Here is a 57,671-nt window from a genome sequence, read left to right as displayed (position 1 = left end):
CCCCCTCAACCCGCACCCAGAACCTCGCCCTCCTCCCGTCAAATGAACGCCACGCCCTCTCGCGCCGCTTGCCGGTCGTCGGAAAGCCTGGAGGGGCAAGCCAGGCGAATCCTAGGAGGAGAAGCCATGAACGGTAAGCGAGTCGCGACGGTGGGGGCGGGGGTCCTCGGTGCGGCGGCCCTGGTCCTGGGGCCGATCTCTGCGGCGGATGCCGAAACGGCCACTACCGCGACTACTACCGCGGTGAGCACGGTCGCCCAGCCCGCGTCCACGACCTACGACGACTGGGACTACTGGGACGACGACTACTACTACGACGACTACTACTACGACGACTACTACTACGACGACTGGGACGGCTGGGACGACTGGGACGACGACTACTACGTCGAGGAGTACTACTACTGGGACTAGCCCCTAGTGGCTCCCGCCTCCACCGCCCGGGTCATCACCCGGGCGGTGCAGGTTTCTCCGGGGGCCTACTGGAGCGGGCCGCCCATCGTGGCCAGCAGCTGCTGCATCCGGTCGATCTCGATGCGCTGGTCGGAGTCGATGTGGGTGGCGAAGACGTAGGTCTCGGTCTCCTGGCCGCCGCTCGCGGCGAACAGTTTCTCCACCATCTCCAGGGCGCCCATGTGGTGGCCGATCATGAACTGGGTGAAGAGCCGGTCGAACTCGCCGTCCTTCGCCTTCTCCAGCCGGTCGAACTGCTCCTCGGTGAGCATTCCGGGCATCAGCCGGCCGGCTCCGTGGCCGTGGTCGGCCGACGGCACGTCCTGCCCCCGGGACGTCAGCCACTTCCGCATCTGGGTCATCTCGTCCTCCTGCGTGGACGAGATGCGCTGCGCGATCAGGGTCACGTCGCGGTTCTTGGTGCGGGAGGGCACGAGCGAGGTCATCCGGAGCGCCTGCCCGTGGTGGGGGATCATCCCCTGGAAGAAGAGCACGTCGGCGGCGGTGAACGGGGCCTCGCTGACAGAGGGCATGGCGGTGCCCGGGAGCGTCTTGGCGGCCTGCCCGGGGGCGCCGGGCTGGACGACCAACGGCGCGTTCGGGGCCGGGGGCGGGGCGTCCTCGCTGCACCCGGCGAGGACCAGGCCGGAGACCAGCAACAAGGCGCTCAGTCGGCGCGATTGGCTCATGGTGTGGGGCTGCTTCCGCTGTACCGTCGGCATCTGTCCGGAAAAGTAGATATGTCTACGTATAGAACATCAAGACCCTTTCAGTTACGGTACGCGGTGAAATACCACATAGGACCCCTCTGAAGGGACGGCCCCTTGCGACTCCGCACCCTCGGGGTCATCGCCGCTGCCGGAGCGTTAGTGGCAGGTTTCCTGCCCACTGCCGCCCAGGCCGCCGATGATCCGCGTGTCGGCCTAGGAGCCGGCTGGCTGGACGCACAGTCCGCCGCCAGCGGCCTCGAACTGACCAAGCACAACGACAAGCCCGCCGGGTTCGTCAACCCCGACAGTCCGGGCAGCTCCTCGTTCGCCAACTCCGACCTGGCGTTCAGCGGGAACTACGCCTTCGCGGGCAACTACAACGGGTTCAACATCTACGACATCAGCACCGGCGCCGATCCGGTCCTGAAGACGTCGGTGGTGTGCCCGGGCGGCCAGGGTGACCTGTCCGTCTACGGCAACCTGCTCTTCATGTCGGTCGAGGAGACCCGCGGCCGGATCGACTGCGGCACGCAGGGCGCTCCCGGCACCGTGAACCCCGAGCGGTTCCGCGGTGTCCGCGTCTTCGACATCAGCGACATCAACGCCCCGACGCAGGTGGCGGCCGTGCAGACCTGCCGTGGTTCGCACACCCACACGGTCGTGACCAGCCCCAAGGACAAGAAGAACGTCTACGTCTACGTTCAGGGCACCTCCAGTGTCAGGTCCGGTGACGAGCTGGCCGGTTGCGCCAACACCGCCGCGACCGACCCGAACACCTCCCTGTGGCGGATCGAGGTCATCAAGGTTCCGCTGAAGAACCCGGAGACCGCCGCGGTCGTGGCCCAGCCGCGCCTGTTCGCCAACCCGGAGACCGGTGCGATCGACGGCCTGCAGAACACCCCGCCGACGGCGCAGCACCCGTCGGGCACGAACTGGTCGCCCCGCCCGGTGACCAACCAGTGCCACGACATCACCGCGTACCCGGAGATCGGGCTGGCCGCCGGCGCCTGCGCCGGCAACGGCATCCTGATCGACATCAAGGACCCGGAGAACCCCAAGCGCCTGGACGCGGTCGCCGACCCGAACTACGCCTACTGGCACTCGGCGACCTTCAACAACGACGGCACCAAGGTCGTCTTCACCGACGAGTGGGGCGGTGGCTCCGGCGCTCGCTGCCGGGACACCGACCTGCCGTCGTGGGGCGCCAACTCCATCTACAACATCGTGGACGGCAAGCTGGTGTTCCAGAGCTACTACAAGCTCCCGGCGCCCCAGACGACCGCCGAGAACTGCGTCGCCCACAACGGCTCGCTGGTCCCGATCCCCGGTCGCGACATCATGGTGCAGGCGTGGTACCAGGGCGGCATCTCGCTCTGGGACTTCACCGACTCGGCCAACCCGAAGGAGCTCGGCTACTTCGACCGCGGCCCGGTCAACGCCTCCGCGCTGACGCTGGGTGGTTTCTGGTCGGCGTACTGGTACAACGGCCAGATCTACGGCAGCGAGATCGCGCGTGGCTTCGACGCCTTCAAGCTGGTCCCGACCCCCGCCGTGGCCAAGGAGGAGATCGACGCCGCGCAGACGGTCAAGCTGAACCTGTTCAACGCGCAGGGTCAGCCGCGACTGTCGTGGGAGTCGAGCTTCGAGCTCGTCCGCGCCTACCAGGTGCAGGCCGAGCGCGCGGGTCTGGACAAGCTCCAGGCCAAGGCCGTCGACGCCCTGATCGACGAGGCCCAGCGTCTGAAGGACCGCCACAAGAAGCTGCTCGCCTCGGTGGCCCTGAAGACCGCCGCCGCCCTCCTGAAGAAGTCCGACCCCGCTCAGGCCCGCCTCCAGTCGGCCCTGAACGACCTGTCGAAGACCGTCCTCAAGGGTGGCAAGTAGTCCCTGAGTAAGTGATCGACGCGGGCGGGTCCTCCCCGGAGGGCCCGCCCGTTCACATGAAGTTTTCTTGATCGGGCCGAAGACCGCGCATACGCTCCGCCTGAGCGCACGGAAAGCGGGACGCGGCATGGGCACGATGTTCGACACCTCGCTGCGGATCGACGCGGCCGGGCCACGCGGGATCCCGATCGTCAACAACCTCCGGTTCCTCCGGCACAACGCCTGGTACGCCCTCGACCACGTGGCCACCCGGTTCCCCGGCCCCGTCGTCCCGCTGACCGGCGGAAACGGGTCGGTCGTGCTGCTCCGCGGGGAGGAGGGCGCGCGCAGCTACTTCACCGAGAACGACGTGTTCGAGCGGCTCAGCGACGGCATCTTCGCCCTCCCGCAGGGCCGCCCCTGGTCGAAGATGTTCGACGCGGTCATCACCTTCAACGGCGAGCGGCACCGCCGGTCGCGCCGGCTGCTGATGCCGATCACGCACAAGAGCGCGATGGACCACTACGCCACGGTCTTCGCCGAGACGTTCAAACGGTCCCGCTTCGCGCGGACCGACGGCGAGCCGTTCGACATGGCGGCCGAGTTCGTCGACATCACCCGCGCCAACATGCTGGTCTGCCTGCTCGGCATCGACGTCGACGACGCCAACGTCGAACTGGCGAACGACGTCGCGCGGTTGCTCCGGGCGTTCCAGAACCCGCTGGTGCTGCTGTTCCGGAGCGAGGCCGCCTGGACCCCCCACGGCCGCTGGCTGCGCCACCTCGCCTCGGTCTACGACCGGCTGGAGCTGCTCATCGAGCGCAAACGGGCCGACGACGCCCGTCGCGACGCCCTGTCGATCCTCTGTCACACCGTCGACGACAACGGCGACCGGCTCAGCACCCCGGAGATCGCCGGCGAGTTGCACGGCCTGTTCTCGGCCGGGTTCGAGACCACCGCCATGTCGATGACGTGGGCGCTGCTGACCATCCTCGGCACCCCCGGCGCCCTACCCGACACCGAGCAGGAGCTCGACGCGGCCGTGCGGGAGTCGCAGCGGCTGATCCCGACCGTGCCGTTCAGCCTCCCGCGCCGGGTGGCCCGCGACATCAGGGTCGGCCCCACCGTGATCCCGAAGGGCGCGCTCGCGTTCGCCACGCCGCTGCTCGAACACCACGACCCGGCGTCCTTCCCCGACCCGGAGGTCTACCGTCCCGCCCGCTGGACCGGCGCCAAGGTCAACCCCTACGCGTTCCTGCCCTACGGCGTCGGCCAGCGGCGCTGCCTGGGCGCCGCGTTCGCCGACCTCCAGATCCGCACCACCCTGGGCCTGATGCGCTGGCCGTCGCTGCTCACCACCGAGGTCGACTACGTCATCAGGTCGGGCGCGACGGCTTTCCCGGGGAAACCCGTGCTGGTACGAACCGGGCCCCGCGCCCCCGCCCCCGGCCCGGTGACCGGGAGCGTGCGACGTCTCTGGGCGGCCTAGACGAAGGCGCTCTCGCCCGTGACGGCCCGTCCGACGATGAGGGTGTTGATCTCCCGGGTGCCCTCGTAGCTGTAGATGGCCTCGGAGTCGGCGACGAACCGGCCCATGCCGTAGTCGAGCACGATCCCGTTGCCGGCCATGATCTCCCGCCCCCACCCGACGGCCTCGCGCATCCGGGCCGTGCAGAACGCCTTGGCCAGCGCCGAGTGCTCGTCGCGGTAGACGCCGTCGTCCTGGAGCTGGGCCAGGCGGACCACCATGCCGAGCGAGGCGGTCACGTTGCCGAGCATGCGCACCAGCAGGTCCTGCACGAGCTGGAAGGCCGCGATGGGCCGTCCGAACTGCTCGCGCTCCTTCGAGTACGCCAGCGCCCGCTCATAGGCGCCGATCATGCACCCGACGGCCTGCCAGGCGACGCCGCCCCGCGTCTGCCGCAGGATCGTCGCGGTGTCCTTGAACGAGGAGGCCCCGGCCAGCCGGTTCTCCTCCGGCACGAGCACGTTCTCCAGCGTGATGTCGGCGTTCTGGACGGTCCGCAGCGCGATCTTGTTCTCGATCTTGGTGGCGGTGAAGCCGGGCGAGCCCCGGTCGACCACGAACCCCTTGACCTGCCCGTCGCCCTCGTCTTTGGCCCAGACGACGACATAGTCGGCGAACGTCGCGTTGCCGATCCAGCGTTTGGCCCCGTTGAGCACCCACGTGTCGCCCTCACGACGGGCGGTGGTGCGGAGCCCGGCGGCGACGTCCGATCCGCCGGTCGGCTCGGTCAGCGCGAAGGCGCCGATCTTGTCCATCTGGGCCATCCGCGGCAGCCAGCGCTCGCGCTGCTCCTCGGAGCCCAGCCGGGCGACACTGCCCATGGCCAGGCCCGTGTGCACTCCGAAGAAGGTGCCCCACGAGGGGTCGACCCGGTTCATCTCCAGCACGACGAAACCGGTCAGCAGACTGCGCGCGCCCCGGAAGGCGAGGCCCGCGACGTCGAGCTTGGCGAACTCGGGCACGAGCTGGTGTGGGAACTCGGCCCTGGTCCACTGGTCGTCGGCGATCGGCGCGACCCGATCGGTCATGAACTCGCGTACCCGCTCGATTATCTGTTTCTCATCCCCGTCGAGCAGGTCGGCGTACGCGTAGAGATCCCCGTTCGTCATGCCTCACCCTTGCCCGGGAGGCATGCGGCGTAACGAGGGTCAGCGCGCGGCGCTGCCGTCGGGGAGCAGCAGGCCGAGGTCCTCGAACAGCACGACGCCGTTGCACAGCAGGCTCCAGCCCTGTTCCGGGTGGGCCGCCACGACGTGGGCGGAAACGCGGTCGGAGGCGTCGGGGGACGGACACTTAGGCTGATGCTGACACATCATCGCGACCTCTCAGGTGGGCTCCTGGATCATCAAACGAACGAATCCGCGGATTTGCGCCCGCTCTTCCTACTTTGGACACCTAAAGAGTGACCTAAGCCACTATCACTCTGCTTTCCGTCCGCTGTACGCGGATTGCAAGCCTCCTCCGGGGAAGTTGCGCGCCCATGACGCGCGTCGTGGTGTTCGTCATGGCCGTCGCCATGGGGGTGTGGGGCCTCGACAGAGGCTCGATGTGGCAGGACGAGGCGACCACCTATGCCATCGCCTCCCGTCCGCTCGGCGACCTGTTCGCCACTCTGGGGAACGTGGACGCCGTCCACGGCCTCTACTACCTGATCGTGCACGTCGTGCTGCTCCTCCCGGGCGATCCGGAGGTGCTGATCCGGCTGCCGTCGGTGCTCGCCACCGGCCTGGCCGCGCTCGCCGTCGCCGGGGCGGCCCGGCGGATGGGCGGCAGCGGCCTCGCGGCGGGGGCGGTGTACGCGCTGCTGCCCGTCGTGTCCCATTACGCCCAGGAGGGCCGCTCGCCCGCCCTGGTGTGCGCCGCGGTGGCGTGGGCGGTGTACGCGCTCGTCCGGCAGTCCTGGGTCAGGTACGCCGTTGCGGTGACCGCGGCCGCCTACCTGAATCTCACGGCGCTGCTCGTGCTGGCCGCGTTCGCGGTGCCAGGGCTGCTCATCGACTGGCGACGATGGCTGGCGGCCTCGACCGCCGCCGTCGCCGCGTCGGCGCCGCTGATCCTGGTCGCCTATCCGCAGAGCGCGCAGGTGGCCCGGCTGACCCCGCCGACCTGGGCCGACGTCGGTCAGCTGGTGACCGGGTTCGCCGGCTGGACCGGCGTGCTGGCCCTGCTCGCGCTGCTGCGCGGCGGGCCGCTGCGGGTCGTCGCGCTGCCGCTGGCGGTCGTGCCGCCCGCGTTGCTCTTGCTGTTGTCGCAGGTCAAGCCCTACTACGAAGAGCGCTATGTGCTGTACGCCGTCATCGGGCTCGCCCTGCTGACCGGGTCGGCCGTCGACGGGATCGCCCGGCTGGCCCGCCCGGTCGTGGCCGTCCCGGCCGCCGCCGCGACACTGGCCGTCGTGCTGCTCCCGGCGCTGCCCGCCCAGGCCGAGACCCGGCGGCTCGACTCCCGGCGCGACGACCCGGCCGCCGTCGCCAAACTCATGGGACAGCTGGCGCTGCCCGGAGACACGGTCGTCTACCTGCCGTCGGTCCGGCGGCTGGTCGCCGAGGCCTATCCGGAGGGCTTCCGCGAGGTGCGGGACGTCGCGCTGAAGGAGAGCGGGGCCGACTCGGGCACCCTCGCCGGCCGCGAACTGCCCGGCCACGAGATCAGGCTCGGCGACCGCGTCTGGACGGTCAGCCGCAACTACCCCAAGCCCGCCGACCTCGACTCGGAACAGGACCTGGCCAAGCAGCGCATCCTGCGCGACCACTACAAGAAGGGGCCGGTCTACCGGGTGCTCGGCTACGCGATCCGGCTATACGTGCGGCGCGAACCCGCGCAGCATCATGCCCTGACCCCGTGACCGGTGCACGTCGTCGGCCGGTTCGTCCTCCGGGTCGCGGAACTGCACCAGGAACGTGGTGCGGTCTTCGCCGGAGGTGTTCACCCCCGACCCGTGCACCAGCAGGTAGCTGAGGAACAGCACGTCACCGGCCTCGGCCTCGACGGGGACCGCCGACGACAGCGGCCACTCGTCGAGCGGCAGGTGCCAGCCACCCTCCTCGACGTGGGGGAGCGGGCCGCCGAGGTGGCTGCCGGGCACCACCCGTACACAGCCCTTCTCCTCAGGGGCGTCGTCGAAGTGGAAGATGGCCGCGGCCATCGAGTGGCGGGTGTGCGGGAAGTGCGCGGCGTCCTGGTGCATCGGGAACGGCGATCCGCGCTCGGCCGGCTTGACAAAGATCTTCGTGTGGTGCAGCTGGACGTTGGGCGAGCCCACGACCTCGGCGGCGACGTCGGTGAACCGGGGGTCGACGATGAGCCGCGAGAACGCGCCCGCGTGGAACTGCGCGTCGTGGCAGTGCCGCAGCTCGGTGTGCCGCTCGGTCAGCTTCCTGGCCACCGCCCACGTGGGGTCGACGGCCCGCAGCCGGGAGATCAGCTCGTGGGTCTCCCGGCGGTAGCCGGCCGCCTCGTCGGGGCTGAGCAACCCCTTGACCAGCGCGTATCCGTTCTCGCGGTAGAAATCGATCACGTAAGCGCCCGGGCGGTGCGCGGCAGCAGGACGAACGCCCCCAGGTAGAGCAGGCCCGCCACGATCAGCAGCGAGTTGTAACCGAGCACCAGGGCGGCGTACTCCAGGCAGCCGCCGACCATCGCGCCGAGCAGGTTGGCGCCGAAGGCGGTGGTCGAGTCGTCGGTGTCGGTGAACCGTTTGGCGAACACCACGTTGGCCGCGAAGATCGGCAGGAACGCGATGGCCACCGCCACCGGGATGCGCAGCGCCAGCGGCAGCGACAGCAGCCACGAGTTCGGCACGAGCCACCCGACGACCAGGCCGACGGCGATCACGCCGTACATGACCGGAAGGGACGGTGTGCGGAAACGGCGCGTCACCTCCACCGCGGCGAGCACCGCGACCAGGACGCCCGCGAAGACGATCGCGTTCACCACCCAGGTGGTGCCGAACAGCAGCGCGAAGCCGGTGATGCTCTTGGTCTCCAGCAGCATGAACCCGACGCCGAGCAGGAACAGGTCGGCGTAGGGCCGCATCTGCCGGAACGGCCCCGCCACGACCCGCACCGCGAAGAGGCTGACCAGCAGGATCAGGCCCAGCGCGAAGATGTAGAGCGACGGGATCGAACCGGTGCTCAGGTAGAGGAACGGCCGGTCGTCGCTGGTCGGCGCGGGGGTGCCCGCCGCGGCGCCGCCCCACTCCCCGGCGCAGGCCTGGTCGGCGGGGGTGAGCCCGGCGGTGATGACGGCCTGGCCGCCCCAGCCGGTGAAGTCGACGCACGGCTTGTGCCCGAACGCCGCCTGCGCGGTCGACGCGAGCCGGTCGATCAGCCAGGTCTCGCGGTAGTAGTTGTACATCGAGAAGGCGCCACCCGGCTTCAGGTGCTCCTTCGCCGCCTCCATGGCCTGCTCGGTGAACAGGTAGCTCTCCAGCCGCAGCGAACTAGCGCCCGACACGAGGGTGAGCGAGTCGGGCAGGGCGAAGAGGATCAGGTCGTACTTCTTGTCGGTCCGCTCCAGGAACGCGCGCCCGTCGTTGATGTGCGTGGTCACCCGGGGGTCGCTGTAGGGCTTGTCGGGGTGGGACGCGCCGCCGATCTCCCGCAGCTTGGGGTCGATCTCGACCGCGTCGACGCTCTTGGCGCCCTTCAGCAGCGAGATCGCGACGTCGGTGCCGCTGCCCGCGCCGACGATCAGCACGTCGTCGAGCCGCTGGCTCCCGGCCGCGACGGAGCGCTGGTAGGGCATGCCGTACTGCTGCTCCCACTCCAGCCGCTTGGCCGCCGGGATCGCCTGCTGGTGCGGGATGCCGTTGACCTGGATGTCCAGGACGTCGACGCCCTGTTGCTGGAACGCCTTGGTGGTGACCTTGTAGTAGGGCGACCAGAGGGCCCCGGCGGAGAACGTCTCGACGGCCAGCGCCGCGATGACGAGCAGCGCCGGAACCGCCAGCGCGATCCCGGTGAGGATCCGCTGCGGCCGCATCACCACGAAGTAGCCGATCGCCACCACGAGCCCCCACGCCAGCGGCGGCGCGCTCAGGAACGACAGCAGCGTGAACAGCACGATGCCGCACAGCGACCCGACGAGGTCCCACCGGTAGGCCTCAAGCCGGTCGAGCTTCGGGAAGCACTGCCCGACCAGCTCGGCCGGCCCCATCAGCACCAGCGCGACCACCACGAAGATGACCGGCAGGATCAGCCAGGCCGGCGGCCCGCTCGTCTCCAGGCTGGTGAAGTAGAGGATCCCGGTCGCCTCCCGGTTGACGTGCACCGGGAAGAAGCTGATGACCAGCACCAGCACGGCCAGCAGGACCGGCGAGTAGTAGGGCTGCCGCTTCGTGCGCCCCACCCGCAGGAACCCGAGCCCGATCCCGAGGAACGACCCGAGCAGGACGAAGTTGGTGAAATAACTCAGGTGGACGACGTTGGACCCGGTCCACCGGATGAGCGACAACTCCAGGAAGAGCATCAACCCGCTCGCCACGACGAGGCGCGGTCGCACCGCGAGCCAGTGGCGGGGTTCGTTGTCGTCCTGACGGGCGGGGGCTTCCTGCTGGACTGTCACGTGGGGCACGTTAGCGAACCGGTCAAAGTGTGACCAGGGTCTGTGAATCGTTCAGGTGGTTTCTGGAGATTTCCCAGTTCGAGCTGCCGCGCCGGAGCATCACCGTTGTCCCTGACAACGAGTTAGGAGACGTTGGGCGCCCCCCACACTCTCCTAGGAGGAGCACTGTGCACACGCTCTCCCGGACCTTGACCGCGATCCTGGGCGCCCTACTACTCCTCGCCACCGCACTCGTCGTGACCGCGAACGCGCACGGGTCGGTCACCGACCCGCCGAGCCGCAACTACGGGTGCTGGCAGCGCTGGGGCGGCGACTTCCAGAACCCCGCGATGGCCCAGCAGGACCCGATGTGCTGGCAGGCCTGGCAGTACGACGTCCAGGCCATGTGGAACTGGAACGGCCTCTACCGTGAGGGCGTGGCCGGCAACCACCAGGGCGCCGTGCCCGACGGCCAGCTCTGCAGCGGCGGCCGGACCTTCAACGGCCGTTACAACGCGATGGACACCCTCGGCGCGTGGAAGACCGTCGACAAGCCCACCCGCTTCACGCTGAACATGTACGACCAGGCCGTCCACGGCGCCGACTACATCCGCGTGTACGCCACCAAACAGGGCTTCAACGCGCTGACGACGCCCCTGAAGTGGAGCGACCTGGAACTGGTCGGCCAGGTGGGCCGCGTGCCGACCGGCGCGACCACCCCCGTCGAGGTCAACGCCCCGGGCCGCTCGGGCCGGCACATCGTGTTCACGGTCTGGCAGGCCAGCCACATGGACCAGTCGTACTACTTCTGCAGCGACGTGAACTTCACCGGCGGCTCCTCCAGCCCGTCGCCTACCCCCACGCCCACCCCCACGCCGACCCCGACGCCCACCCCCACGCCGACCCCCACCCCGACGCCCACGCCCACCCCGAACCCGGGCCAGAGCTGCTCGGCGGCCTACAAGGTGGCCTCGACCTGGGGCGGCGGCTTCCAGGCCGACGTGACGATCACGGCCGGCTCCTCGCCCATCACTGGCTGGCAGGCGACCTGGACGTGGCCGAGCGGCCAGTCGGTCACCCAGGCGTGGAGCGCCACGGTGACGAGCAGCGGGTCGAGCGTCACGGCCCGGCCCATGTCCTACAACAGTTCGCTGGGCGCGGGCGCGTCGACCACGTTCGGCTTCCTCGCCTCCGGCAACTCGGGCGCCGCCCCGACGGTGACCTGCCGGACCGTCTGACGATCCCCGGTGTTCCCGTCCGCCGGGCGGGAGCACCGCGTCGTCCGCCACTAGGCGCACAGGGTCCGGTCGAGGGCCTTGATGGGGCGCATGACCGCCTCTTCGCTCGTGGGCAGGGCCGTCACCGCGATCGTGACGGCCCTGCCGTCGTCGGTGGCGCCGTTGCGGGTCTCGTAGCCGTCGATGTCGCCGCCGTGGCCCCAGGCCACGCCGCCGCAGCTCAGCGGGATTTTGACGATGCCGAGGCCGTACGACCAGCCGGGCACGAAGCCCTCCGTTTCGACCGTCTTCTTCATCTCGGCCAGCTGGGCCGGCTTGACCAGCCTCCCGTCGAGCAGGGCCCGGTAGAAGCGGTTCACGTCGCTGGGGGAGGCGATCAGCTGACCGGCCGCCCAGCCCCACGACGGGTCGAGCGAGGTGACGTCGACCGGGCCGGGGAAGTGGTAGCCGCGCGGGTGCCGGCCCCGGATGCCCCGCTCGCCGAGGCCGGGCCAGTAGGTGTCCTTCAGGCCGAGGGGCTCGATCACCCGGCGGGTCACCTCCTCGTGGACGGGCCTCCCGGTCACCTTCTCGATGAGCAGGCCGAGCACGACGTAGCCGGTGTTGCTGTACTCCCACTTCTCACCGGGGGTGAAGGCCGGGCGGTGGGCGAGGGCGAGGTCGAGCAGGTCGCGCGGACTCAGGTAGACGTCGCGGAGCTCGGTGATCGGCGGGATCCAGCGGGTGTAGTTGGGCAGGCCGCTGGTGTGGTTGAGCAGCTGCCGGACGGTGAACCGCCGGCCGTCGTTGCCGTTGCGGCGGATCAGGCCCGGCAGGTACGTCTCGACCTCGGCGTCCAGGTCGACCGCGCCCTCCTCGACGAGTTGCATGACCACCACGGCGACGTAGGACTTGGTGTTGCTGCCGATGCGGACCCGTCCGTCGACCGGCACCTTCGCCCCCGTCCTGAGGTCGCCGACCCCGGCGACGTAGTCGCGGCCCTGCGCCGAGGCGAGGGCGCCGGGGAAGTCGGCGCGGACGAGCGCGTCGAGTTCCCGCTGGACGGGGTCGGGCGTCGCCGCGGCGGCGGCGCTGGTGGTGGCGATCAGGGTTAACGCGGTCACCACGGCCACGGCGCCCTTGGAGACAGATGACATCAGGTTGCTCCCTGCGGGATCGTCGTTGTGCGGACGATTTCCAGCCTTTCGCCGGATCTCGCCCGGATCGATCCCGTGTCCTGGAAGACCTGAGGTACCGCAGGCCCTACCTCGCGGTCAGGACCAGCCGCCCGGAGACGCCGCCCGCCTCCAGCCGCGCGTGGGCGTCGGTGGCACCGTCGAGGGGGTGGGTCTCGACGTCCAGCTTGATGGAGCCGTCGGCGATGGCCGCCAGGGCCTCGGCGGCGGCGGGGGCGGCCAGGGCCGGGGTCTTGAGCAGGAAGATGCCTACGGCGAAGCCGACGATGCCCCGGTTGCCGAACCACAGCTCGTTGGTGTCGACGGTGTGGCCGGAGCGGTCGGCGCTGCCCACGGCGACCAGGCGGCCCATGTCGGCGAGCAGGCCCAGAGCCCGGCCGCGCGACTCCCCGCCAACCGGGTCGACGACGACGTCGAACTCCTCGCCGTCGAGGGAGTCCAGCAGCGCGGCCCGGTCGAAGCCGAGCCGCTCCGCTTCGGCGATCCGGGCGGCCGACCTCACGGTGCCGACCACCTCACGGGCGCCGAGACGCTTGGCGACGGCCGGGAAGACGGAGGCCAGCGCCCCGGTCGCGCCGATGACCAGCACCCGCGCGTCCGGCGGCAGCGTGACGGCCCTGGTCAGGGCCAGCACGGCGGTGGTCGCGTTGGGCAGCGCCGCGACGGCCTGGGCGGGGTCGACCCCGTCGGGGAGACGGAAGGTGACCGCCGCCGGGGCGATCATCACCTCGGCGTAGCCGCCGCCGGTGGCGATCGAGAGCGTCGCGACGCGGTCTCCGGGCCGCAGCGCGGTCACGCCCGCGCCGACGGCGCGGACCGTGCCCGCGACCTCGATCCCGGGGGTGTACGGCGGCTGCATCGGCAGGTCGTTGCCGGCGAAGTCGCCCCGCCGGATCAGCACGTCGATGAGGCCGACGGCGGCGTGCGTCACGTCGATGGCGACCTCGCCGTCACCCGGCACGGGGACGGGCACTTCGGTCATTTCCAGGACGTCGGGGGCGCCGTAGCGGGTCACGCGGACAGCCTTCATGGCGATCTCTCCAGGGGTTCGCGGGCATGCCGAAGACAGCCCGTGGCGGGGTGGGACTCAGACGGTTCTGGACGAGGCGTGCCAGGAGCCGAGCAGCCGCAGCGCGTCGGCCGACGGCGAGCCCGGGTCGGCGTGGAACATGACGAGGGTCTGCTCCGGGTCGCCGGCGGCGGCGAACGTCGCGTAGTTCAGGGTCAGCTCGCCGACGACGGGATGGCGGAAGCGCTTCCTCCCGTCGGCGTGCCGGATGACCGCGTGCTCGTTCCACACCTGGTGGAACAGGTCGCTGGCCCCGGCGAGCTCGTCGACCAGCGGGGTGAGCTCGGGGTCGTCGGGGTGGGCGCCGGCGTACAGGCGCAGGACGGCCACCACGCTGCGGGCGACCTCGGGCCAGTCCGGGTAGAGGTCCTTCGCGGCCGGGTCGAGCAGGATGAAGCGGGCCAGGTTGCGGCCGGTGAATCCGGCGTACAGGACCGTGAAGAGGTCGTTGGAGGCCAGGACGTCGGTCCGGCGGCCCTGCACCATAGCCGGTACGTGGTCGAGCGTGGCCAGCAGGTTGCGCAGGCCGGGGCCGACGCGCTGGCGCGGCAGCGGCTCGCGGTGCATGATCACGCCGGTCTCGGCGGCGATCAGGTCCCACAGGTGCGCGCGCTCGGTCTCGTTGAGCCGCAGCGCCCTGGCCAGGGCCTCCCACACCGAGCGGGAGACGCCGCGCGCGAGCCCGCGCTCCAGCTTGACGTAGTAGTCGACGCTGACGCCGGCGAGGCTCGCGACCTCTTCGCGGCGCAGGCCGGGCACCCGGCGGCGGCGTACGTCGACCGGAAAGCCCGCCGCTTCCGGGGTGATCCGGTCGCGGCGGGCTCTGAGGAACTCACCGACTGCCATGTGTTCAGGTTAGGCACGCCGGTACGGAAAAGGACCGGTGAGAGGGGTACCGCTGGACCCCCTCAGAGCTGGATCGACTTGACCTCCAGGAACTCCTCCAGCCCGAACCGGCCGAACTCGCGGCCGTTGCCCGACTGGCGGTAGCCGCCGAACGGCGCGAGCGGGTTCCAGTGACCGCCGTTGACGTCGACCTGCCCGGCCCTGATCCGCCGGGCGATCGCGCGGGCCTCCTCGTCGGGGCCGAAGACGCCGCTGGTCAGGCCGTAGTTGGTGCCGTTGGCGATGGCCACGGCCTCCTCGGCGTCGCGGTAGGGGATGACCGTCAGCACCGGCCCGAAGATCTCCTCCTGGGCGACGGCCGAGGCGGGGTCGACGTCGGCGAAGATCGTGGGGCGGACGTAGGCGCCCTTCTCGAACGGCCGTCCGGGGCCGCCGAAGACCAGGCGGGCGCCGTCGGCGACGCCCCGCTCGATGTAGCCGTGCACCTTGTCCCTGTGCTGCTCCGACGCCATCGGGCCGATCATCGTCGTCTCCAGGAGCGGGTCGCCGACGGTGTAGGTCTCGGCGACGGCCACGGCGCGGGCGACGACCTCCTCCTGGAGGTGGGCGGGCACCAGCAGCCGGGGCCACGAGCCGCAGACCTGGCCGCCGTTCGTGAACGCCATGGCCACGCCGTGGGTGACGGCCACGTCGAGGTCGGCGCCGTCGAGGATCACGTTGGCGCCCTTGCCGCCCAGTTCCAGGGCGACCCGCTTGACCGTCTCGGCGGCCACCGCGCCGATCCGGCGGCCGGCCCGCGTCGAGCCGGTGAAGGAGATCATGTCGATGCCGGGGTGGGCGGAGATGGCCTCGCCGACGACGTCGCCGGTGCCGTACACGACGTTGAAGACGCCGGCCGGGAGGCCGGCCTCGGCGGCGATCTCGGCCAGCACCCGCGCGGTGAGCGGCGCGATCTCCGACGGCTTCCAGACCGTCGTGTCGCCCGCGACCAGCGCCGGGGCGAGCTTGGAGACGATCTGCTGGAGCGGGAAGTTCCACGGCGTGATCGCGCCGACGACGCCGATCGGCTCCCGGACGACCAGCGAGGTGCCGAGGGTCTCGGTCCAGGCGAAGCTCTCGGCCAGGGCGGCGAACGACTGGGCGACGGCCACCGGGAACTGGATCTGCGCCGTGCGGGCCAGGCTGACCGGAGCGCCCATCTCGGCGGTGATGAGGGCGGCGAGTTCGTCGGTACGGGCGGCGATGCCCGCCCCGATGCGGCCCACGACCGCCGCCCGGTCGAGGGGGTCGGTCGCGGCCCAGGCGGGGAGGGCGGCGCGGGCGGCGGCCACCGCGCGGTCGACGTCGGCGGCGGTGCCCGCGGGCACCTCGGCGACCACGTCGCCGGTGGCTGGGTTGAACACGGGGATGGTTGTCATGCCATCGAACCTGCCGGGTGCGGCAGCCCGCATCCAGGGACGAAGTGTCCGTGCCTGAGCGGAATCAGCCCAGGTCCGGAGGTTGTTGACCGGAACATGCAACGGGCCCGACTCGCCGACTTCCTGCGGACCCGGCGCGAGGCGCTCCAGCCCGAGGACGTGGGCCTGCCGCGCGGGACGCGCCGCCGGACCGGCGGGCTGCGCCGCGAGGAGGTCGCGGCCCTGTCGGCCATGTCGACCGACTACTACAGCCGGATCGAGCAGCAGCGCGGCCCGCAGCCGTCGGAGCAGATGCTCGCCGCGATCGCCCGCGCCCTGCGGCTCACCGACCAGGAGCGCGACCACCTGTTCCGCCTCGGCGGATACGCCGTCCGATTGCGCACAAAAGCCGCGAAAAGCGTCAATCCCGGCATGGAGCGGATCTTCGAGAACCTCCCCGGCGACGCCGCCGCGCTCGTGGTGAGCGATCTGGGCGAGACCCTCCGCCAGACCCCGCTGGCCCGTGAGCTCCTGGGCGACGGCCTCGCCCACGAAGGACTCTCGGCCAGCCTCCACTACCGGTGGTTCGCCGATCCGGCGGCACGAAAGATTCATCCGGCCGACGATCACGCCACCGTGGGCCGGGAGCTCGTCGCGGACCTCCTCCGGATCCACACCCGCGACGGCGAGACCTCCCGCGCGGGCGAGATCGTACGGGCGCTGCTGGCCCGCAGCCCCGAGTTCGCCGGGCTCTGGCGCGCGCATCCGGTGCCCGGCCCGGCGTGCGCCAGGAAGCGGTTCGTCCACCCTGAGCTGGGCGTGCTCGATCTCGACTGCCAGACTCTGGTCGATCCCGACCAGAGTCAGTCGCTCCTCGTCTACACCGCCACACCCGGCTCAGTGGCCGCCCAGAAGCTCAGGCGGATTGGTTTGCACGGGTAGCCAAACTAAAGGGTTGCGCTCCCACCGCCGTCGGGCGCCTCAATTTGTAACGGTCCAGTTACGCGGTGCACAAGCCTGCGACCTGCGCTTTTCCGTCGATGTCAACTCGTTATCCGTTCACACGGTGCGCTCCAGACACGTGCGTGTTACAAACCTCATTAATTGATTGCCGAGACAAATGAAAGGCGGTGACCCGCGTGACGCATCCACACCGCAGCGCCCGCGCGGCCGGCACCGCCCTGCCGAGCAGCGCACCGATGCTCCGGCAGACCAACCTTTCATTGGTCTTACGCCACCTGCGTGATCACCCGGCGCAATCCCGGGCCGACATCGCAGAGGCCACCGGCCTGCACCGGGCCACGGTCTCCAACCTGGTGGCCGAACTCCTCGACCGGCGGCTCGTCCGGGAGACCGGCACCGAGCACGCGGGCGCGATCGGCCGCCCCCGGCGGCCTGTGACACTGCACGGCGCCCACGTCGGCGCGCTGGGTTTGGAGATCAATGTCGACTACATCTCCGCGCACGGGTCCGACCTCAGCGGCCGGGTACTCGTCGAACGGCGGATCGCCTTCGACGCCATGGCCGGCGGACCCGATCTCTCCCTGCGCCAGCTCGGCCGAGTGGCTCTGGAGGCCGTCGAGGCGATGAAGACGGCGGGGGCCACGCCCGCCGGGTTGAGCGTGGCGGTCCCCGGTCTGGTCGACGTGGCGAATGGCGTCGTCACCCTCGCCCCGAACCTGGGTTGGCACGATCTACCCCTGGCCGCGCGGCTCTCGGCGGCCCTCGGACCGTGGCGCGTTCCCGTCACGGTCGACAACGACGCGAATCTCGCGGCACTGGCCGAACACACCTCCGGCGTCGCCGCGGGCACCTCCCACCTTGTTTACCTGACGGGCGAGGTCGGCGTGGGCGGCGGCATCGTCCTCGACGGGAAGCTGCTCCGCGGCGCGGACGGCTTCTCCGGCGAGATCGGCCACCTGCCGGTCGATCCGGGCGGCCCCCGCTGTGGTTGCGGGAGGCACGGCTGCCTGGAGACCAAGGTGGGTCTCGCCGCGCTCATGAAAGCAGCACACCCGGAGACCTCGCTCCCGGCCTCCGACCCGGAGGAGCGGGCGATCGAGATCGCCAGAGGACTGACCGCGGGTGACAGCCGGATGGCTGAGGCGGTCGCCCAGGTGGGCAAGTGGCTCGGGCTCGGCGGCTCGATCCTCGCCAACCTGTTCAACCCGCGCGTCATCGTCGTCGGCGGTTACTTCGCCACGCTCGCCGAATGGCTGCTGCCCCCCGCACAGACCGAACTGGAACGGCTGGTGGTGGCCCGATCAGCCAGCCAGTGCCGGTTCGTCGCCTCCGACCTCGGCTTCGGCGCCGCCGCGCGCGGCGCCGCGAGCGTGGTCGTCAATCGGCTCATCGACCATCCGACCATGATCCCTGATCCGATCCCCCGGCTGGCGCCTCACTGACGGCGCCGGTCCCCACAAGCCTGGAGGTGGCACCCTCCAGCCCGTGCAGTACCGCAACACCCCCCATGTAACACAAGTGGCACCAGCGAGGCGGCGCTCGCTTGCCTGACATCCCCAGTCAGGAAAGGGATTCCCCATGTCACCACGTTCTCGAACGTGGGCCAGGCTCTCCGAGATCCTGCCTTTCAAGAGAAAAATCTCTCTGCGCCGGACCGTGGCGGTCGCGTCGGCAGCTCTCATGCTGCCCATGCCCGTCCTGGCCTTCTCCGCTGCTCCGGCCAGCGCAGCCGCTGACCCCGAGTTCAAGGTCCTCGTCTTCTCGAAGACGACGGGCTTCCGGCATGACGCGATCCCGGACGCGATCGCGGCAATCCAGAAGCTCGGCACCGAGAACAACTTCGCGGTCGACGTGACCGAGGACAGCGCCCAGTTCACGGACGCCAACCTCGCCCAGTACAAGGCCGTCATCTTCAACTCGACCACCGGCGACCCGGTGAGCACGGCGGACCAGAAGGCCGCCTTCGAGCGGTACATCAAGGGCGGCGGCGGCTTCGTGGGCATCCACGCGGCCTCCGACGGCGGCTACAGCTGGGACTGGTACCGGCAGCTCGTGGGCGCGTACTTCAAGTCGCACCCCGCCATCCAGCAGGCCACGGTCGTCAACGAGGACAAGGCGCACCCGTCGACCTCGCACCTGCCGACCTCGTGGACCCGGACCGACGAGTGGTACGACTTCCAGGCGAACCCGCGTAACGCGGTGCACGTCCTACAGTCGCTGAACCAGAAGTCGTACACCGGCTCCACCCAGGGCATCGACCACCCGATCTCCTGGTGTCAGGACTTCGACGGCGGCCGTTCCTGGTACACCGGCCTTGGTCACACCAAGGAGAGCTACGTCGAGGCCAACTTCACCAAGATGCTGCTCGGTGGTATCCGTACCGCCGCCGGCGTGGAGAAGGCCGACTGCTCCGCCTCCCTGACCGGGAGCTACGAGAAGGTCGCCCTCGACACCAACACGTCGAACCCGATGATGACCGACATCGCCAAGGACGGGCGGGTCTTCTACATCGACCGCCTGGGCGACGTCAAGATCATCAAGCCCTCTGGTGGCACCGTCACCGCCGGCAAGATGAACGTCTTCACCGCGAACGAGTCGGGCCTCCTCGGCCTGGCCCTGGACCGGAACTTCGACAGCACCAACTGGCTGTACCTGTTCTACTCGCCGGCCACCGGCGGCAACGTCGACCGGCTGAGCCGCTTCACCGTCGTGGGCGACGCGATCGACTTCGCCTCCGAGAAGGTCATCCTCAACGTCCCCGTCCAGCGGGCCGAGTGCTGCCACCACGGCGGCGGCATGCTCATGGACCACAAGACGGGCGACCTGTGGCTGGGCACCGGTGACAACACCAACCCCTTCGCCTCCAACGGCTACACGCCGATCGACGAGGGCAGCGGCCGTTCCGCCTGGGACGCCCAGCGCTCCTCGGGCAACACCAACGACCTGAGCGGCAAGGTGCTGCGCATCACCCCGCAGCCCGACGGCACCTACACCATCCCCGCGGGCAACCTGTTCCCGCCGGGCACCGAGAAGACCAAGCCCGAGATCTACGGCATGGGCTTCCGTAACCCGTTCCGCATCGGCATCGACCCGAAGACCGGCAACGTCATGGTCGCCGACTACGGCCCCGACGCCGGCTCCGCGAGTGCCACCCGCGGACCGCGTGGCACGGTCGAGTGGAACGCGCTGTCCGCGCCCGGCAACTACGGCTGGCCGTACTGCGTGGGCAACAACACGCCGTACATCGACTACAACTTCCAGACCTCGACGTCGGGCTCGGCGTTCAACTGCGCCGCGCCGGTCAACGAGTCCCCGAACAACACCGGTCTGACCACGCTCCCGGCCGCCAAGGCCGCGAGCATCTGGTACACCAGCGCGGTCGACCAGAACAACTTCCCCGAGCTCAACGGCGGCGCGCCGATGGCCGGTCCGGTCTACCGCTACGACGAGGCGCTCGCCTCGCCGGTGAAGTGGCCGGCTTACTGGGATGGCAAGGCCATCTTCGGTGAGTGGAACAACAACACGCTGTTCTCGTTCCAGATGAACGACGCCGGCACCCAGCAGATCAAGATCAACCGGATCCTGCGTGACATGGGCTTCATCCGGCCCATGGACATCAAGTTCGGTTACGACGGTGCTCTGTACCTGGTCGAGTGGGGCTCGGGCTTCGGTGGCGACAACGCCGACTCCGGCATCTACCGCATCGAGTACGTCAAGGGCGCCCGCCCGCCGATCGCCAAGATCACCGCTGACAAGACCGACGGCCCGGCTCCGCTGACCGTCAACTTCTCCAGCGAGGGTTCGCGCGACCCCGACGGCAACCCCATCACCATCGAGTGGGACTTCAACGACGACGGCACGGTCGACTCGACCGCCGCCAACCCGTCGTACACCTACACCGCGGCCGGCAACTACAGCGCCGTCCTGACGGTGAAGAACGCCGCGGGCGTCGCCGCCCACGCCAACGTCCCGATCGTGGTCGGCAACACCCGCCCGGTCGTGAACATCACCCTGCCCCCGGCAGGTGGGTTCTTCGAGTTCGGTGACCAGGTGAAGTACACCATCACCGCCACCGACGCCGAGGACGGCACGATCGACTGCACCAAGGTGCAGCTGCAGGCCTACCTGGGCCACGACAGCCACGGCCACCCGCTCGACCAGAAGACCGGTTGCTCGGGCACCATCCAGACGCTGTCGGACAGCGGCCACGGCATCAACGACAACCTGTACTACATCCTTGAGGCGACCTACGCCGACCAGGGTGGCGCGGGTGGCGCCGGTTCGCTGACCGGCCGTTCGGAGGTCATCCTCCAGCCGAAGCGCAAGCAGGCCGAGCACTTCACCGAGACCGGCCGGGTCGAGGGCGCAACCGGTACCGACACCCCCGGTGTCGCGACCGAGACGACCACCGACCCGCTGGGCGGGAACCTGAACATCGGTTTCACCAACGACGGTGACTTCTGGGCCTACAACCCGGTGAACCTGTCGGGCATCGACTCGGTGAGCCTCCGCGTCTCGTCCGCCGGCCCCGGCGGCACGGTGCAGATCAAGACCGGCAACCCGAACACCGGCACGCTGGTCGGCTCGGTCGACATCACCCCCACGGGTGGCTGGCAGACCTTCAAGGACGTCTCGGTCCCGCTGACGAACGTCCCGACGACCACCGCTCCGCTGTACTTCATCGTCCGGAAGCCGGCCTCCGCCGGTAACGGCGACTACCTGCTCAACTTCAACTGGGTCGACTTCGTCGGCAAGGGCGTCACCGACAACCAGCGCCCGACGATCACCGCGACCGGCACCCCGCTGACGGGCACCGCGCCGCTCAAGGTGGACTTCACCTCCACCGCGACCGACCCCGACGGCGACACCCCGCTCACGTACAAGTGGAACTTCGGCGTCACCGGCGCCGCTCAGCCCACCACGGCGAACGCGAGCTACACCTACAACGCCCCGGGCACCTACGTCGCCACCGTCACGGTGACCGACGCCAAGGGCTCGTCGAACTCCGCCTCGGTCAACGTCAAGGTCGAAGCTCCGAACGTCACCTGCTTCTCGGGCCGCTCGGACGACTTCCTCGGCAGCGACCTCAACCGCAACCGCTGGTCGGTTCTCCGTGAGAACCAGGACCTCAAGGTCGTGGACGGCTCGCTGGTCATCCCGACCTCGCTGACCGACATCTACGGCACCGACAACTCCACGCCGGTGAGCAACGTCGTGCTCCAGCCCCTCCCCTCGGGTGCCTGGACCGCGACCGCCAAGGTCACCATGCGCGCCGACCAGCAGTACCAGCAGGCCGGTCTGGTCGTGTACGGCGACGACGACAACTACGCCAAGATGGTCATCCAGGGTCGCGCCGCGAACGCCACGCCTGACCACGCGCAGCGTATCTTCCAGTTCATCCGCGAAGAGGCGGGCGTTCCCAACGAGGTCACGGCGAGCAACACCGCCAACCTCGGTGACGCCTTCCCGGACACGTTCTACGTCCGGTTCTCCAGCAACGGCAGCAACCTGAACGCCTCCTACTCGGCCGACGGCACCACCTTCACGGCGATGTCGGAGACCAAGCAGCTGGCCGGCATCACCAACCCGCGCATCGGCCTCGTGTCCTTCGCGAACACCGGTCAGCGCGCGGTCGTGGACGCCAAGTTCGACTGGTTCAGCATCACCCCGGACGACACGGCCGGTAACACCGACCCGAACGACGACTTCAACGGCACCACGATCGACCCGTGCCGCTGGAACGCCATCGTCCGTCCGGACGCCACCACCGCCAAGGTCGCCGACGGCAACCTGGAGCTCACCACCACCACCGGCGACATCTACGGCACCGGCAACTCCGGTCCGAAGAACTTCATCCTCCAGACCGCGCCCTCGGGCGACTGGACCCTGGAGACGAAGGTCGACGCCTCGACGCTGAGCGAGCAGTACCAGCAGGGCGGCCTGATGGTGTACACCGACGACGACAACTACGTGAAGTTCGACCTGCTCACCACCAACGCGGCCGGTTCGACCGTGGTGCGTGGCGTCGAGCTGCGTAGCGAGGTCGGCGGCACCGTCCAGAACCCGCAGCCCAACGCCAACCCGGGCACCGGTGTGGTGTGGCTGCGCCTGAAGAAGACCGGCACGGTCTTCCAGGGTTCGTACTCGACCAACGGCACCACCTGGACCGACATGTCGGCGACCGTCAGCAACACCGCGGTCGGCACTCCGAAGATCGGTGTCTACACCATCGGCACCAACCAGCAGGCCGCCAAGACGGTCAAGTTCGACTACTTCAAGCTGACCAAGGCCGGCGCGGTGGACACCACCGCTCCGACCACGACCGCCACGACCACCCCGACGGCTCCCAACGCCGCCGGCTGGTTCACCTCCGCGGTTCTGGTCAACCTCGCCGCCACCGACAACTCGGGTGGCAGCGGCGTCGACAAGACCGAGTACCAGATCGACGGCGGCGCCTGGACCACGTACACCACCGCGTTCTCGGTCGCCGGCGACGGCAACCACACCGTGAACTACCGGTCGGTGGACAAGGCCGCCAACACCGAGGCGACCAAGTCGCTCGCGCTGAAGCTCGACGTGACCGCTCCCGTCACCACCGCGGACTTCCTCCCGGTGAGCCAGGACACGGTCCCGGTGACCCTCGCGGCGACCGACGCCACCTCGGGTGTCGAGAAGATCGAGTACGCCCTCGACGGCGGCGCCTGGACCGCCTACACCGCTGCGGTCAACGTCAGCGGCGTCGGCGAGCACCAGCTCCAGTACCGCGCCACCGACAAGGCCGGCAACGTCGAGGAGACCAAGGCCGCCACGATCAAGATCGAGGAGACCGAGCCGACCATCCTCATCTCGGGCGTGTCCGAGGGCGCCTCGTACGGTGACAGCACCAACGTCACCATCGCGTGGGAGGTGGCGGGCACCGGCATCAAGACGGTGACCGGCACGCTCGACGGCCAGCCCGTCACGTCCGGTTCGGTCCAGGAGCTCTACCGCCTGGCCCTCGGTGAGCACACGCTCACCGTGGACGTCACCACCAACGCGGGTGGCACCTACTCGCAGTCCGTCAAGTTCAAGACCACCACCTCGACCGATGACATCTCGGCCCTGATCTCGCGCTTCAAGGACGCCGGTCAGCTGACCGCGACCGCGGCCGCGAAGCTCCAGGACGACATCAACAAGGTCATGGTGTCGGAGAACAAGGAACGCGAGCGCGACAAGGTCAAGATCGTCAAGAAGCTCACCCGCTTCATCGAGGCGGTCAACGACCCGAAGGTCGTGAACAACGTCGTCGTGAAGGCCACGCTCATCCGTGACGCCAACGCGCTGATCGTTGAGAACGGCGGCACTCCGGTCGTCTAACCGGAAGTGCTCAGTACAACCTGGATAGAGGGTGCTCCGCGCGCCGATGTGCGCGCGGGGCACCCGCCCTGTTTTCAGGGCTGATTCACGAAGGGACCCCCACGAATGAACAAGGCACTGAGGTACGCCCTGGCCGTCGTGCTGGCCGGTCTCGGCCTGCTGCTCGGCGCGCAGCAGGCCATGGCCGCGGCGGACGGCCCGATCAAGCTCGAGGTGGCCGGCGACGGCGGCCGCAACGTGAACGTCCTGGCGACCTGGAAGAAGGACGGCTCGCCCGTCACCGAGGTCCTGACCGCGACCCTGTTCGCGGAGAGCCCCGACGGCAGCCGCACGTTCGGCCCCGTGCCGCTGATGTCGGCGCCGGAGGGCCAGAACCTCTACAACCCGTCCGAGCTGCTGCCGGACGGCGAGTGGAAGGTCACCGTGAAGGCGACCAAGCCGAGCAAGGCCCAGGCCTCCACCAAGGTGACCTCGGGCGAGGTCGCCAACGTGCCCACGACCGAACCGCTGACGACGGCCAAGATGGCCGAGCGCGCGGTGGCGGCCGAGGAGAGCGCGTCGGAACTCCCGCTGCTCCAGATCGGCATCATCGGCGGCGCGGTCATCGCCGCGGTCGTGGTGTTCTTCGTGCTGGTCCGAAGCCGGCGCGCGCCGGTGCGGTAATACGGGCGCAATTCGGCAAGTCATGGCGGAACCTCCGGATTGTGACGCTTCGTCTTCCAGACATGAGGCGTTACTCCGGAGGGCACGTCGTCGCGATCGGCGTGACCGTCATGACGCTCTGCCTCGGCGGCGCGATCCTCGCGCTCGACCACCTGATCGCCCGGCAGCCCCAGTACTTCGGCCTCACCGGGACGGTCCGACTCTCCGACGCGGGCGCCGACCAGATCGACGTGGCCTATTGGGACGGCCCCGGCGCGGAGAAGTCCGTCCGCTTCGTCGTCCGCGACCCGGCGCTGTTCAAGCCGGGTGACCGCTTCGGGCTGCTCCTCCTCTCACCCCCCGGCACGATCTATCCGGAGGAGGTGTACGGCCAGCACGTCAGGGGCTACCCGCGCCCTCCGCTGCTCGACACCACCCCAAGTGAGGTGCGGAGCGTCCTGCTCCCGCTCGCGATCTTCCTGCTGGCCTGCTGGGCGGTCCGCGCCTACTTCACCGCCTCGGCCACCGACGCCCCGGTGACCCGCGCACGGGCCCGGCACCGGACCCCGATCGGCGACGACGACGCCGGGACCGAGAACAGGGTGCTCGGCCGGCACCTGATCGAACTCACCACGTGGGACCGCGACCTCCCCAGCGCGCTGCTCCAGCCCGTGCTGTGGAGCCCCGACCTGGAACGACTGGTCGACGGCACCATCGTGAACATCCGTGTCGGCCGGGGACCGCTGCGCCGGGCCGTCATCGACCTCCCCGACGGCGGCCGGCTGTGGCCGGCGGGCCGCGCCCGGGGAGCGTACGGCGGGGAGCGGGTCTCGTCGACGCCGCCGGAGTCCACGTGGCCGTCGCTGCTGCTCGCCGTGGTGAGCCTGGGCTCCGGAGCCGCGCTGGCCTTCCTCCTCCAGGGCGCCCTCGGCGCGATCGCGCTCCCGACAGGCATCGCGGCCGGCGTGGGCCTCGGCGCGCACTTCTGGGCCTGGTCGGGCGGGTTCGCCGGCCGCCCGCCCACTCACTAGCGGAACGCGTGTCCGTTACTTGGGTGACAAGCGCCGAAATATGCGCAACCGCGAGAATCGAACGATGTCGGCAGATCGGTTGAGCGAGATCGCCCGCTTGGTCACGGCGGGCGCGGCGGCGCAGGACGAGGGCCGCCTCGACGACGCCCTTGGAGCGTTCCTGGACGCCTACGCCGCCAGTCACCCCGACGAGCCCTGGCGGGGGCCGCTGGCCGAGGTCTACGCCGAGGCCCTCCACCAGGAGCCCCTGGTCACCACCTCCCCGGCCGTGCTGCCGGGGAGCTTGAGCGTGGTCTTCGCGATGCTCCACGAGGCCACGTTCGATCCCGTGCTGTTCGACCAGGCCATCGCGCGGGCGCGGGTCGCCGTGGCCGTCGCCGAGCCGGGGAGCGAGTTCGCCGCGCGGTGCCTGGCGAACCTGGCGCAGACGGCCCACCGCCGCCACGAGCTGTCGGGCGATCCCGGCTCGCTCGCCGAGGCGCTCGACGCGGCCCGGCGGGCGCTCGACGTCGTGCCGGGGAGCGCCCGGTTGCGGCACGACTACGCCGTCATGCTGCGCAGCGAGTATCTCCGCGACGGCGCGGCCGAGACCCTTGAGGAGAACTGCGCGCTGCTGGAGGCGGTGGTGGCGGACGTACCGGACGAGCCCCTCTATCTGGTCAGCTGGGCGACCTCGCTCATGGAGCGCCACCACGTCACCGGTGACGTCGCCGACCTGGAGACGGCGGCGCGGGCGGCCGAGAAGGCGGTGGCCGGCGTCGACCCGGCCGACCCCCGGCTGGCCTCCTACCTGAACGTCGCGGGGGCGGCGCTGTTCGAGCTGGGGAAGGCGACTTCGGACGTACCGAGACTGCACCGGGCCCTGGAATACGGCCGGGCCTGTGTGGCCGCGACCCCGCAGGGCGCGCCCGAACGCGCCGCCCATCTGAGCAACCTGGCCGCGCACCTCGGCGTCTTCCCCACCCCTGAGCTGCTCAGGGAGGCGGTGGTGACCCTCCAGGAGGCGTTCGGGCTGCTGCCCGACGGGCATCCGGCGCGGGCCGGCTGCCTGGGCCGGATGGCCGAGTGCCTGTTCGCCCTGTACGACCAGACCGGCGAGGCCCGCCTGCTCGACGACGCCGTGGCGGCGGGACGCGAGGCGGTCGACCTGCTGCCGCCGGGCAGTCCCGTGCTCGGCGCGGTGCTCAACACGCTCAGCGTCGTGTTGCGGGCGAAGAACGCGTTCGCGGAGGCCGTCGAGGTCGCCCGGCGCGCGGTGGCCCAGCCGGGAGACGCGCCCGGCCTCGTCGTGCACCTCGACTCGCTGCGGCACTGCCTGTCCCGCCACGACGACGCCCTCGGCGGAGACGCCGAGGTCCGCCGGGAGATCGTCGAGGTCGCCCGGCGGACGGTGGAGCTGTCGCCGGGGCACGCGCGGCGGCTCTCCTCGCTCTCGTGGGCGCTCCTCCAGGCGGGCGACCTCGACGAGGCGGTGGAGACCGGGCGGCGGGCCGCCGCGCTCTCCGCCGACGCCGAGATCACGTTCCGGGCCGGGTGCGCGCTGCTCGCCCGGGAGACCGAGGCCGACGCCAGGGAGGCCGTGGAGATCCTCGACCGGGGAGCATGGGACGCGGGGTCGGCCCCGCAGCACCGGATCGAGGCCTTCCGGGCGCTCGCCTACGCCCATGCCGGGCTCGGCGACCACACCGCCGCGCTCGACGCGATGGACCGGGCGGTCGAACTCTTCCCCGCCGTCGCGTCGTGGCGGCTGGCGCGGGAGGGCCGGACCCGAGCGCTCGGCAGGTACGGCGGGCTGGCCTCCGAGGCCGCGGCGGCGGCGCTCGACGCCGGCGACCCCGGCCGCGCGCTGACCTACCTCGAACAGTCCCGGGTGCTGCTGCTCGGCGAGGCGCTGCGGATGCGGTCGGACCTGCGCGACCTCGACCCCGACGACGCGGCCGAGTTCCTGCGGATCCGCGACCTGCTCACCACCGAGACCGAGGAGAAGCCGGGGCTCCTGCCGTCGCTCGACTCGTCGGAGGAGCGGCTGCGACTCTCGCGGGCGTTCGGCGACCTGCTCGCCCGGATCCGGCGCGACCACCCGGGCTTCCTGGCCCCGCCGAGCCTCGACCGGCTGTCGGCGCAGGCAGCCGAAGGACCGATCGTGCTGGTCAGCGCCTCGGCCTGGCGCGGTGACGCGCTGATCGTGACGCCCGAGGGGGTGCGGCACGTCCCGCTGCCGGACCTCCACCACGACCAGGCCGTCAGGTGGGCGCAGGGGCTCGACGCCGACTCCGCGCCCGAGAACCCGTTCCTGTTCGCCCTGCTGGCCTGGCTGTGGGACGCGATCGCCGGACCCGTGCTGGCCGCGCTCGACCCGGCCCCCGGATCGCGGCTGTGGTGGTGCCCGGTCGGGATCCTGGCGTCACTGCCGCTGCACGCCGCCGGCCGTCATCTCGACGGCGGTCCCCGCGTCGCCGACCGGGTGGTCTCGTCGTACACGGCGACGGTCCAGGCGCTCGGCCACTCGCGGACGCGGCGTACCGGCGGGGGCGGCGCGCTCATCGTCGCGGTCCCCGAGGCCGACGGCCGGCCGCCGCTGCCCGGGACCGTGCGGGAGCTGGAGAGGGTGGCCGCCCATCTGGAAGAGGCCGGGATCCCGGTCGGTACGCCCTCCCGCGCCGACGCCCTCCTCAAGGCGATGCCCGCCAGTTCGGTGCTGCACGTCGCCGCCCACTCCGCGACCGACGCGGAGCCGTGGAACGGCGGCGTCGAACTGGACGGGGAACGGCTGACCGTCGGCGAGATCGCCCGGCTCGACCTGTCGGGCGCCGGGCTCGCCTACCTGTCGGCCTGCGAGACCGGCAGCACCCGCCTGGGCCTGGCCGACGAGGCCGTCCACCTGGCCGGGGCGTTCCAGGTCGCCGGATATCCCCAGGTCATCGGCAGCCTGTGGCAGGTGAAGGACCGGATCGCCGCCAAGGTCGCCGACCAGGTCTACGGAGCGGCCCTGCCCGACCTGGGCCGGATCCCGTACGCCCTGCACGCCGCCGCCGAGCGGATCCGGGAGGACTACCCGTCGTCTCCGGCGCTGTGGGCGGCGTTCGTGCATCACGGCAGGTGATGGCCGACGCCCCGCACGTAGGACTCCTGGTGGGTGAAGTCGCCGGCCGTCAGCCAGTCGCCGCCCGACAGGTCGACGGGACAGCCCGCCAGCTTGAGGCGGTGGGCCAGCCGGGTCCGGAACAGCACGTCGTCGGCGACGGTCACGAAGTTGCGCCCGTCGATGTCGCTGATCGGCCGCATCGCGCCGAACGTCAGCACGACCAGGTGCTTGGGCCGCAGGGCGTACGCCATGCCGAGCTCGATGAGCACGTTCGGCCGCGCCTGGGAGACCGGGCGCTCCGGCCCGAAGTCGGGGTGCAGGTGCACCAGGTCGTCGGGCGTCATCAGCACCACGATCGCCTGGACGTACGGCATCGTCTCCAGCAGCACGTCGCCGATGTACGGCCACGGCTGCCCGCCCGTCCGCGCGACCAGCGTCTCCCACTCCAGCGGACGCAGGTCGAGCGCCCGGAGCAGGGTGAAGACGGCGTCGCGGGCCTGGAGGTCGCGCCCGTGCACGACGAACACGTCCCGGCCCCCCACCTCGGGGACGACGACGGCCGGGTCGATCGAGTCGTGCAGGTAGCGCGCGTCGTCGTCGAGCCGTTCGATCAGTGATTTGACCAGGTCGGCGTCGTCGGCGAACGGGCCGCCCTGGAGCAGCAGCGGGGTCAGGTCGAACGACCGGAGCATGTTGTCGGCCGCGATGTCCACGGTGTGCCGCATCCGGCGGATGTCGCCGATCCGCCGCCCGGCGTCGAAGGTGCCGGGGATCGGCCGGCCGCCGCCGTCGCGGAGCCAGACGCCCAGCTCGTAGCGCATCTTGGCGGCGTGCAGGAGATAGCGGGCCAGCGGCGGGATCTCGGGGGTGCCCCGGCTCCAGACGAAGGCGCTGGCGACCGGGTCGTCCTCGAAGGCGATGAGGAAGCGGCGGGTCCGGCGGTAGTCGACGTCGCCGCCGCGCTCCCAGATGGCCAGCCCGTCGGGCGTCGTCACCGGGCCGAGCCAGTGGGGCTCCGACCGGACGCCGCCGCCGTGGGCCAGGAAGAGCCGGGCCTCGCCGAGAAAGTCGCGGTGGCTCACCACGCCCGACCAGTTGGCGTCCCAGGTCTGCCAGTCGCCTCCGGTCAGCCCGACCGACAGGACGAGCATGTCGTGGTGGATCCGGACGATCCCCTGGGAGTCGCCGCGCCCCGCGCCGGCGAGCGCCGCCTCGGCCCCGGCCGGATAGCCCCTCGACGCGGGCACCTCGATCGGCAGGTCGAGGACCTTCTCGGTCAGGCCGAACACCTTGCGGCACTCGGCCCAGAGTTGGCGGAAGGCGGGGGCGGTTTCGAGGGTGGCGTACAGATGGACCACGAACTGCTGCTCCACGGCGCTCACTTCTTCGGGCCTGAAAGGGCGTGGACCAGCTGGTTCAACCGTTCCCGCACGGGCGGGGGCGGCGGCACGATCGGCGGCGTGCCGATCTTGGTGATCCGCCCCTGCCCGGCGTTCTCCAGCTCTTCGAGCACCAGCCGCAGGGCGGCCGGCTCGTCCAGCGACGCGGCGGCCTGTTCGAGCAGGCCGCCGATCCGCTCCCACTGCTCGGGGGGCACCCGCCACTGGGCGATGTCGGCGGCGAGGTCGAGTAAGTCGTCGTGTGCGGTCACAGTCTTTCGATCGGCGCCGGGCTACCCGGCGTTTCGCAGGGCCGCCTCGACCGCCTCCCGCACGCGGGCGTCCTCGCGCTCCTTGCGCCGCGACTTCCGGCCGCGCATCAGGACGAACCAGCCGACCACGAGCGCGACCAGCACCACCAGCAGGGCGAGCTGGGTCCACGGCAGCGCCCACGCGTCGGCGGTGGCCAGCACCGGGTCGAGCGAGGTCGTCGCGCCCGACGCGTCGGTCAGCAGCGGCATGACGACCGTCGTCGCGGCCAGCCGGAAGGCCGGCGCCACGCTCTTCACCGGGACCGACATCTGCCAGCTCTCGCCCGGCAGCAGCTCCGGCGAGCCCGCGATGTCGCCGGCGTCGGACGACAGCCAGCCGAACGGGCCGGCCACCGACATGGTCTGCTTGGCCGACAGGACCGCGTTGCCGGTGTTGTGGAGCGTGTAGCGGATGGTCGCGTCGCCCGATCCGAACGGGTTGAAGGTCCCGGAGTAGTCCATCTTCACGTCTTCGACGGTCAGGTTCGGCTTGAGCGCGCCGCTGACGCGCAGCTTGATGCGGATGCCGAGCCGCCGGTCGACGTTGATGCCCTCGGCCGTGGACGCCTGGGTCAGCGAGGTCAGGATGCCGCCCACGTAGTCGCCGGGCGGGGCGTTGCCGGGCACGCTCACCGAGAACGGGATCCGGGCCGACTTGCCGGGCTCGATCGTCACGGAGTCGCGGCCCGCGTGCACCCACGCGCCGATGCCGATCGACTTCTTGCCCTTGGCCAGCAGGTCGAGCCGGCCGGTGTCGGTGGTGTAGCCGTCGGCGGCGTACACCGTGAGCGTCAACGGGTCCTTGCCCCGGTTGGCGACGAGCAGGCCGTCGTCCAGGCGGGCGCCGGGATTGATCGAGTAGGTGTAGCTGGAGCGGTCGGCCCCGAACGTGTTGGTGTCGGTCCGGACCGTCCAGGCGACGTCGCCGTCGTCGGCGAGCGCGGGGGCGGCCGGGAGCGCGACGATCGCGCAGGCGGAGAACAGGGCCAGGGCGGTACGGAACAGGCGCATCTTTTCGGATCCTTCGCGAAAACGGGGTGAGCGCCCTTCCGAGACGCTCACCCCGCACTCAACTGACTAGCTGGACAGCGCGGTGATGGTCAGGGTGGCGCGGTAGCCACCGGTCTCCACGTCGCCGGGGATCTTCAGGGTCAGGTCGGCGCCGAGCTTGGCGACGCCCTTCGGGTGACCCTGGTCGGCCGAGCCGAGGCCGCGCGACTTCGCGAGACCCTGGCCGTTGTCGTCGAAGCCCGAGACGACCGGGTTGCCGGCCTTGGCGCCGGAGCCCGCCTCGACGACCTTCGGGGTCCAGCCCAGGTAGGAGCCGGCGAAGGTCTTGGCGCCGTCGCTGAAGTCGCTGACGCTGGCCGAGATCGACCAGGGAGCCTGCGAACGACGGTTGTCGGACACGACGATCGGGTTGATCGAACCGGCGGCCTCGAAGTGGTCGCCGTTCTTCTCCTCGGCGGTGCCGAGGTCGACCAGGCCGTTGTAGCCGTCGATGGTCCAGCCGAACTCACCCGGGGCGGCGTTCGGCACGTCGACCGAGAGGGCCTGGCCCTCGCCGTTGTAGGGGTGGACGGTGACCTTGTCGACGGTCGAGCCGACCGGCTTGGCGGCCGGGTCGTTGTCGCAGGACTCGCCCTTCTCGACCGCCGCGTTCGGGGCCGCGCAGGTGCCGCTGCGGAGGTTCTCCACGACGAGCTTGTCCTTGCGGACGCCGACCTTGACGTAGGTGCGGACGTGCTCCTGGTTCTGCACGGAGTTGTACCAGTACGTCGAGGGCTTCAGCGGGTCGGGGCCGTTGCCGGCGCCGGAGCTGGGCTGGTCGGTCTTCGGCGCGGAGATGTCGTAGTACTTCGACCCGGAAGCGGAGTTCGAGGTGATGTACAGGACGCCGCCGGGACCGGCCGTGACGTCGGCCGCGCCGGGCTGCTCGTCGGGGTTGGCCTTCTCGCTGTTCTTGATCAGGTACGACCGCGAGTAGCTGTGGTCGTGACCCTGCAGCACCAGGTCCACACCGAGGCTGGAGAACGCGGTCGGGAAGTCGACCCGCCGCAGCTTGGCGTCTCCGTCCTGGGCGTGCGCGGCCGGCGAGTAGATCGCGTGGTGGAAGACGAGGACCTTCCACTTCGCCTCGTTGCCGTGCTGGTTGATGACGTCGGTCACGTACTTGACGTGGGCCGCGTCACCGCCGCCGCCCTGCGAGGTGGCGTAGCTGTTGCTGTTGATGTCGATGAACAGGACGTCCTTGTAGATGAACCAGTAGTTCCCGCCGGACGTGTTCGACGAGGGGTTGCCGTTGCCGTAGAGCGGACCCGACCGGTCGGTGTTCGGCACGGTGAAGTGCTGCTCGTACGCCTTGCTGCCGACGTCGTGGTTGCCGATGGTGGCCACCCACGGGTACTGGCGGAGCCCGTCGGGCGCGAGGAACGCGTCCCACTGGGTCTCGGTGCCGGCGGTCTCGACCTGGTCGCCGCCCGAGACGAGAAGCTCGGCGTCGGGGTTGGCGGCGGTCGCGACGTTCACGGTGTCGACCCAGCCGGCCTGGTCCTTGGAGACGTCGCCGGACGAGCCGATCTGCGGGTCACCGAAGAACAGGAAGTCGTAGTCGCCCTCGAAGCTCTGCGTCTTGAACGTGTAGACGGGCGACCAGTTGTCGTCGGCGCCGACCCGGTACGAGTAGGCGGTCGACTCCCGCAGGTTGGTGATGGTGGCGTGCCGGTTGAACTTGCCACCCGAAACGTTCGCCCCGCCGACGGCGTCGAAAGTGGCGGGGTTGGCCGGGAACTCGCCGTTGACGACCTGCTCGGTCGGCACGACCTGCACCTTCTGCGCAGTGTCGGCCGAGGAGTACCAGGTCACGGTCCGCTGGGCCTGGTCGGCGCCGACGCCCAGCACGATGCCGGTGAGCGTTGCGGCGTCCGCGGCGGCCGCGGGCACCGTGGCGCTGCTCAGGGCCACAGCCAGGCCCAGGAGCGCCGCGGTGGCGCCAGTGGCCACGCGTGTCATTAATGTCATTGCTTGTTCCTTATGTCGCAAAATGTTGCACAAGCGGCAGAAATGGTGTCGCTGTCCGGTTAACCGACCATTACGGTCGGCTTGACGGGTTATGGACTGTTCCAGAAGGTCCGCTCGACGAACCAGATCAGGCCCATGACGGCCACGGCCGCCGCGACGAGACCGGTGGCCCAGCGCCCGGCCGCCGGCGACCGGCGCCGCAGCAGGCTGAGCGCGGGGAAGATCAGCACGATGAGGCCCAGCTGAACGGCCTCGATGCCGACGTTGAAGACCAGCAGCGACCACAGCAGCGTCCACGACCACGCCTCCTGGATGCCGAGCGCGCCGGCGAATCCGAGCCCGTGCACGAGGCCGAACAGGAACACCACGCCGAGGCGGGCTGCCCCGGAACGGTCCAGATGGTCGCCGAGCGCGACCGGCCGCCGGAGCTGCCACAGGTGCCAGGCCGCCACGACGGCGATCGACAGCGCGATGACCGGCTCGACCACGCTCGCGGGCACGCTCACGAGTCCGAGTGCGGCCAGCAGGAACGTCACCGAGTGGGCCAGCGTGAAGCTGGTCGCCACCAGGACGACCTCGCGCAGCCGCCGCGACCCGGCGATCAGGGCCAGCAGGAACAGCACGTGGTCGAGGCCGAACAGCAGATGCTCGGCGCCCAGCAGGAAGAACTCGTAGAACCGCTCGTACCAGGGCAGCGCCGTCGAGAACGACGGGTTGGCCGCGTCGAGCGCGGCGCTGCCGGAGATCCCGCCGAGCTCGTAGGTGACGATCGTCTTGGTGTCCTTGACGAAGGTCTCGGCGTCGGGGAACAGCCCGCTCCGCACCTCGTGCTCGGCCGCCTCGGGGCAGGTCCAGTCGAGGAGCAGGGTCGCGTACGGCACGCCCTCGCGCCCGCCGATCGTGAAGCCGCCCGACCTCACCGGTGAACAGGGGGCGCCCTCGGCCGTGACCGCGAAGCGCTCGGTGACGTAGGCGACGGCGGGGTCGGCGTACCGTTCGAGCGCGGCGGCCTGCGCTTCGCCGTTGTGCGCCTCGAAGGCGGCGGTGCCGGCCTGGAACAGGGCGTCGTTCTTCTCCGTGTCGGCGGCGGAGACGACGTAGAGGTCGTACTCGAGCTCCAGCTTGGTGCGGATGTGGCCGGCGTCCCCGGCGGTGACGTCGACGTACACGGTCGAGGTGAACCCGTGGGCGGCGGCCGGAGCGACGCAGCCCAGCAGGGTGACGGCCGCCGCGACGAGCCCGAGGGCGATCCGGCGGACTGGGTGGGACATGTGACTCCTTACGTGACGAGAGAGCACGTTCCTCGCCATGTGTGAACAGAAGTCGAACGGATCCCTAAATAACCGCAGAACCACCCTGACAACTACAAAACGGAAAAAACGGGATAGCAGGATGTACGCGCACCACCCGTACCACCCCGGAGGACGATCGCCTTGCTCCGCATCGCCGCCCTTGCGGCCCTACTGCTGCTGACCGGCTGCGGCGCAGACTGGTCGGAACCCCACCCCGCGCCCAGCGCGGTCGGCGCGCTGGCCCCGGGTTTCTTCGCCGCGCGCCCCCACCCCGAGGCGACCATCACGCCCGCGCCCGGCTCGTGGGACGCCGTCCGCCCCTCCGACGGCTACCGCGTCGTCCTGGTCACCTCCGGCTCCGACGCCCCCACGAAGAAGCTGGTCGCGGCCGTCGAGGACTGGGCCGGCGAGGTGGACGCCGACCTGCGGACGGTCGCGATCACGCATCCGCACGACCTGGTCCCGGGCATCACCAGGGCGCTGGACATGAAGCCCGACCTCATCGTCAGCGCGGGCAACGACCTCGTCGACCCGCTGGCCCTGGTGACCGCGAGCCACCTGTCGCAGCAGTTCCTCGTCGTCGGCGCCGAACTCGCCGAGCCCACCCACAACGTGACGTCGGTCGACTGGCCGGGGGCCTCGTTCCGGGGGGAGGGGCTGGGCACGTCGTCGACGTACGACCCGGCGACGTTCACGCCGGAAAGGTGCGCGGCGGCGATCAGGGCGGGCGTGGCCGCCGTGCTCAACGGGCTGACCGGGATCGTGGTGTGGTTGTGAGCCCTCCGGGCGATCCCGTGAGCACGTTCTCAGAGGCGGGCGGTCAGTCGAACGCGACGTCGTAGCCGTCGCCGGGCACCTCGAACTCCCGCGCGCGTTCTCCCAGGCCGGCGGCTCTGACCCGGCACCGGTAGCGGCCCTCGGTGAGGTCGTCGACGACGTACCGGCCCTCGGCGGAGGTCTCCGCGGTGGCCACCGGGGAGCCGTCGAGGGTCTCGATCCGCACCCAGGCGCCCGCGACCGGCTTTCCGGCGGCGTCGCCGACCAGGCCACCGATGCGGATGACGACCTCGCCGAAGCCGGTCGTCTGGGTGATGACCTGCGGACCGAGCTCGTCGGCCGGGAAGACCACCGGCACCGTCACGGTGAAATAGACCGCCGGTCGCCACGCCTGCCGGGCGCCCATCGTGCCCCAGAACTCGGAGTACTTGCCGAACCCCTCGGCCGGCAGCACGCTGGTCGGCAACTCGGCGTCCGCCAGCGCCGGGGGAAGGCTCGAGGGCGGCGACCCGTAGATCTCGGCCGGCTTCAACGGGTCGGCGGCCAGCAGCACCGCCGCCGCCCGGTAGAGCAGCGCGTGTTCGTCGACGGTCGGCTCGATCGCCTGGGTCGGGGTCGCGGGGCTCCAGGCGGTGACCAGATAGTGCAGATCGACCCGGCACGGCGCGGGCTCGCTCAGCACCAGCCCGGCGACGTGGCTCAGGACGCGCTCGTTGCTCCGCAGCCGCCGGTTCTCCCGCAGGTCGACCAGATAGACGTTGAGCGCCATGTCGGACAGGTTCGTGACGAAGCGGCGCCAGTCGTCGTCGGGCGGCTGGAACCCCACCTGACCGTCGTGGGCCAGCCGATCGATCCGCGACACCAGCAGGTGCCGCAACAGCCGGTCAATGTGCTCGATCATGATATTTCCCACCTCGTCGGATGGTTCGCTTAGTGCGAGGCATAGACGACCATGTCGAATACCTGCCGCGGGGCGCCCTGGTGGTCGACGAACACCCGGTACTCGACGCTGCTGGGGACCAGCCCGGTGCCCGCGTAGTTCGTGTACGCCTGCACGTAGACGCGCCGACCGGCCGCCATCTCGCTGGCCAGGGCGTTCTCCAGCAGCTTGATCTCGCCCTGGTTCAGCGCCCTCGGGAGTGGCGCCAAATTGAAGATGCGCCCGCTGCCGCCGAACCGACTGGCGAGGAGGTGCGACGCCTCGGTGCCGCCCAGCTGTCCGGACATCTGTTCCGCGAGCCACTGCTGGTCGGCGTGGCGGGCCGCCGTGTCGGGGCGCAGCCAGCCCTCGGCCATGAGCGGGCGGTCGTACTGGTCCACCACATGACGGTGTGCGGAACCGCCGTAGAACTGCGGGTCGGGGTCGAGCCGGGGGTGGAACCCGTCTTCCGCACCGACTTTCTCCACCACCGTCGGGCCGCCTGGGGTCTTCTTCGGTGGTGGCTTCGGGGACTTCGGTGCTTTCGGGGTCTTCGGGGTTTTCGCCGGTGTCGGAGCCTTCGGAACGAGGCTTTTCGCTTTCTGCGGCGGTTTGGGCGGGGCCGTGGTGGCCACCGCAGGTGATGCCGCCCGCTTCTTCAGCGGAGTGGGGGTCGATTCGGGCACGTGTGCCACCGCCGAGTCGGGCGTGGGTTCCGCGACCCGTGTTCGCACCGCCGGCTCCGGGGGCTTCTCCGCCACGCGGACCTTCGCGGGCGGTTCGCCGGTGGCCACGCGTTTGCGTACGGGAGCCTTGGCGGCGGTCTTCTTGACGGCGGTGGTGGCGGCCTTGGTGGCGCCCTTCTCGGCGAGGCCGAGGATCTTGCGGAGGAAGGTCTGCAACCGTTCGAGGAGCTGGAAGAACGGCTTCATGATCGGTTCGAGCCATTTCATCGGCTTGCTCACCACCGCGCCGACCAGCGTGTCGATGGCTCCGATGGCGGCGCCCAGCTTCTCCACCAGGCTCCCGGCGCGGGCCAGCAGGCCGCCGAGCTGGCCGAGTTTGGCGCCGATCAGGGCCACCGCCTCGCCGGCGCCGAGGCTGAAGGCGATCAGCAGCGCGTTGCTCACCAGCGCGCCGGTGTCGTAGCCGACGTTGTAGCCCATCCGGGACCACTGCGTGCTGGTCAGCTTCTTGCGGGTCTCGACGGCCAGGTGTTCGAGCTGGGCGGCCGGTCCGGCCGGGATCTTGACCTCCGCGTCCTCCTCCTTGCCGGAGAAGTGGCCGATCATCGCATGGGCCGCCTTGCTGCCCGCCGTCGCAGCCGCGGCCTCGGCGGCGGCGCTCGCCTCGTCGATGTGCTTCATCAGCTCCGCCGCGGTGAGCCGGCCTTTCGTGGTGGCGAGGAAGTCGAGGAAGGCGGTGCGCAGCGCGAGCGCCTCGGCGATCAGTTCATCCGGGTGCTCCAGGGCCGCCCGTCCGAGGTCGGTCGTCATCCGCTGGAGCTGCTCGGCGAGCACGACGATGCCGAACAGATCGGTGACCGGGCTGACGAACCCGAACCCCAAGCCCGCCTCGAACGCGACCGCGAACTGCGCAGCGTGCTTGGGCTGGGCCAGCTCCGTGAGGCCCCCCACCACCCGGTCGACGGTCACCTCCTTCGCCAGCGTGCCGGCGAACCCCCGCATGGCCGCCGCGGCGATGCGCTGCTGCGGCGCGTCACCCTTGAGCTGCTGGACGAACAGGTGGACGACGGCGGAGGCCAGCTTGCCGAGGATCTCGGTGGGACCCACCGCGGCCGTGACCTTCCCGGCCACCCAGTTTCCGGCCGTCCGCTGCAGGTCGAGCAGGCCGCCGCCAGACGGCGCCCTGGCGGGCTCGGCCACCGGACCACTGGCGGCCTGGGTGGGTTCGGCGACCTTGACCGGGTCAGCCATCGTCGCCTCCGAGCAGCTCGCCGGAGGTCAGCGCCTTGCCCATCTTCTGGTACTCACGACGTACTCCATGGAGCACGTGTGCCAGGGTCACCGGCCCGGGGCCGGCCAGGAACGCGGCGGCCAGCGCGACGTTCTTGATGTTCCCGCCGCTGAGCGCGAACCGGGAGGCCAGCGTGTCGGCGTCGACGTCGGGTCCGAGCGGCACCTCCCGGGGCCAGATGCCACGCCAGATCGAGGCCCGGCTCGCCTGGTCGGGGAACGGGAACCGCACGCTGAAGGCGAGCCTGCGGGTGAACGCCTCGTCCAGGTTGTGCCGCATGTTGGTGGCCAGCAGGGTCACCCCGGGGAAGGCCTCCATCCGCTGGAGCAGGTAGGCGACCTCGATGTTGGCGTAGCGGTCGTGCGCGTCGCGGACCTCGCTGCGTTTGCCGAGCAGCGCGTCGGCCTCGTCGAGCAGCAGGACGGCACTGGCCCGCTCGGCGGCGTCGAAGATCCGGTCGAGGTTCTTCTCGGTCTCGCCGATGTACTTGCTGACAACCCCGGCCAGGTTGATCCGGTAGAGGTCGAGATGGAGTTCGCCCGCGAGGACCTCGGCGGCCATCGTCTTGCCCGTTCCCGGCGGACCCGACAGCAGCACGCCGACGCCGGTGCCCCGCGACAGCTTGTGCCCGAACCCCCAGCCGCGCAGCACCCGCTCCTGTCCGGCCACCCGTGCGCAGATCTCCCGGAGCGCGTCGAGTTCGTCGTCGGGCAGGACCAGATCGGCCCAGGTCGCCCGGGGCTCGACCCGGTCGGCCAGCGCCGCGAGCTCGTGCCCGGCCAGGCCCCGGGCCGCCGCCGACAACTCGGCCAGGGTGTCACCACCGGACGCGCCGGCCGCTTCGGAGATCGCCCGCGGCGTCAGCGGGAAGCGTTCGGCCAGCAGGTCGAGGTCGGCCGCCGCCACGTCTCGTCCGGCCAGCGCCGCCACCCAGCACGCGCGCCGCTCGGCCGCCTCCGGCGGCTCGATCTCCACGGTCCTCACGGCGAGCTCGCCACCCGCCCAAACGGCCTTGCCACCCAGCACGACCGGCCCCGGAAGATCGGCCAGGACCCGGGCCGTGAGCTCCAGCCGATGCGGGTCGAGCGCGTCGACGTGGTCGAGATAGGGCACCGCGCCGTGCAGTTCGGCCTCGCGCAGGAAGCACCGCACCGCGTCGGTGAACCCGACCGGGTCGCCGGGGGCCAAGGCCAGATCGGCGTGCAGCAGCATCCGGTCGAGCGCGACCGGCCCCGACCCGGGCGGCCCCCGGAGGTAGAGCCGCTGCCCCGCGTCGAGCAGGTCCTTGAACCGGGTCTCCCCGTCGGACGGGTGCACGATCGCGCACCACCCGGCCAGCCGCCGGTCCAGCCCCGTCCCGTCGAGCAGCACGTCGGCGATCTGCTCGTCCACGACGACGTAGCGGGCCAGCAGCGGGGGCTCCACCTGGTGGGGGTCGGCGACCAGCCGGACCAGCCGGTGCCGCAGCAGCGGGGCGTCGGCGGCGAAGTCGGAGCGCCGCCTGATCTTCTCCGCCGTCCCTTCGCACAGCAGGTTGAGGGTCAGTTCGACGGTCGGCCGCCGCCGGGTCACGTCGTCCTGGAGGTAGCCGTAGAGGCGTTCGTACCGCAGATCGATCTCGGGCGCGAGGGCCACGAGCAGCACGTTCAGCTCGAACGGCGACAGGTCGTAGCGGTCGGCCAGCCAGCCGAGCCCCGGCACCTCGGCGGCGCTCCCCGGCCCGAGCGGCGACGTGCCGGGGGAGCGCCGCAGCACCCGGGTCACCTCGTCCTCCCCGATGTGCAGCCCGCGGAAGGCGTCTCGTCCGGCCTCGATCCCGTACGCCGCCCGCGCCGCCGCGACCGCCTCGGCCAGCCGCACGTCGAGCCGTTCGAGACAGTCGAGGACCGGGGGCTTCACGAGACACCCCGGTGGAGGCGCATGTCGAGGTCGGGGGCCGCCCCGTGGGGTTCGGGGTGCAGGTATCTGCCGTGCTCCGCGCCTTCCTTGTCGGACTCCACGACCAGCGGGTTCGCCCGCGCGTACGGGTCGTGGCGCACCCCGGTGACCTGCCAGCAGACCTTGGCGCCGGGCTCCCCGCCGGCCACGGCGAAGGTGTTGGCGGAGATCTCCCGGGCGACGTGCAGGTTCGGGCAGGGGCGGCCGATCGGGGTGAGCTGGTAGCGGAAGCGTTCGTTGAGCGCCTCGAACCAGTCGGGCAGCACGATCTCGGCGGTGCCCTCGTCGCCGAGGATCACCTCGCCGTCGTAGACGTTCTTGATCTCGTCGCTCTCGACGGCGCTGTGGTTCAGGTAGCGGGCCGCCGGGTCGAGCGGGTGGTCGATCCTGAAGTTCAGGAGTGACTTGGACAGTTTCCCGTTCACGAAGACGTCGCCGTGGAACACGGCCGCCGTGGGCCGGCTCTCGGCGATCAGGGCGATGCCGGAGCTCTGGCACGACGACCAGATCCCGATGCCGGCGGGCGACTCGACCCGTACCGCCATGTCGCCTTCTCGCGGAGCGCCCACGACGTGCAGCCGCGCTCGCGGGGCCCGGTGGCCGACCGCGAGGTCGCCGTTCTTGATGCTGAAAGCCAGGTGCCAGACGCCGTCGAACTTGTCCCAAAACGCCGGGATGCCCCGTGCGGTGGGGGTGCCCTGGTCGTGGTCGATGCTGAGGGCGAACGCCGGCCGTCCGTTGGAGTTGACCGCGCCGATCGTGGTCTGGCCGTCGGTCAGGGCCCGGCCGAGCAGCGGGGTCGCGCTCGACTTCAGCACCCCGCCGGCGTCCTCGGTCTCGAACCCGCCCGCGCCGACCGCGTGCACCACCCCGAGGGGATCGGAGTGCCCGAAGGCGACCGGCGCGACGAACGACGCGGCCCCGGTCACGCCCAACCGGCCCGAGACCGGGTCGACCATGAGGACCGGCGGCGTCTCCGGCCCCCGGCCGACGCGCAGCAGCGGGGCGATCACGTCGAGCACCCCGCCCGGCCCCGCGCGCAGCTCCGCGCCGGGCTCGTGGAACGCCTTCTCCGTACCGGCGCCGGGGTGCTGGAAGAGGAGCCGGTCGAGCGAGATCCGGGTGGTCCGGCGGCGGCCCGCCATCACGGTGAGCACGCTGCCGGCGTCGTCGTTGTCGATCTCGACCAGGGCCAGCACGACCTCCTCGCCGTCGTCGGCGAACGCCGCCGTCTCGCGCAGGCGCAGCACCGGCGTGGTCTCGGTGTTGAACACGCCCGCCGCCACGCCGGTGAAGTCGAACGCCTCACCCCAGCTGATCGTGACCAGCCGCAGTCCGGTGACGCCCGCCGTGGGCAGCGTCACCCCGGTCGCCCCCACCGAGACCACCAGGGCCTGGGCGTCGTGGCCGAGCCGCGCGCGCCCGCCCGGCGCGAGCGGGAGCAGCCGTCCGCGCCGGTCCAGCGCCACCCCCGGAGACACCAGCAGGCCCGAGTCGCCGCTCACCCCCGCGACGGTCAGCCCCGACGCGACCCCCCATCCGTGCAGGTCGGCGCCGTGCATGCGGTGCAGCGGATCGTGATAGCCCTCCTGGTCCTGGCGGCTCTCGTGCAGGCCGGTGTCACCCTGACGGGGTTCGGGCGGGGTGACGGTCGGGTCGACGTAGCTGGTGCGGATGAGTCTCTCGGCCATGGGGTCACTCCTGGACGCTGCCGAAGATCGATAGGTCGGCGGCCTTGCCGTGCGCCTCCGGATGCAGAAATCGGCCGAGCTCCCGGCCCGCCTTCTCGGTCTCCGGTACGAGCGGATGCGCCAGCGCGTAGGGGTCGTGCCGGACCCCGGTCACCTGCCAGCACACCTCGCTGCCGGGCTCTCCGCCGGCGATGGCGAAGGAGTTGCCGGACAGCTTCCTGGACACGTGGAGACAGGGGGCCGGGCCGCCGACGGGGGTGAGCTGGTAGCGGAAGCGTTCGTTCAGCGCCTCGAACCAGGAGGGAAGGGCGATCTCGGCGGCGCCGTCGTCGTCGAGGGTGACCTCGCCGTCGTAGACGTTCTTCATCTCGTCGCTCTCGACGGCGCTGTGGCTCAGGTAGCCGCGCTCCGGGTCGAGCGGATGATCGATCTTGAAGGTGAGCGCCGTCTTGGTGATCTGCCCGGTGACGTGGACGTCGCCGTTGAACTGGGCGGCCGGGCCGCCCGCGCTGTGCACTTCCAGCGCGGTGGCGGGATTCTGGGTCCCGATGCCGACCCGGCCGTTCCTGAGGGCGATCGACGGATGCCAGAAGCCGTCGTACTTGTCGAACAGCGTCGGCACCCCACGCCCGTCGGGGGTGCCGAGGTTGCCCTCGACGTTGATCGCGAACGACTCGCGGCCCGACGCGTTCAGGATGCCGATCGCCGTGGAGTCCGACTGGGCGAGCAGCGGCACGTCACTGACGGTCGAGGTGCCGTCGGGGTTCTCGGGGGCGAAGCCGCTCATGCCGACCGCGTGGATCCGGCCGAGCGGCCGGACGTGCCCGACGGCGATCCGGTCGCGGGCGACGAGGTCGGGGACGTCGAGGGAGGCCGACGGCTGGGTGGTCCCGACGCCGACGCGGCCGTCGACGGTGTCCACCCACACCTTCCAGTCGCCGCCGCGCCGCTGCTCCACCGCCACCCGGTCGGCGGCCAGCACCAGCCCGCCCTCGCGCAGCGACCGCGCCTCCGCCGACGCCTCCGGGACGACGGTGGTCGCCCCGCCGGACGCGGCGACGTTCGGCCGGCGGAACTCGACCCGGTCCACCGAGATCACGGTGCCCCGGCGGTGGTCGTGGCGCAGTTCCGTCACCCGGCCGCCCGGGTCGACCCGGACCCGGGCCAGCACGACCTCCGTCCCGTCGTGGGCGAACCCGGCGACCGGCCGCAGCCGCAGGACCGGCGTTGTCTCGGTGTTGAACACGCCCGACGCCACGCCGGCGAAGTCGAACGTCTCGGCCCAGCCGACCGTGACGAGGCTCTCCGGTACGCTCCCGGCCGTCGGCAGCGCCGCCCCGTCGCCGGTCACCGGGACGGGGGTGCCGTCGTCGAGCCTGGCGTGGCCGCCGGGGGCCAGCGGGAGCAGGCGCCCCCGCGCGTCCAGCGCGACCCCGGGCGCGACCCTGATTCCGTTGGCGCCGATCGTGGCCGTCACTCCCAGACCGGTGGCCACCCCCCAGCCGTGCAGCGCCGAACCGTGCAGCCGGTGCAGCGGGTCGGCGTATCCCTCCTGGTCCTGGCGGCTCTCGTGCAGGCCGGTGTCACCCTGGCGGGGTTCGGGCGGGTCGACGGTCGGGTCGACGTAGCTGGTGCGGACGAGTCGCTCGGTCATGACCGCTCCTGGACGGGGCTGACGACGGCGAGGTCGGGGGCCGCGCCGTGGGGCTCCGGATGCAGGTACCGGCCGAGCTCCGGGCCCTCCTTGTCGGTCTCCGACACGAGCGGGTTGGCCCGCGCGTAGGGGTCGTGCCGGACCCCGGTGACCTGCCAGCAGACCTCCTGGCCCGGTTCGCCGCCGGCGACCGAGAAGGTGTTGCCCGAGAGCTTGCGGGAGACGTGCAGCCCGGGTGCCGAGCCGCCGATGGCGGTGAGTTGGTAGCGGACCCTCTCGTTGAGCGCCTCGAACCAGTCGGGGAGGGCGATCTCGGCGGTGCCGTGCCCGTCGAGGGTGACCTCGCCGTCGTAGACGTTCTTCATCTCGTCGCTCTCGACGGAGCTGTGACTCAGGTACTTACGCTCGGGGAAGAGCGGATGATCGATCTTGATGATGACGGCGCTCTTGGTCAGGTTTCCCGCGATGTGGACGTCGCCCCCGAAGTAGGCCGCCCGCGGGGAACCGTGCACGACCAGGCCGGTCCCTTTGTTGCTGATGGCGACGATCCCGGTGGAGCTGTGGGAGACGGCGTACACGGCCGCGCTGTTCGCTTCGCGGGTGTAGACGTGCAGCTTGTGACCGGGGTCGGGGGCTCCGACGCCCACCTTTCCCGAGGAGGTCTCGACCGTGAGCACCGCCTCGCCGCCGCCGGGCGGCTCCACGCGGAACCGCCGGGTCTCGACGATCTGGCGGCCGTCCGGGGTGGCGTACACCAGCCCGCACTGGCCGTCCTCCACGGTCAGCTCGCCGTTGACCGTGGACGAGATCGGCTGCCGGAACGCGATCCGGTCGGCCGCGACGGAGATGCCCTTGCGGTGCAGGCCGTCGAGTGTGGTGACCCGGCCGGTCGGGTCGAGGCCCACCCGGGCCAGCACGACCTCCGTCCCGTCGGCCGGGACGCCGGCGAGAGGACGCAGCCGCAGGACCGGGGTGGTCTCGGTGATGTAGACGTCGTTGGCCACGCCGGTGTTATCGAACGTCTCCCCCCATCCGATCGTGACGCAGACCTCCGCTTGCGGCCCGTACGTGGGCAGCGCCGCCCCGCCGGCGGTGACCGTGATCGTGGAGCCGTCGGGCAGCCGGGCATGACCTCCGGGGATCAGCGGGAGCAGCCGTCCCCCCGCGTCGAGCGCCACGCCGGGGAGCACCACGACCCCGGTCGCGCCGGGTGTCGCCTCCACACCGAGGCCGGACGCCACCCCCCAGCCGTGGACCGCCGGGGCGTACAGCCGGTGCAGCGCTTCGAAGTAGGCCTGGTCCAGACGGCTCTCGTCCAGTCGGGTGATGCCCTGACGGTCGGTGACCGGGTGGGTCGTCGGGTCGGTGTAGCTGGTGCGGATGAGTCTCTCGGTCATGGTCACTCCTGAGCGGCGGCGGAGGCGGGAGACGCCCAGAGGCCGAGGGAAGGGTCGAAGCCGTGCGCCTCCGGGTGCCGGTAGCGGCCGTGCTCCCGTTCGGACTTGTCGGTCTCGACGACGAGCGGGTTGGCCCGCGCGTGCGCGTCGTGCCTCACTCCGGTCACCAGCCAGCAGACCTCGGCACCCGGCTCGCCGCCGGCGATGGAGAACGAGTTCCCGGACAGCCTCCGGGAGACGTGCAGGTTCGGGGCCGGGCCCCCGAGGGGGGTGAGCTGGTAGCGGACCTTCTCGTTGAGCGCCTCGAACCAGTCGGGGAGGGCGATCTCGGCGGCGCCGTGCTCGTCGAGGGTCACCTCGCCGTCGTAGACGTTCTTGAGCTCGTCGCTCTCGACCGCGCCGTGGTTCAGGAATCGGCCCGCCGGGTCGAGCGGGTGGTCGATGGCCGAGAATCCGGAGGTTTCGACGCCGGTCAGCCGGCCGTCGATGTGGACGTCGCCGTTGAAGACGGCGGCCTGAGCGCCGCTTGCGTACAGGCCGATGCCCCGGTCGCTGATGGCCAGCACACCGGTCGTGTTGTACCTCGTCTCGCGCACGTCCAGCTTGCCGGTCGGGTTGTCGGTGCCGATGCCGACGCTGCGCCGGATGATCGTCGCCACGTCCGCGTCGTTCTGGCGGAAGGTGATCTCGTCGTCGGCGTCGTTGTCGTTGCCGATCAGCAGCCGGGTCCTCTCACCGCTCACCGGGAAGTAGCGGATGTAGGCCCGATCGCCCCCACCGCCTCCGGGATCGCGCGGGAACAGGATGCCGGCCGATTCCCCTGATCCCGCCGTCGGCATGATCGCCCCGCCGCGCACGTCGAGGGCCGCCGCCGGGTCGGGGCGGGCGGTGCCGATGCCGACCTTCCCCCGGATCACCGCGCCACCCTCGACGTCGAAAGCGGCCGCCGGTGGGGTGACGCCCACGCCCATGCGGCCGGTGACGGAGTCCAGGTGCAGCATCGGCGTGATGCCGCCCTGGTGGTGGACGACGAGGACCGGGGTGTCGAGGATCACGCCCCCGTCGTGCCAGGCGCTCAGCGTGGCCGCCGCCGTGGGACCGGCCAGCGACTCGGTGCCCGACGTGGTGACGCTCCCGCGCATCAGGTCGATCCGGTCCGCTGCGACGGCGGTGAACTGCCGGGACCCCCGCAGGGCGGTCACCTTGCCCTGGTCGAAGGTGACACCGGCGATGACGACCTGGTCGGCTGACTTGGCGAAGCCGGTGGCCTCGCGCAGCCGGATCACGGGTGTGGTCTCGGTGTTGAACACGCCCGCCGCCACGCCGCTGTAGTCGAACGCCTCGCCCCAGGCGACCGTGACGTACCGATCGCCGGTCAGCCCGGCCGTGGGCAGGTGGGCGCCCGTCTCGGTCACCGGGATCAGGTCGTCGCCCAGCCGCACGTGGCCGCCCGCGGTCACCGGGATCAGCCGTCCCGTCTCGTCGAGCGCCACCCCCGGCATGACCCGCAGGCCGGGCTGCCCCGGCGTGGCCGCCACCTGGAGGCCGGCGCCCACGCCGTGGCCGTGGAAGGCGGCGTGGTGCAGCCGGTGCAGGGGCTCGAAGTAGCCCTCCTGGTCCTGGCGGCTCTCGTGCAGCCCGGTGTCGCCCTGCCGGGGCTCCGGCGGGTTGACCGTCGGGTCGACGTAGGTCGTGCGGATCAGCTTCTCGGTCATGGCCGCTCCTAGTTCGCGCCGATGGCGGAGAGCAGGGTGGGCAGGGCGGACGCGGGCCGCTCCCGGTCGAGGGCGTCGCCGATGCTGCGCAGGATGGCCCGCTGCTCGGCGGTGGTCGCCCCGGCGCGGACGAAGTGCACGATCACCGCGAGTTCGTTGGCCGAGGCGCGCAGGTTGCGGCGGGGCACGCCGTTCGGCGCGGTCTCGTTCCTGCTGAGCGGCTCGCCGCCGTCGCACAGGTAGACGGTGCCCTCGTGCCGGACCATGCCGCGCGGGAAGACCATCCCGCCGGGCTCGCTGACGCGGGTCACCCGGGGCGGGTTCGGCCGCAGGTCGACCCGGTAGAGGGCGGCCGGTCGCAGCGAGCGGCGCAGGTAGGGCCGCGCCGGATCCTGGTCGGGCTGGAGCCCGACGTCGAGGACGAGCAGCACCCGGGCGTCCTCCTGGATCACCGCGTAGGGCGCGAGCAGCGGGTTGCCGGCCTCCGGCACCCCCGCGAGCAGCGGCACGGGGGCGCCGCCGGCCTTGGGCACCTGGAACAGGTCGGCCGGGGCCTCCGGCCGAGTGTCGCCGACGATGTAGCGGTCACCGGTGACGGTCAGCGAGCGGGGCGCGGTCAGCCCGGTCAGCGCGATCGTGCGCGGCTCGGCGGCGGACGCGGCGAGGTCGACGTCGACGATGCGTCTGTCGCGCCGGTTGAGGATGAGCAGATGCCCGCCGTCGACCACGGCGGCCGTGACGTCGACGACGTTGCGCACGGTGGCGTGCACCGGAACGATCTCCTCCTGGAAGGGGTTCGCCGCGGTGAGCCGAGACAGCCTCAGTCCGGTCTGCTGGATGTCCAGCACGTACAGGATCCAGCCCGCCGCGGCGGGATCGACGGCGACGGCGACCGGCGCGGTGAGGTTCCATGCCGCCGAGCCGAGCGGGCGCGGCACCGGCGGCCCGCCCGTCAGGTCGGCGTAGGCGCCCGTACGGGTGATGCGCCACACCCCCGGCGCCGGTCTGCCCCCGATGCCGCCCGCGTCGCCGACCAGCAGGTCGCCACCCGGGGTCAGAGCCAGGCACTGCGGGCTGACCAGGCCTGGGTAGGCGAGCGTCCGGTTCGGCGCGGCCCGGATGTAGGGCCCCTGCGACACCAGCGTGTGCACCCGCCCGTCGGCCCGGGCGAACAGCACCTTGCCGCCGGAGTCGACCGTGACCCGCTGCCGATCCGGGGCGGCCACGGCCAGGTCGAGCAGCCCGGCCAGCCCGGCGCGGGTGCCCCGCCGCAGGTGCAGGTCCATGATCCCGGCGATCACCCGGCGCCGCTGCTCCACGGTCCAGCCCGGCGGCAGCTCGAACCCCAGCCACCCGGCCAGCCACGGCAGGAGGTCGGCCCGGGTCCTGGCCGGATCGTAGAGGTCGGGCAGGGTCTCGATGAGCTGCGCGAGCGGCGGGCTCGACGCGGGGGCGTCGTCATCGATCCCGTCGAGCAGCTTCTCGAAGACCATCAACAGGTCACCCAGGTCAGGCGACCGCAGGACGGTCGGCAGGCGCTCCAGATAGCTCATTCCTCCGCCCCCGCGATCTCGCAGACGCCGCTGAAGCAGATCAGTTCGTAGTCGGTCACGCGCACGTGCGGCCCGAGGGCGTCGGGCAGCCGGAACGGCCGGTGGACGTCGTTGTTCCACGCCTCACCCCCCTGGTGGTAGGGCGGGACCTGGACGGGCCGCAGTTGCAGGCCGGCCAGATAGCCGATCTCGTTCGCCGGTTGCACCGCCTGGTACATGTCGGGCAGGTAGAGGCTCTGACCCACCTGCCAGCCGAGCCCCGCGGGTCCGCCGCGCACGGGGTGCAGGAAGCGCGCGACCCGCTCCCTGAGGCGCTCCTTCTCCGCCTCGAGCCCGGCCGCGAGCTGCATGTCCACCGCGCGTCTGAAGACGCGCAGGTCGGCGGTCACCTCGACCGGCAGGTAGCGGGGCAGGTGGACCTGGAGCAGCGCGGTCACCTCGCGGCGCGGATCGAGGGCGGCGAGCACCTCCTGGACCAGGGCCACCGAAGGCGTCGGCTGCGGCTCGGCCAGGCCGAGGTCGGGCACGACGATCAGGTTCACGTGGCCGGGGGCGCGGGAGATGGCGGCGAACGTCCACGGATCGCCCTTCAGCCAGCGGCCGGCCGGGCCGTCCTTCTCCTGGGTCCGGGGGGCCAGGCAGCGGGCGATCCGCACCCCCGGCACCTGGCGGGCCAGGAACTCGTAGTCCTCGGCGGTGATCGCCCGGTCGCGGGCGCGCAGCAACTGCGGCGCCCGTGACTTGGTCTCCTCGATCGGCTCCTCGTCGGTCCCGCCGCTTCCCGGCACCGGGTTGGTGACCGCGATGACGCCCGGCACCCCGTCGGCCAAGGTGGTGACCGTGCCGGGAAGGACGTTCCCGAACGCGCCCGCGCCCACGTAGCGGTAGACGGCCGAGATCGTGGCGCCCGTCGGCGGCGTCGCCCCCACCTCACCGAAGATCACCTCTCCGGTCACCGGGTCGAGCCGGACCAGCTGGTCGGTGAATTCGGAACGTTCCTCCGCGAGCAGCCATATCAGGTCGTCGACCATGATCTCGACATGGTCGAAGGGGGCCGGCCCCGGCTGCCGGTAGACGGGCCGGTTCCGCAGCTGGAACACCTGGCGGGGAGCCCGTCCGGCGGTGCCGAGCACTTCGGGCGCACCCCGGCCCGCGACGGTCGCGCTGGTCGCCGCGACCGTGTTCGGCAGCAGGTGGCGTATCTCCACCAGAGCGTCGCGGACCGGGTCGCCGGTCTCACGCTCGTTGGTCAGCTTCAGGCCGACCCATCGGCGGGGGCGCCCCGGCTGGGGGGCGGGCGTACCCGCGGGGAAGGGCCAGCCGGCCGGGTCGACCGCCGCCCACTGGGCGCCGGCGGGCAGCTTCAGGCGGACCTGGCCGCCCTGGGTCAGGCCGTGGGTGGTGTCGCGTTCGACCGCCAGCGCGGGCCAGTTCGCCGGGTTGGGGCCGTTCGCCGAGAACACCCAGCTCACCGTGGCGGGTTCGCCGGTGGCGGCCTGGTCGGGTTCGGCGTAGAGCTCCACGCGGTCGGCGGGCTGGGTGAAGGCGGGGTCGAGGCCCAGCAGGAGGAAGGAGGTGCCGCCGTCGGGTATCCGCAGCGGGAACCCGTTCGTCACGCCGGTCACGTCGGTGGCCGTCACGGGGGTGGGCGGGGCGTCGTACCGGACGATCATCGACAGCCCGGCGGGCAACGCGAGCAGCTCCGCTTCGGTCTGGAAGACCACCGGGGCCTGGGACTCGCTGCCGGTGGTCTGTACCTGGGTTCCCCTGGGCACGGTGGCGATCTGGCCGGTCTGCGCGGTGAACGTCAGCAGCGTCCGCGCCGGTACGGCCGGCAGCCGGGTGACGCCCAGGAGGTTGAGGAAGGCGACGTAGTTCTTCTCCGGCACCTGGTTGAGCCGGTAGATGAGCCCCTCGACCAGCCAGGCGAAGAGCTCGACCAGCGCGATCCCGGGGTCGCCGGGGCTCCGGTCGGTCCACTGCGGCGCATAGTGGCCGATCAGCTCGGTGGCCTCCGCCACCAGGTCGGACCAGCGCCGGTCGTCCAGGTTGGGCGGCAGGGGACGGCCGCGCTCCGCGCTCATGACGGCTGCTCCAGGGAGAACGGGAGAGTGAGGGTGCGTTCGTCGCCCGCACTCCGGATTCGGTAGGTGACGGCGATCATCAGCGCGGCGGCCTCCAGGTCGTTGCCGACGCCGACGCCGGTGACCTCGATGCGCGGCTCCCACCGTGCCAGCGCCGACTCGACGTAGTGGCGGGCCAGGTTGGCGGTGGCCGGGGTGTTCGGGGCGAAGGCCAGGTCGTGGAGTTCGCAGCCGAAGTCGGGGCGCATGATGCGCTCGCCGGGCCGGGTGCCCAGGATGACCAGGATCGACTGCCGGATACGTTCCGCGCCGGCCGACTCGGCGATCCCGCCGGTCTCGTCGACGCGTACCGGGAAGGCGACGCCTCTGCCGTCCATTTCAGGCTCCCTTCAGCACGGTCTGACCGGCCTGTGCGGCCAGGCGCGCGGAGAGCGGCGTGGCCGGTGGGGCGGGCGGGGGGACCGAGGGGGTCTTGTTCAGGCCGTCGGTCACCGCGAGGAAGCCCGTCGTGACGAGGACCGGCACGCCGCCCACCGTCAGGCAGGTGGACATGCCGGCGTCGAGCTGGAGCACCTTCCGGCACTTCTTGGTCGGTGGCGCGCTGGAGGAGTCGTCGACCTGTACGCAGGCGGTCACCCCGGCGGCGAGCAGGTCGGCCTGCGTCAGAACGACGGCGGTTGCGCCCACGGTGAGCGGATGCGTCGCCGCGGGGGTCGCCGTTCCCCGGTGGTCACACGTGAGGCCACTCGCGGTGGTCAGCACCTCGTCGCTCATATCCCCCTGCTCACGTCCATGGTCCCGGTCACCTTCACGGTGACGTTGTTGGCGACGATCTCCAGGTTTCCGGTGGAGGTGAAGGTCAGGGAGCTGCCCGTGGAGTGCTCGATGACGATCTTCTCCAGGCCGGGGGTGTCGTCGAGGGTGATGCTGTGGCCGCCGGGGCTCTGGATCCGCCGGACCGTGTTGATCGGGCTGGTGACCGGTTTGGGGGTGGTGACGCTCCACAGGGAGCCGATGACGTACGGCCGGTTGAAGTCTCCGTGCTCGAAGGCCACCAGCACCTGGTCGCCCGGATCGGGCAGGCAGAACAGGCCCGCCCCCGAGCCCGCCATCGGGGTCGCCACCGGCGCCGCCACCACGTCGGGGATGTCGGAGAACCAGGGGAACCGGATCATGACCTGGTAGCGGATCGGGTCGGCGGCCACCACCTCGGCGACCGCCACCCCCTGCGGAGACTCGCCCCGGTCTGGCGGCGGGTCCTCCGACAGCGCCTTGCGCAGCAGCTGGACGACATGGGCGCCGGCCTTCTGGGTGACCTCGAACTCGGTGCGGTACCCCCGCCCGTCGAGGGTGTGCACGACCCGCTTGAGGCGGTACATGCCGCTGAACCTCTTCCCCACGCCGCGGATCGCGACGAACCGGCCCGCCCGCAGCTCGGGCAGGCCGACGCAGGTGCCGCTGGCTTCGTAGAGACCTTCGAGGAGCTGCTGCAGCAGGGCCTTGGCCAGCGCGACGGCGTCGAGCGGGGTGGTGACCGGCCGGCCGCGCACGACCCGGCGGCCGAGCCCGGTCAGCGCCCCGAGCGCGGCGCTGCCCATTCGTTCGAGGATCGAGTCGAGGTCGAGCGCGGTGGCGCTCATCACGCCGACGATGCTCTGCGCCAGCTCCTGGCTGTAGCCCCGGACGACCTGGAGCCCGGCCATGCCCGAATTGCTCACCCTCGGGCTGAGCGACGACAGGTTGACACCCCACTCCAGGACCGGGGCCTCGGTCTGCGGGCGGGGGAAGCGGAAGTAGAGCTTGTCCCACCAGACGTACACGTCGAAGAAGTTGGCGGCGGCCCGTTCCTTGAGCAGGGCCATGTCGGTGGAGGAGCGGTGCAGCACCGTGTGGGCGAACGGCGCCGGGTCGACGACCGGGATCAGCCCGGCCTCCAGCGCGATCTGGGCGGCGACGGCGCTGTCGTTGCTGAACCGGAACGCCGGGCGGTCGGGCATCTCGTGGCGCAGCCGGTGGGACTTGTCGTAGCCCCTGATGGTGATCGTCGGGGCGCCCGATTCGGGGAAGTCGGGCTCGATGGAGGCGATCTCGCCCAGCATCATCGGGGTGAGCCGGTCGCCGTAGCCGAGGTGGATCTCGACGTCCTTGCCCAGGTCGAAGAGCGGGGAGTCGGTGAAGCGGTGCCCGCTGTTGTCCAGCACGACGGTGAACATGTCGGCCAGTTCCAGCGAGTTGTCGTAGCGCACGCTGAGCAGGTGGCGGCTGACATCGGCGGAGAGAGTGACGCCGCTGATCCGGACGTCGGCCCGGGGCGCGAAGGTGTCCATCACCGCTCCGGGATGACGAGGGGCCTGCCGAGGCGCAGGCGCAGCGGGTCGAGCAGGTCGTTGGCGTCGGCGATCTCCCGCCAGCGGCCGGGGTCGCCCAGATAGGTCGCGGCCAGGCCGGGCAGCGTGTCGCGGTCGGTGATGTCGTGGAGCGTCGGCGGGCCGGCGAAGAAGCCGCGCCGCGTCTCCACCTCGACCTCGGTGAACTCGCGGAACGCGACCGACACGCGGGCCCGCACCGGCGTACCGTCGGGCAGGAACATGGTGAACCGCTGGTCGGCCTCGGCCAGCACGCACCGGAACGAGAAGCGGCCCATCACGAACAGCAGAACCGGGGGAGCGAAGCTCCTGGGCGCGGGCCTGAGCAGCCCGGCCAGCCGGTTGGTGAAGGCCCGCACGTCGGTCTGCCGCTCGTAGGTGTCGAAGAACAGGTCCATCGTCAGGGTTCTGGCGCGGCCCCGGACGTACTGCACCGGCGACGCGGCCAGCCCCGGGATCCCGATCTCGGCCAGCTCGTTGCCCTGCTCGATGCGGTATTCGTCGGGGTTGTACATGACCGGCATGCGGTCACCCGTGTGGGTGTCGACGATCAGCGCCTTGGCCAGTTGGACCGCCACGATCACGCCCCCCGTTCCAGCTCGATCGACAGGTCGGCCCGTAGCCGCCGGGTGGCCTGGTCGAGCAGCTCGCCCCTGACCACCTCGCGCACCATCGCGTGCAGCGCCCCGGGGTCGAGCGCGGCGGTGGGCGTCTCCGGGTGGCGTCCGGGTCGCGCCGCCATGGGCTGGCCGGCGGGACCGACGGCGGCGATCGGCGCCGGTCCGGATGACACGGGTTGCCCGGGTGGCCCGGGTGGCAGGGGCGGCCCGGCCGACCGGAACGGCACCGGCACGCCGGAGGGTGACGACGGCACGGGTGGCGGGGCGGCTCCCGGGGATCGGCCCCGCACGGACGGCGGCCCGTCGAGGAAGCGGTGCTCGACGGCGAGGGCGAGCAGTTCCTCCTCGGCCACGCCGCGCTCGGTCGACCGGTGGCCCGCTCCGCCGCCACGGGCCGGTTCGGTGGCGTGCCAGACCTCGTGCGCGAGCAGCGCCACGTCGTCGGGACCGGCCTGCGGGCCGAGGAAGATCTCGGTGCCGATGGTCACGGCCTCGGCGTGGTGGGCCGCCGCGACCTGCCCGGCCCGTTCGCCGGTGTGGACGCGGACCCGGTCGATCGCGGGACCGACCACGGGCACCAGCCGCTCACGCAGGTCCCCGCGCAGCGGCATCCCGGCGGGCCACTCCGGCGCCGGCCGGGGCCGGTCGACGGCGGCGACGCGCGCCTCGACCCGCCGCCGGGGGCTGTCGTCGGGCATCGGCAGCGAACGCGCCCGATCGAGCATCGGCGCGAGCGCCGGCAGCCAGGCCGGGACGACCGTTCTGCGGCCCCGCAGCTCACGGGCCCGCCCGGCCAGCCGTTCTCCCAATGTCTCCACCGGTGTCCCCATCGCGGTCACCCCCTCTCGGCCTGCGCGAGCACGGTCGCCAGCCAGCGCCGCCGCTCGTCGTGGTCAAGGTTCATCAGCTCGGTGTGGGTCCAGTGGACGTGACGTCCGAGTTGGGCGACCTCCTGGTAGACCCGTTCCAGGGGGTAGCCGCGGATTCCCCCGGCAGCGGGGCCTCCATCTCGAACCCGGCCTCGCAGTGGGGGCAGGTCACCGCGACCGCGGGCGGCGTCAGCCCGTTGACGCGGTTGTAGAGCTCCTGCAGATAGGTCAGGTCCTGGGAGAACAGCCCTTCGACCACGCCCGGATCGACCTGGGGCAACGTGCCCAGCCGCACCACCACACGGGCGAGCAGGATCACGATCAGGTACGTCGGCAGCGCCCGCACCCGGGGATCCTTCATCGGCAGGATCTCGTCGGCCGCCGTGGCGAGCCGCATCACCCCGTCGCGGTGGAGCGTGCCGTCGGCGTCGAGGTAGCCCAGTGGCAGCCTGAACTCGTGCTCCGTGCTGAAGCCCGACATGGTCACTCCGCCCTGGTGATGCCCTCGTGCACGAGGACGAGGGTCTCGACCGCGACCTCGTGGCCGGTGGCGTTGAACGCGGGGCCCTCCCACTTGGTGGGCCAGGCGTCGACGAAGTTCCAGCGGGCCACCTCACTGCGGTTGGCCAGGTCGTAGACGACGATCGACCCGTTCTTGCGCAGCACCCGCCCCTGGATGATCGACTGCCGCCACTCCCACAACTCGCTGGAGTCGGTCAGCCCCCATTTGAGGGTGAGGTCGGAATAGGTGGTCTTGCCGGGGCTCTTCCGGACGGTCGTGTTGTGGCCGCCCTCCCGGGTCTCGACGACCTCGGTCACCGACTCGATGCCGGTGCACTCCATGAAGCTGGCCTGGGCGATGCCGTCGAGCTCGACCAGGAAGTTGAAGTTGACGTACGGGTCGACCCGCACCCCTGTCTGTGCCATCTCTAGCCTTCCCGTACCTGGGAGCCGCCCTGCGACATGCCGATCCGGATCACCACGAACTCCGCGGGCCGGACCGGCGCCACCCCGATGTCCACCACCAGCCGCCCGAGGTCACGCACCTCGGCCGGGTTGTTCTCGTCGTCGACCTTCACGTAGAACGCCTCGTCGGCGGTCGCCCCGAACAGCGCTCCGTCGGTCCACACCCGGGTGAGGAACTCGCCGACCGTCCGTTCGACGCGTTTGCGCAGAGACAGGTCGTTGGGCTGGAAGACCACCCAGCGCAGCCCCTCCCGCAGCGACTCCTCCAGGAAGAGGAACAGCCGCCGGACATTGATGTAGCGCCAGGCCGTCTCGTGCCTCGGCGCGGTGGTCCGGGCACCCCAGACCACCGGGCGGGCGTTCCCGGCGAAGGTCTGGATGACGTTCACCCCGGCGTCGTTGAGCTCCCCCTGCTCGGCGACGTCGAGCGCCCGTGTCACCCCGGACGCGCCGGTCACCGTCTCGTTGGCGGGCGCCTTGTGCACGCCCTGACGGGCGTCGCTCCGGGCGTAGACCCCGGCGAGGTGGCCCGACGGCGGGACGGCGAGAGTGCCCCGGCCCGCCGGGTCGGCGATCACCAGCCAGGGGTAGTAGACGGCGGCGTAGCCGCGGTCGGAGGTCAGCAGCTCCCGGCGGTCGAGCACGCCGCCGGCCGCCAGCGGGGAGGCCGCGTCAGGCGCGTCGAGGACGGCGAACCGGTCGCCCATCTTCTCGCAGTGCTCGACCACCTTCTGCTGGACGCCGGGGAGCGTGACCGCGTCGGGGACGCACACGATCGTGACGTCGCCGACCCGTTCGAGCGCGGCCAGGGCCCTCTCGTAGGAGGTCGCGTCGACGCCGTCGGGACGGTCGGCCGTGCCGCCGGCCAGCGCGGTCGCGGCCTTCGCCACGGGGAGGTTGGCGGGGGGCGCCTGGAGGCCGGGTTCGGCCGGGAGTTCGACGTCGACCAGCGGCGAGGCCACCACGCCCGCGAAGTGGCGGCTGTGGCGGGGATCCATCGACAGGTTGTCGAAGGCGGTCAGGACGCCGTTCGGCGCCACGACGTCGAGTGAGAACTCGGAGGAGGTGACCGCCGGCGGGGCGGCGTAGGTGCCGGTCAGCGCGCCGCCGATCTCCACGGTGTCGCCGCTCACCCGTTCGACGATCACCGTCTCGGTGACGGCCTCGTGCTTGAGGGTGAGCACGGTGCCCCGCTCGATGCCCTTGGGCTTGTCGACTCTGAACCGCCGCTGGCCCGGCCGGAGGTCGGCGGTGCGGACCGGCTTGTTGTCGACGGGGGCGGCCAGCGGGGCGGTGAGCACGAGTTCCCTGCCGCGCACCCGGCTGACCTCCGCGACCGTGCCGCCCACGTCGACCAGGTCACCGGGCGCGAACTTGCGGGCGTCGTCGGCGGTGGGCAGGGTGACGACGTCGCCGGTGGCGGACGCGCCCTCGACCTTGACCTGCAGGACCTTGGCGTCGGGCACGACCTGGGCCGCGCGGACGGCCACCTTGATGGCGTTGCCGGCCGGTCCGTCCTCGCGGGCGCGGACGACCAGCGCCGTCGCGGCCGGGTTGCCCCGGTCTTTCAGTTCCAGGGCCGCACGCGTCGCCGTGCCCACCCTCGTCACGTAGGCGACGCCGCCGCCGTTGTCGAAGAAGCCGCGGACGGCGTGCGCCAGATAACGCCTCGGCGCGTTGATGTAGTCGCCGAACTGGGCCGTGAACTGGGTCCAGTTGGTGATCTTCGTCGGTTGCCCGGTCGGGCCGCGCAGTGCCGGTCCGATGAAGGCGGCCGTGCTGGTGCCGACACCGGAGACCGGCCCGGCGGCGGACAGTTCCTCGACGTAGACACCTGGCGCCCGATAATCCGGCATGCGAGTCCTCCTGGCGTACTCCTGGCCTTGGGCACATCGGAGCACCGGGCCGCCGGCGGGCGATTGAGTATCCCCCTACTCAACTTTCGTGCCTTCCCGGTGGACGGGGCCGCGGCGGCCGGGCCCGGACATTTCCCGTGCTTAATGGTCGATTTCGGGATATCGCGGGCACTGGGAATGACCATTGCGTGACCGTGGGGTGGCCTTTAGTATTGGCGGCGAGACGGGGGATCGCTTTTCTTTTCGGGGGCCTCATTGCGCATTCTCTTGCCTATGGAAGACGCGCCGAAAAAGACCGCTTGTGAATTCGGCGAATTCCAGGAGGGGGCTTGATGCCCGAATCGAGCGAAATTCCGTCAGGGCGGTTGCCGGGCCCCACCGGTCTG

At 71.2% G+C, this 57,671-nt stretch carries 45 protein-coding genes (1 of these 45 running past the window's edge); 13 read left to right on the top strand and 32 right to left on the bottom strand.

Annotated elements, in window-relative coordinates; all coding sequences use genetic code 11:
• The first annotated feature begins 126 nt into the window (after positions 1-126).
• Positions 127-414, top strand: a complete 288-nt coding sequence (locus tag FDA94_RS39055; protein ID WP_170990857.1) for a hypothetical protein — start codon at positions 127-129, stop codon at positions 412-414.
• A gap of 65 nt (positions 415-479) precedes the next feature.
• On the opposite strand, the gene FDA94_RS09355 is transcribed toward FDA94_RS39055, so the two are convergent.
• On the bottom strand, positions 480-1,142 hold the full coding sequence (locus FDA94_RS09355) for a DUF305 domain-containing protein (protein WP_170990856.1): 663 nt from the start codon (positions 1,140-1,142) through the stop codon (positions 480-482).
• 180 nt (positions 1,143-1,322) lie between these two features.
• Here FDA94_RS09355 and FDA94_RS09350 point away from each other — a divergent pair, with 180 nt between their 5' ends.
• Together FDA94_RS09350 and FDA94_RS09345 are read left to right on the top strand one after the other, a co-directional pair.
• Positions 1,323-3,047, top strand: a complete 1,725-nt coding sequence (locus FDA94_RS09350) for an LVIVD repeat-containing protein (RefSeq protein WP_246059688.1) — start codon at positions 1,323-1,325, stop codon at positions 3,045-3,047.
• 127 nt (positions 3,048-3,174) lie between these two features.
• Positions 3,175-4,515 carry a cytochrome P450 gene (locus tag FDA94_RS09345; RefSeq protein WP_137246643.1) on the top strand — a complete coding sequence of 447 codons (1,341 nt, stop codon included), beginning with the start codon at positions 3,175-3,177 and terminating at the stop codon, positions 4,513-4,515.
• Here FDA94_RS09345 and FDA94_RS09340 read toward each other — a convergent pair.
• Together FDA94_RS09340 and FDA94_RS40385 are read right to left on the bottom strand one after the other, a co-directional pair.
• Positions 4,512-5,663: an acyl-CoA dehydrogenase family protein gene (locus tag FDA94_RS09340; RefSeq protein WP_137246642.1), complete on the bottom strand. Its 1,152-nt coding sequence runs from the start codon at positions 5,661-5,663 to the stop codon at positions 4,512-4,514. The genes FDA94_RS09345 and FDA94_RS09340 overlap by 4 nt on opposite strands.
• Positions 5,664-5,702: 39 nt before the next feature.
• Positions 5,703-5,867, bottom strand: coding sequence for a DUF5999 family protein (locus tag FDA94_RS40385; RefSeq protein ID WP_202610206.1), 165 nt, complete (start codon positions 5,865-5,867; stop codon positions 5,703-5,705).
• 167 nt (positions 5,868-6,034) lie between these two features.
• Here FDA94_RS40385 and FDA94_RS09335 point away from each other — a divergent pair, with 167 nt between their 5' ends.
• Entirely contained in the window at positions 6,035-7,399 is a 1,365-nt protein-coding gene (locus tag FDA94_RS09335) for a glycosyltransferase family 39 protein (RefSeq protein ID WP_137246641.1), read from the top strand.
• Here the strand turns inward: FDA94_RS09335 and FDA94_RS09330 are convergent.
• Positions 7,352-8,071 (bottom strand): phytanoyl-CoA dioxygenase family protein, encoded by a 720-nt coding sequence (locus FDA94_RS09330; RefSeq protein ID WP_137246640.1) that lies wholly within the window; start codon positions 8,069-8,071, stop codon positions 7,352-7,354. The two genes, FDA94_RS09335 and FDA94_RS09330, sit on opposite strands and share 48 nt — an antisense overlap.
• A complete protein-coding gene (locus FDA94_RS09325) occupies positions 8,068-10,119 on the bottom strand; it encodes a spermine/spermidine synthase domain-containing protein (protein ID WP_246059686.1) in 2,052 nt (683 codons plus the stop codon). The genes FDA94_RS09330 and FDA94_RS09325 overlap by 4 nt, the downstream gene beginning before the upstream one ends.
• A 167-nt stretch (positions 10,120-10,286) precedes the next feature.
• Here FDA94_RS09325 and FDA94_RS41330 point away from each other — a divergent pair, with 167 nt between their 5' ends.
• Complete coding sequence (locus tag FDA94_RS41330; RefSeq protein WP_137246639.1) at positions 10,287-11,336, top strand: lytic polysaccharide monooxygenase auxiliary activity family 9 protein; 1,050 nt, start codon at positions 10,287-10,289, stop codon at positions 11,334-11,336.
• Positions 11,337-11,386: 50 nt separating this feature from the next.
• Here the strand turns inward: FDA94_RS41330 and FDA94_RS09315 are convergent, their stop codons facing one another.
• The 4 genes from FDA94_RS09315 to FDA94_RS09300 all read right to left on the bottom strand — a co-directional run bounded on the left by FDA94_RS09315 (position 11,387) and on the right by FDA94_RS09300 (position 15,844).
• Entirely contained in the window at positions 11,387-12,472 is a 1,086-nt protein-coding gene (locus tag FDA94_RS09315; protein ID WP_137246638.1) for a serine hydrolase domain-containing protein, read from the bottom strand.
• A gap of 106 nt (positions 12,473-12,578) precedes the next feature.
• Complete coding sequence (locus FDA94_RS09310) at positions 12,579-13,541, bottom strand: quinone oxidoreductase family protein (RefSeq protein ID WP_137246637.1); 963 nt, start codon at positions 13,539-13,541, stop codon at positions 12,579-12,581.
• A gap of 57 nt (positions 13,542-13,598) precedes the next feature.
• Positions 13,599-14,426 (bottom strand): helix-turn-helix transcriptional regulator, encoded by an 828-nt coding sequence (locus tag FDA94_RS09305; protein ID WP_137246636.1) that lies wholly within the window; start codon positions 14,424-14,426, stop codon positions 13,599-13,601.
• A gap of 62 nt (positions 14,427-14,488) precedes the next feature.
• Positions 14,489-15,844, bottom strand: coding sequence for an aldehyde dehydrogenase family protein (locus FDA94_RS09300; protein WP_246059684.1), 1,356 nt, complete (start codon positions 15,842-15,844; stop codon positions 14,489-14,491).
• Positions 15,845-15,940: 96 nt separating this feature from the next.
• Here FDA94_RS09300 and FDA94_RS09295 point away from each other — a divergent pair, with 96 nt between their 5' ends.
• The 6 genes from FDA94_RS09295 (at position 15,941) to FDA94_RS09270 (ending at position 28,918) form a co-directional block, all read left to right on the top strand.
• Positions 15,941-16,765: a helix-turn-helix transcriptional regulator gene (locus tag FDA94_RS09295; protein ID WP_137246634.1), complete on the top strand. Its 825-nt coding sequence runs from the start codon at positions 15,941-15,943 to the stop codon at positions 16,763-16,765.
• Between the two features lie 197 nt (positions 16,766-16,962).
• Entirely contained in the window at positions 16,963-18,228 is a 1,266-nt protein-coding gene (locus FDA94_RS09290) for an ROK family transcriptional regulator (RefSeq protein WP_246059682.1), read from the top strand.
• 247 nt (positions 18,229-18,475) lie between these two features.
• Positions 18,476-24,142 (top strand): ThuA domain-containing protein, encoded by a 5,667-nt coding sequence (locus FDA94_RS09285; protein WP_170990855.1) that lies wholly within the window; start codon positions 18,476-18,478, stop codon positions 24,140-24,142.
• A gap of 105 nt (positions 24,143-24,247) precedes the next feature.
• Positions 24,248-24,805, top strand: a complete 558-nt coding sequence (locus FDA94_RS09280; RefSeq protein WP_137246632.1) for a hypothetical protein — start codon at positions 24,248-24,250, stop codon at positions 24,803-24,805.
• Between the two features lie 62 nt (positions 24,806-24,867).
• The gene (locus tag FDA94_RS09275) at positions 24,868-25,815 is read left to right on the top strand and encodes a hypothetical protein (protein ID WP_137246631.1); all 948 of its coding nucleotides are present in this window, start codon (positions 24,868-24,870) and stop codon (positions 25,813-25,815) included.
• A gap of 64 nt (positions 25,816-25,879) precedes the next feature.
• The gene (locus FDA94_RS09270) at positions 25,880-28,918 is read left to right on the top strand and encodes a CHAT domain-containing protein (RefSeq protein ID WP_137246630.1); all 3,039 of its coding nucleotides are present in this window, start codon (positions 25,880-25,882) and stop codon (positions 28,916-28,918) included.
• On the opposite strand, the gene FDA94_RS09265 is transcribed toward FDA94_RS09270, so the two are convergent.
• From FDA94_RS09265 to FDA94_RS09245, 5 genes are all read right to left on the bottom strand, one after another.
• Positions 28,906-30,282: a CATRA conflict system CASPASE/TPR repeat-associated protein gene (locus tag FDA94_RS09265; RefSeq protein ID WP_137246629.1), complete on the bottom strand. Its 1,377-nt coding sequence runs from the start codon at positions 30,280-30,282 to the stop codon at positions 28,906-28,908. The two genes, FDA94_RS09270 and FDA94_RS09265, sit on opposite strands and share 13 nt — an antisense overlap.
• Complete coding sequence (locus FDA94_RS09260) at positions 30,279-30,551, bottom strand: CATRA system-associated protein (RefSeq protein ID WP_137246628.1); 273 nt, start codon at positions 30,549-30,551, stop codon at positions 30,279-30,281. The genes FDA94_RS09265 and FDA94_RS09260 overlap by 4 nt, the downstream gene beginning before the upstream one ends.
• Before the next feature lie 21 nt (positions 30,552-30,572).
• Positions 30,573-31,601 carry a COG1470 family protein gene (locus tag FDA94_RS09255; RefSeq protein ID WP_137246627.1) on the bottom strand — a complete coding sequence of 343 codons (1,029 nt, stop codon included), beginning with the start codon at positions 31,599-31,601 and terminating at the stop codon, positions 30,573-30,575.
• A 66-nt stretch (positions 31,602-31,667) separates the two neighbouring features.
• Positions 31,668-33,611, bottom strand: coding sequence for a purple acid phosphatase family protein (locus FDA94_RS09250; protein ID WP_137246626.1), 1,944 nt, complete (start codon positions 33,609-33,611; stop codon positions 31,668-31,670).
• Between the two features lie 89 nt (positions 33,612-33,700).
• Complete coding sequence (locus FDA94_RS09245; RefSeq protein ID WP_137246625.1) at positions 33,701-34,882, bottom strand: HupE/UreJ family protein; 1,182 nt, start codon at positions 34,880-34,882, stop codon at positions 33,701-33,703.
• Between the two features lie 162 nt (positions 34,883-35,044).
• On the opposite strand from FDA94_RS09245, the gene FDA94_RS09240 reads away from it, so the two are divergent.
• The gene (locus tag FDA94_RS09240; protein WP_212735242.1) at positions 35,045-35,680 is read left to right on the top strand and encodes a type 1 periplasmic-binding domain-containing protein; all 636 of its coding nucleotides are present in this window, start codon (positions 35,045-35,047) and stop codon (positions 35,678-35,680) included.
• A 43-nt stretch (positions 35,681-35,723) separates the two neighbouring features.
• On the opposite strand, the gene FDA94_RS09235 is transcribed toward FDA94_RS09240, so the two are convergent.
• From FDA94_RS09235 to FDA94_RS09155, 18 genes are read right to left on the bottom strand one after another with little or no spacing between them, the layout of a single operon-like run.
• On the bottom strand, positions 35,724-36,581 hold the full coding sequence (locus FDA94_RS09235) for a Pvc16 family protein (RefSeq protein ID WP_137246623.1): 858 nt from the start codon (positions 36,579-36,581) through the stop codon (positions 35,724-35,726).
• 29 nt (positions 36,582-36,610) lie between these two features.
• A complete protein-coding gene (locus tag FDA94_RS09230; RefSeq protein WP_137246622.1) occupies positions 36,611-38,536 on the bottom strand; it encodes a DNA/RNA non-specific endonuclease in 1,926 nt (641 codons plus the stop codon).
• Positions 38,529-40,475 (bottom strand): ATP-binding protein, encoded by a 1,947-nt coding sequence (locus FDA94_RS09225; protein WP_137246621.1) that lies wholly within the window; start codon positions 40,473-40,475, stop codon positions 38,529-38,531. The genes FDA94_RS09230 and FDA94_RS09225 overlap by 8 nt, the downstream gene beginning before the upstream one ends.
• Positions 40,472-42,205 carry a hypothetical protein gene (locus FDA94_RS09220; RefSeq protein ID WP_137246620.1) on the bottom strand — a complete coding sequence of 578 codons (1,734 nt, stop codon included), beginning with the start codon at positions 42,203-42,205 and terminating at the stop codon, positions 40,472-40,474. Before FDA94_RS09220 ends, FDA94_RS09225 begins: the two co-directional genes overlap by 4 nt.
• A gap of 4 nt (positions 42,206-42,209) precedes the next feature.
• Positions 42,210-43,859: a hypothetical protein gene (locus FDA94_RS09215; protein WP_137246619.1), complete on the bottom strand. Its 1,650-nt coding sequence runs from the start codon at positions 43,857-43,859 to the stop codon at positions 42,210-42,212.
• The gene (locus FDA94_RS09210; RefSeq protein ID WP_137246618.1) at positions 43,856-45,256 is read right to left on the bottom strand and encodes a hypothetical protein; all 1,401 of its coding nucleotides are present in this window, start codon (positions 45,254-45,256) and stop codon (positions 43,856-43,858) included. The genes FDA94_RS09215 and FDA94_RS09210 overlap by 4 nt, the downstream gene beginning before the upstream one ends.
• Positions 45,257-45,258: 2 nt before the next feature.
• Complete coding sequence (locus FDA94_RS09205) at positions 45,259-46,971, bottom strand: hypothetical protein (RefSeq protein ID WP_137246617.1); 1,713 nt, start codon at positions 46,969-46,971, stop codon at positions 45,259-45,261.
• A gap of 8 nt (positions 46,972-46,979) precedes the next feature.
• Positions 46,980-48,524, bottom strand: coding sequence for a phage tail protein (locus FDA94_RS09200; protein WP_137246616.1), 1,545 nt, complete (start codon positions 48,522-48,524; stop codon positions 46,980-46,982).
• On the bottom strand, positions 48,521-50,608 hold the full coding sequence (locus FDA94_RS09195; RefSeq protein WP_137246615.1) for a putative baseplate assembly protein: 2,088 nt from the start codon (positions 50,606-50,608) through the stop codon (positions 48,521-48,523). The genes FDA94_RS09200 and FDA94_RS09195 overlap by 4 nt, the downstream gene beginning before the upstream one ends.
• Positions 50,605-50,985, bottom strand: coding sequence for a GPW/gp25 family protein (locus FDA94_RS09190; protein ID WP_137246614.1), 381 nt, complete (start codon positions 50,983-50,985; stop codon positions 50,605-50,607). The genes FDA94_RS09195 and FDA94_RS09190 overlap by 4 nt, the downstream gene beginning before the upstream one ends.
• Before the next feature lies 1 nt (position 50,986).
• Complete coding sequence (locus FDA94_RS09185) at positions 50,987-51,382, bottom strand: hypothetical protein (protein ID WP_137246613.1); 396 nt, start codon at positions 51,380-51,382, stop codon at positions 50,987-50,989.
• Entirely contained in the window at positions 51,379-52,935 is a 1,557-nt protein-coding gene (locus FDA94_RS09180; protein ID WP_137246612.1) for a phage baseplate assembly protein V, read from the bottom strand. Before FDA94_RS09180 ends, FDA94_RS09185 begins: the two co-directional genes overlap by 4 nt.
• Positions 52,935-53,558: a CIS tube protein gene (locus tag FDA94_RS09175; RefSeq protein ID WP_137246611.1), complete on the bottom strand. Its 624-nt coding sequence runs from the start codon at positions 53,556-53,558 to the stop codon at positions 52,935-52,937. The genes FDA94_RS09180 and FDA94_RS09175 overlap by 1 nt, the downstream gene beginning before the upstream one ends.
• A complete protein-coding gene (locus tag FDA94_RS09170) occupies positions 53,555-54,424 on the bottom strand; it encodes an eCIS core domain-containing protein (protein WP_137246610.1) in 870 nt (289 codons plus the stop codon). The genes FDA94_RS09175 and FDA94_RS09170 overlap by 4 nt, the downstream gene beginning before the upstream one ends.
• A gap of 5 nt (positions 54,425-54,429) precedes the next feature.
• Complete coding sequence (locus tag FDA94_RS41495; RefSeq protein WP_425460138.1) at positions 54,430-54,564, bottom strand: DUF6760 family protein; 135 nt, start codon at positions 54,562-54,564, stop codon at positions 54,430-54,432.
• Entirely contained in the window at positions 54,498-54,944 is a 447-nt protein-coding gene (locus tag FDA94_RS09165; RefSeq protein ID WP_212735241.1) for a hypothetical protein, read from the bottom strand. Before FDA94_RS09165 ends, FDA94_RS41495 begins: the two co-directional genes overlap by 67 nt.
• A gap of 2 nt (positions 54,945-54,946) precedes the next feature.
• Positions 54,947-55,390 carry a phage tail protein gene (locus FDA94_RS09160; protein WP_137246609.1) on the bottom strand — a complete coding sequence of 148 codons (444 nt, stop codon included), beginning with the start codon at positions 55,388-55,390 and terminating at the stop codon, positions 54,947-54,949.
• A 2-nt stretch (positions 55,391-55,392) separates the two neighbouring features.
• Complete coding sequence (locus tag FDA94_RS09155) at positions 55,393-57,285, bottom strand: phage tail sheath subtilisin-like domain-containing protein (RefSeq protein WP_137246608.1); 1,893 nt, start codon at positions 57,283-57,285, stop codon at positions 55,393-55,395.
• A 332-nt stretch (positions 57,286-57,617) separates the two neighbouring features.
• Here FDA94_RS09155 and FDA94_RS09150 point away from each other — a divergent pair, with 332 nt between their 5' ends.
• Positions 57,618-57,671 carry the beginning of a family 2 encapsulin nanocompartment cargo protein terpene cyclase gene (locus FDA94_RS09150; RefSeq protein WP_137246607.1) on the top strand. 1,110 nt of this gene lie beyond the right edge of the window, so the window shows 54 of its 1,164 coding nt (coding positions 1-54); the start codon lies at positions 57,618-57,620; the stop codon falls past the right edge of the window.

The organism is Herbidospora galbida, from assembly GCF_005233835.1.
GTDB classification, from domain to species: Bacteria; Actinomycetota; Actinomycetes; order Streptosporangiales; family Streptosporangiaceae; genus Herbidospora; species Herbidospora galbida.
The sequence above is the reverse complement of the archived record's forward strand: the minus strand, read 5'-3'. Positions and strand labels throughout refer to the sequence as shown.

What these genes read in the sequence shown, in the direction of transcription:
- FDA94_RS39055 (WP_170990857.1), top strand. Translation starts at nt 127, where the DNA reads ATGAACGGTAAGCGAGTCGCGACGGTGGGGGCGGGGGTCCTCGGTGCG.
- FDA94_RS09355 (WP_170990856.1), bottom strand. Translation starts at nt 1,142, where the DNA reads ATGAGCCAATCGCGCCGACTGAGCGCCTTGTTGCTGGTCTCCGGCCTG.
- FDA94_RS09345 (WP_137246643.1), top strand. Translation starts at nt 3,175, where the DNA reads ATGGGCACGATGTTCGACACCTCGCTGCGGATCGACGCGGCCGGGCCA.
- FDA94_RS09340 (WP_137246642.1), bottom strand. Translation starts at nt 5,663, where the DNA reads ATGACGAACGGGGATCTCTACGCGTACGCCGACCTGCTCGACGGGGAT.
- FDA94_RS40385 (WP_202610206.1), bottom strand. Translation starts at nt 5,867, where the DNA reads ATGTGTCAGCATCAGCCTAAGTGTCCGTCCCCCGACGCCTCCGACCGC.
- FDA94_RS09335 (WP_137246641.1), top strand. Translation starts at nt 6,035, where the DNA reads ATGACGCGCGTCGTGGTGTTCGTCATGGCCGTCGCCATGGGGGTGTGG.
- FDA94_RS09315 (WP_137246638.1), bottom strand. Translation starts at nt 12,472, where the DNA reads ATGTCATCTGTCTCCAAGGGCGCCGTGGCCGTGGTGACCGCGTTAACC.
- FDA94_RS09310 (WP_137246637.1), bottom strand. Translation starts at nt 13,541, where the DNA reads ATGAAGGCTGTCCGCGTGACCCGCTACGGCGCCCCCGACGTCCTGGAA.
- FDA94_RS09305 (WP_137246636.1), bottom strand. Translation starts at nt 14,426, where the DNA reads ATGGCAGTCGGTGAGTTCCTCAGAGCCCGCCGCGACCGGATCACCCCG.
- FDA94_RS09300 (WP_246059684.1), bottom strand. Translation starts at nt 15,844, where the DNA reads ATGACAACCATCCCCGTGTTCAACCCAGCCACCGGCGACGTGGTCGCC.
- FDA94_RS09295 (WP_137246634.1), top strand. Translation starts at nt 15,941, where the DNA reads ATGCAACGGGCCCGACTCGCCGACTTCCTGCGGACCCGGCGCGAGGCG.
- FDA94_RS09285 (WP_170990855.1), top strand. Translation starts at nt 18,476, where the DNA reads ATGCCCGTCCTGGCCTTCTCCGCTGCTCCGGCCAGCGCAGCCGCTGAC.
- FDA94_RS09280 (WP_137246632.1), top strand. Translation starts at nt 24,248, where the DNA reads ATGAACAAGGCACTGAGGTACGCCCTGGCCGTCGTGCTGGCCGGTCTC.
- FDA94_RS09275 (WP_137246631.1), top strand. Translation starts at nt 24,868, where the DNA reads ATGAGGCGTTACTCCGGAGGGCACGTCGTCGCGATCGGCGTGACCGTC.
- FDA94_RS09270 (WP_137246630.1), top strand. Translation starts at nt 25,880, where the DNA reads ATGTCGGCAGATCGGTTGAGCGAGATCGCCCGCTTGGTCACGGCGGGC.
- FDA94_RS09255 (WP_137246627.1), bottom strand. Translation starts at nt 31,601, where the DNA reads ATGCGCCTGTTCCGTACCGCCCTGGCCCTGTTCTCCGCCTGCGCGATC.
- FDA94_RS09250 (WP_137246626.1), bottom strand. Translation starts at nt 33,611, where the DNA reads ATGACATTAATGACACGCGTGGCCACTGGCGCCACCGCGGCGCTCCTG.
- FDA94_RS09245 (WP_137246625.1), bottom strand. Translation starts at nt 34,882, where the DNA reads ATGTCCCACCCAGTCCGCCGGATCGCCCTCGGGCTCGTCGCGGCGGCC.
- FDA94_RS09235 (WP_137246623.1), bottom strand. Translation starts at nt 36,581, where the DNA reads ATGATCGAGCACATTGACCGGCTGTTGCGGCACCTGCTGGTGTCGCGG.
- FDA94_RS09230 (WP_137246622.1), bottom strand. Translation starts at nt 38,536, where the DNA reads ATGGCTGACCCGGTCAAGGTCGCCGAACCCACCCAGGCCGCCAGTGGT.
- FDA94_RS09220 (WP_137246620.1), bottom strand. Translation starts at nt 42,205, where the DNA reads ATGGCCGAGAGACTCATCCGCACCAGCTACGTCGACCCGACCGTCACC.
- FDA94_RS09215 (WP_137246619.1), bottom strand. Translation starts at nt 43,859, where the DNA reads ATGACCGAGCGACTCGTCCGCACCAGCTACGTCGACCCGACCGTCGAC.
- FDA94_RS09210 (WP_137246618.1), bottom strand. Translation starts at nt 45,256, where the DNA reads ATGACCGAGAGACTCATCCGCACCAGCTACACCGACCCGACGACCCAC.
- FDA94_RS09205 (WP_137246617.1), bottom strand. Translation starts at nt 46,971, where the DNA reads ATGACCGAGAAGCTGATCCGCACGACCTACGTCGACCCGACGGTCAAC.
- FDA94_RS09200 (WP_137246616.1), bottom strand. Translation starts at nt 48,524, where the DNA reads ATGAGCTATCTGGAGCGCCTGCCGACCGTCCTGCGGTCGCCTGACCTG.
- FDA94_RS09195 (WP_137246615.1), bottom strand. Translation starts at nt 50,608, where the DNA reads ATGAGCGCGGAGCGCGGCCGTCCCCTGCCGCCCAACCTGGACGACCGG.
- FDA94_RS09190 (WP_137246614.1), bottom strand. Translation starts at nt 50,985, where the DNA reads ATGGACGGCAGAGGCGTCGCCTTCCCGGTACGCGTCGACGAGACCGGC.
- FDA94_RS09185 (WP_137246613.1), bottom strand. Translation starts at nt 51,382, where the DNA reads ATGAGCGACGAGGTGCTGACCACCGCGAGTGGCCTCACGTGTGACCAC.
- FDA94_RS09180 (WP_137246612.1), bottom strand. Translation starts at nt 52,935, where the DNA reads ATGGACACCTTCGCGCCCCGGGCCGACGTCCGGATCAGCGGCGTCACT.
- FDA94_RS09170 (WP_137246610.1), bottom strand. Translation starts at nt 54,424, where the DNA reads ATGGGGACACCGGTGGAGACATTGGGAGAACGGCTGGCCGGGCGGGCC.
- FDA94_RS09165 (WP_212735241.1), bottom strand. Translation starts at nt 54,944, where the DNA reads ATGTCGGGCTTCAGCACGGAGCACGAGTTCAGGCTGCCACTGGGCTAC.
- FDA94_RS09160 (WP_137246609.1), bottom strand. Translation starts at nt 55,390, where the DNA reads ATGGCACAGACAGGGGTGCGGGTCGACCCGTACGTCAACTTCAACTTC.
- FDA94_RS09155 (WP_137246608.1), bottom strand. Translation starts at nt 57,285, where the DNA reads ATGCCGGATTATCGGGCGCCAGGTGTCTACGTCGAGGAACTGTCCGCC.